Source organism: Pragia fontium, from assembly GCF_900638655.1.
GTDB classification, from domain to species: Bacteria; Pseudomonadota; Gammaproteobacteria; order Enterobacterales; family Enterobacteriaceae; genus Pragia; species Pragia fontium.
Map to the genome: position 1 here is coordinate 3,056,589 of NZ_LR134531.1, position 57,671 is coordinate 3,114,259.

Annotated in this window: 47 protein-coding genes (2 of these 47 cut by a window edge); 13 read left to right on the forward strand and 34 right to left on the reverse strand. The window is 45.1% G+C overall.

Annotation, left to right across the window (positions count from 1 at the left end; genetic code table 11):
* From EL341_RS13295 to EL341_RS13420, 26 genes are all read right to left on the reverse strand, one after another.
* Positions 1-120 carry the beginning of an amino acid permease gene (locus EL341_RS13295; RefSeq protein WP_114986967.1) on the reverse strand. It extends 1,287 nt beyond the left edge of the window, so 120 of the gene's 1,407 nt are visible here — the first part of the coding sequence; its start codon is at positions 118-120; its stop codon lies beyond the left edge, outside the window.
* A 101-nt stretch (positions 121-221) separates the two neighbouring features.
* Positions 222-1,760, reverse strand: coding sequence for a histidine ammonia-lyase (gene hutH / locus EL341_RS13300; protein ID WP_047781761.1), 1,539 nt, complete (start codon positions 1,758-1,760; stop codon positions 222-224).
* A 1-nt stretch (position 1,761) separates the two neighbouring features.
* Entirely contained in the window at positions 1,762-3,447 is a 1,686-nt protein-coding gene (gene hutU, locus EL341_RS13305; protein WP_126467998.1) for a urocanate hydratase, read from the reverse strand.
* 347 nt (positions 3,448-3,794) lie between these two features.
* Positions 3,795-4,391 (reverse strand): HutD/Ves family protein, encoded by a 597-nt coding sequence (locus tag EL341_RS13310; RefSeq protein WP_126468000.1) that lies wholly within the window; start codon positions 4,389-4,391, stop codon positions 3,795-3,797.
* A complete protein-coding gene (hutC, locus tag EL341_RS13315) occupies positions 4,388-5,125 on the reverse strand; it encodes a histidine utilization repressor (RefSeq protein WP_126468002.1) in 738 nt (245 codons plus the stop codon). Before hutC ends, EL341_RS13310 begins: the two co-directional genes overlap by 4 nt.
* A 134-nt stretch (positions 5,126-5,259) precedes the next feature.
* The gene (gene hutG / locus EL341_RS13320; protein ID WP_047781765.1) at positions 5,260-6,228 is read right to left on the reverse strand and encodes a formimidoylglutamase; all 969 of its coding nucleotides are present in this window, start codon (positions 6,226-6,228) and stop codon (positions 5,260-5,262) included.
* A gap of 2 nt (positions 6,229-6,230) precedes the next feature.
* On the reverse strand, positions 6,231-7,475 hold the full coding sequence (gene hutI / locus EL341_RS13325) for an imidazolonepropionase (protein WP_126468004.1): 1,245 nt from the start codon (positions 7,473-7,475) through the stop codon (positions 6,231-6,233).
* 404 nt (positions 7,476-7,879) lie between these two features.
* The gene (accA, locus tag EL341_RS13330; RefSeq protein ID WP_074822002.1) at positions 7,880-8,839 is read right to left on the reverse strand and encodes an acetyl-CoA carboxylase carboxyl transferase subunit alpha; all 960 of its coding nucleotides are present in this window, start codon (positions 8,837-8,839) and stop codon (positions 7,880-7,882) included.
* Positions 8,840-8,851: 12 nt separating this feature from the next.
* Positions 8,852-12,334: a DNA polymerase III subunit alpha gene (dnaE, locus tag EL341_RS13335; RefSeq protein WP_074821999.1), complete on the reverse strand. Its 3,483-nt coding sequence runs from the start codon at positions 12,332-12,334 to the stop codon at positions 8,852-8,854.
* A 56-nt stretch (positions 12,335-12,390) separates the two neighbouring features.
* Positions 12,391-12,987: a ribonuclease HII gene (rnhB, locus tag EL341_RS13340; RefSeq protein WP_074822069.1), complete on the reverse strand. Its 597-nt coding sequence runs from the start codon at positions 12,985-12,987 to the stop codon at positions 12,391-12,393.
* A gap of 17 nt (positions 12,988-13,004) precedes the next feature.
* Positions 13,005-14,189: a lipid-A-disaccharide synthase gene (gene lpxB / locus EL341_RS13345; RefSeq protein ID WP_074821996.1), complete on the reverse strand. Its 1,185-nt coding sequence runs from the start codon at positions 14,187-14,189 to the stop codon at positions 13,005-13,007.
* Between the two features lie 3 nt (positions 14,190-14,192).
* Positions 14,193-14,981, reverse strand: coding sequence for an acyl-ACP--UDP-N-acetylglucosamine O-acyltransferase (gene lpxA / locus EL341_RS13350; RefSeq protein WP_047781770.1), 789 nt, complete (start codon positions 14,979-14,981; stop codon positions 14,193-14,195).
* Between the two features lie 4 nt (positions 14,982-14,985).
* Complete coding sequence (gene fabZ / locus EL341_RS13355; protein ID WP_047781771.1) at positions 14,986-15,441, reverse strand: 3-hydroxyacyl-ACP dehydratase FabZ; 456 nt, start codon at positions 15,439-15,441, stop codon at positions 14,986-14,988.
* A gap of 137 nt (positions 15,442-15,578) precedes the next feature.
* Positions 15,579-16,604, reverse strand: a complete 1,026-nt coding sequence (lpxD, locus tag EL341_RS13360; protein ID WP_047781772.1) for a UDP-3-O-(3-hydroxymyristoyl)glucosamine N-acyltransferase — start codon at positions 16,602-16,604, stop codon at positions 15,579-15,581.
* Between the two features lie 3 nt (positions 16,605-16,607).
* Positions 16,608-17,093 carry an OmpH family outer membrane protein gene (locus tag EL341_RS13365; RefSeq protein WP_047781773.1) on the reverse strand — a complete coding sequence of 162 codons (486 nt, stop codon included), beginning with the start codon at positions 17,091-17,093 and terminating at the stop codon, positions 16,608-16,610.
* Between the two features lie 70 nt (positions 17,094-17,163).
* Positions 17,164-19,548, reverse strand: coding sequence for an outer membrane protein assembly factor BamA (bamA, locus tag EL341_RS13370; protein WP_126468006.1), 2,385 nt, complete (start codon positions 19,546-19,548; stop codon positions 17,164-17,166).
* A 31-nt stretch (positions 19,549-19,579) separates the two neighbouring features.
* Positions 19,580-20,935, reverse strand: coding sequence for a sigma E protease regulator RseP (rseP, locus tag EL341_RS13375; RefSeq protein WP_047781775.1), 1,356 nt, complete (start codon positions 20,933-20,935; stop codon positions 19,580-19,582).
* 25 nt (positions 20,936-20,960) lie between these two features.
* Positions 20,961-21,812: a phosphatidate cytidylyltransferase gene (gene cdsA / locus EL341_RS13380; protein ID WP_126468008.1), complete on the reverse strand. Its 852-nt coding sequence runs from the start codon at positions 21,810-21,812 to the stop codon at positions 20,961-20,963.
* 9 nt (positions 21,813-21,821) lie between these two features.
* The gene (gene ispU / locus EL341_RS13385; protein WP_047781777.1) at positions 21,822-22,580 is read right to left on the reverse strand and encodes a (2E,6E)-farnesyl-diphosphate-specific ditrans,polycis-undecaprenyl-diphosphate synthase; all 759 of its coding nucleotides are present in this window, start codon (positions 22,578-22,580) and stop codon (positions 21,822-21,824) included.
* A 219-nt stretch (positions 22,581-22,799) separates the two neighbouring features.
* Entirely contained in the window at positions 22,800-23,996 is a 1,197-nt protein-coding gene (ispC, locus tag EL341_RS13390) for a 1-deoxy-D-xylulose-5-phosphate reductoisomerase (protein WP_074821991.1), read from the reverse strand.
* Between the two features lie 221 nt (positions 23,997-24,217).
* A complete protein-coding gene (gene frr / locus EL341_RS13395; RefSeq protein ID WP_047781779.1) occupies positions 24,218-24,775 on the reverse strand; it encodes a ribosome recycling factor in 558 nt (185 codons plus the stop codon).
* Between the two features lie 144 nt (positions 24,776-24,919).
* Positions 24,920-25,654 carry a UMP kinase gene (gene pyrH, locus EL341_RS13400; protein WP_047781780.1) on the reverse strand — a complete coding sequence of 245 codons (735 nt, stop codon included), beginning with the start codon at positions 25,652-25,654 and terminating at the stop codon, positions 24,920-24,922.
* A gap of 96 nt (positions 25,655-25,750) precedes the next feature.
* Positions 25,751-26,605 carry a translation elongation factor Ts gene (gene tsf, locus EL341_RS13405; RefSeq protein WP_114986972.1) on the reverse strand — a complete coding sequence of 285 codons (855 nt, stop codon included), beginning with the start codon at positions 26,603-26,605 and terminating at the stop codon, positions 25,751-25,753.
* Positions 26,606-26,737: 132 nt separating this feature from the next.
* Entirely contained in the window at positions 26,738-27,463 is a 726-nt protein-coding gene (gene rpsB / locus EL341_RS13410) for a 30S ribosomal protein S2 (protein ID WP_047781782.1), read from the reverse strand.
* A gap of 313 nt (positions 27,464-27,776) precedes the next feature.
* Positions 27,777-29,078: a dihydroorotase gene (locus EL341_RS13415; protein WP_126468010.1), complete on the reverse strand. Its 1,302-nt coding sequence runs from the start codon at positions 29,076-29,078 to the stop codon at positions 27,777-27,779.
* Positions 29,078-30,001, reverse strand: coding sequence for an aspartate carbamoyltransferase catalytic subunit (locus EL341_RS13420; RefSeq protein WP_047781784.1), 924 nt, complete (start codon positions 29,999-30,001; stop codon positions 29,078-29,080). Before EL341_RS13420 ends, EL341_RS13415 begins: the two co-directional genes overlap by 1 nt.
* Before the next feature lie 434 nt (positions 30,002-30,435).
* On the opposite strand from EL341_RS13420, the gene map reads away from it, so the two are divergent.
* The 3 genes from map (at position 30,436) to dapD (ending at position 35,313) form a co-directional block, all read left to right on the forward strand.
* On the forward strand, positions 30,436-31,230 hold the full coding sequence (gene map / locus EL341_RS13425) for a type I methionyl aminopeptidase (RefSeq protein WP_047781785.1): 795 nt from the start codon (positions 30,436-30,438) through the stop codon (positions 31,228-31,230).
* Between the two features lie 551 nt (positions 31,231-31,781).
* Complete coding sequence (gene glnD, locus EL341_RS13430; protein ID WP_126468012.1) at positions 31,782-34,457, forward strand: bifunctional uridylyltransferase/uridylyl-removing protein GlnD; 2,676 nt, start codon at positions 31,782-31,784, stop codon at positions 34,455-34,457.
* A 31-nt stretch (positions 34,458-34,488) separates the two neighbouring features.
* Complete coding sequence (gene dapD, locus EL341_RS13435) at positions 34,489-35,313, forward strand: 2,3,4,5-tetrahydropyridine-2,6-dicarboxylate N-succinyltransferase (protein ID WP_074822065.1); 825 nt, start codon at positions 34,489-34,491, stop codon at positions 35,311-35,313.
* A gap of 67 nt (positions 35,314-35,380) precedes the next feature.
* Here the strand turns inward: dapD and EL341_RS13440 are convergent, their stop codons facing one another.
* From EL341_RS13440 to EL341_RS13450, 3 genes are all read right to left on the reverse strand, one after another.
* A complete protein-coding gene (locus EL341_RS13440; RefSeq protein WP_047781787.1) occupies positions 35,381-36,325 on the reverse strand; it encodes an alpha/beta hydrolase in 945 nt (314 codons plus the stop codon).
* 279 nt (positions 36,326-36,604) lie between these two features.
* A complete protein-coding gene (locus EL341_RS13445) occupies positions 36,605-37,180 on the reverse strand; it encodes a hypothetical protein (RefSeq protein ID WP_083399651.1) in 576 nt (191 codons plus the stop codon).
* Positions 37,177-37,557, reverse strand: a complete 381-nt coding sequence (locus EL341_RS13450) for a hypothetical protein (RefSeq protein ID WP_074821983.1) — start codon at positions 37,555-37,557, stop codon at positions 37,177-37,179. Before EL341_RS13450 ends, EL341_RS13445 begins: the two co-directional genes overlap by 4 nt.
* A gap of 268 nt (positions 37,558-37,825) precedes the next feature.
* Here EL341_RS13450 and EL341_RS13455 point away from each other — a divergent pair, with 268 nt between their 5' ends.
* The 7 genes from EL341_RS13455 (at position 37,826) to EL341_RS13485 (ending at position 46,720) form a co-directional block, all read left to right on the forward strand.
* The gene (locus EL341_RS13455) at positions 37,826-38,221 is read left to right on the forward strand and encodes a DUF3461 family protein (RefSeq protein WP_047781789.1); all 396 of its coding nucleotides are present in this window, start codon (positions 37,826-37,828) and stop codon (positions 38,219-38,221) included.
* A gap of 402 nt (positions 38,222-38,623) precedes the next feature.
* The gene (gene bglF / locus EL341_RS13460) at positions 38,624-40,531 is read left to right on the forward strand and encodes a PTS beta-glucoside transporter subunit IIABC (protein WP_074821980.1); all 1,908 of its coding nucleotides are present in this window, start codon (positions 38,624-38,626) and stop codon (positions 40,529-40,531) included.
* Positions 40,532-40,581: 50 nt separating this feature from the next.
* Positions 40,582-41,982, forward strand: a complete 1,401-nt coding sequence (locus EL341_RS13465; protein ID WP_074821977.1) for a glycoside hydrolase family 1 protein — start codon at positions 40,582-40,584, stop codon at positions 41,980-41,982.
* A gap of 313 nt (positions 41,983-42,295) precedes the next feature.
* On the forward strand, positions 42,296-43,135 hold the full coding sequence (gene licT, locus EL341_RS13470; protein ID WP_074821975.1) for a BglG family transcription antiterminator LicT: 840 nt from the start codon (positions 42,296-42,298) through the stop codon (positions 43,133-43,135).
* A 378-nt stretch (positions 43,136-43,513) separates the two neighbouring features.
* Positions 43,514-44,419, forward strand: coding sequence for a 5'/3'-nucleotidase SurE (gene surE, locus EL341_RS13475; RefSeq protein WP_074821972.1), 906 nt, complete (start codon positions 43,514-43,516; stop codon positions 44,417-44,419).
* A gap of 178 nt (positions 44,420-44,597) precedes the next feature.
* Positions 44,598-45,926: an OprD family outer membrane porin gene (locus tag EL341_RS13480; protein WP_074821970.1), complete on the forward strand. Its 1,329-nt coding sequence runs from the start codon at positions 44,598-44,600 to the stop codon at positions 45,924-45,926.
* A 38-nt stretch (positions 45,927-45,964) separates the two neighbouring features.
* Entirely contained in the window at positions 45,965-46,720 is a 756-nt protein-coding gene (locus EL341_RS13485) for a histidine phosphatase family protein (protein ID WP_126468014.1), read from the forward strand.
* A 655-nt stretch (positions 46,721-47,375) separates the two neighbouring features.
* On the opposite strand, the gene EL341_RS13490 is transcribed toward EL341_RS13485, so the two are convergent.
* The 5 genes from EL341_RS13490 to syd all read right to left on the reverse strand — a co-directional run bounded on the left by EL341_RS13490 (position 47,376) and on the right by syd (position 54,656).
* Entirely contained in the window at positions 47,376-47,825 is a 450-nt protein-coding gene (locus EL341_RS13490) for a flavodoxin (RefSeq protein WP_074821964.1), read from the reverse strand.
* 28 nt (positions 47,826-47,853) lie between these two features.
* Positions 47,854-48,630, reverse strand: coding sequence for a tRNA pseudouridine(65) synthase TruC (gene truC / locus EL341_RS13495; protein ID WP_074821960.1), 777 nt, complete (start codon positions 48,628-48,630; stop codon positions 47,854-47,856).
* 351 nt (positions 48,631-48,981) lie between these two features.
* The gene (locus EL341_RS13500; RefSeq protein WP_126468016.1) at positions 48,982-52,263 is read right to left on the reverse strand and encodes an autotransporter outer membrane beta-barrel domain-containing protein; all 3,282 of its coding nucleotides are present in this window, start codon (positions 52,261-52,263) and stop codon (positions 48,982-48,984) included.
* Positions 52,264-52,866: 603 nt separating this feature from the next.
* Positions 52,867-53,214, reverse strand: a complete 348-nt coding sequence (locus tag EL341_RS13505; RefSeq protein WP_114986983.1) for a YqcC family protein — start codon at positions 53,212-53,214, stop codon at positions 52,867-52,869.
* A gap of 890 nt (positions 53,215-54,104) precedes the next feature.
* On the reverse strand, positions 54,105-54,656 hold the full coding sequence (syd, locus tag EL341_RS13510; RefSeq protein ID WP_126468018.1) for a SecY-interacting protein: 552 nt from the start codon (positions 54,654-54,656) through the stop codon (positions 54,105-54,107).
* 75 nt (positions 54,657-54,731) lie between these two features.
* Here syd and queF point away from each other — a divergent pair, with 75 nt between their 5' ends.
* The 3 genes from queF to xni form a co-directional block, all read left to right on the forward strand.
* The gene (gene queF / locus EL341_RS13515) at positions 54,732-55,589 is read left to right on the forward strand and encodes an NADPH-dependent 7-cyano-7-deazaguanine reductase QueF (protein WP_114986985.1); all 858 of its coding nucleotides are present in this window, start codon (positions 54,732-54,734) and stop codon (positions 55,587-55,589) included.
* Positions 55,590-55,832: 243 nt separating this feature from the next.
* Positions 55,833-57,200 carry a nucleotide 5'-monophosphate nucleosidase PpnN gene (ppnN, locus tag EL341_RS13520; RefSeq protein ID WP_047781795.1) on the forward strand — a complete coding sequence of 456 codons (1,368 nt, stop codon included), beginning with the start codon at positions 55,833-55,835 and terminating at the stop codon, positions 57,198-57,200.
* A 62-nt stretch (positions 57,201-57,262) separates the two neighbouring features.
* Positions 57,263-57,671, forward strand: the 5' portion of a protein-coding gene (xni, locus tag EL341_RS13525) for a flap endonuclease Xni (RefSeq protein ID WP_126468020.1). The gene runs 368 nt beyond the window's last position; the window shows 409 of its 777 coding nt (coding positions 1-409); the start codon lies at positions 57,263-57,265; its stop codon lies off the right edge, out of view.

Genomic DNA, 57,671 nt, shown 5'->3' on the forward strand with positions numbered 1-57,671 from the left:
CATCTGTATGGCCGAGGCCGAACCATAAAATAATCCAGTACCGATTGCAGACCCTAAAGCAATAAAGCGGATATGCCGAGCATTAAGGCCGCGCTGCAGTTGTGGGAGGGCTTTTCGCATATTTTATCCTTAATCTCATCATTTCATGAATATTGACAGGGAATCGGGCAATTTGCCGGAAACATCATTTCCGGCAAACAACATTAAAACGAAAAAACAGTTTATTTTTGCTGGCTAGGCAGCATGGAATGAGGGAATAAAGAAGAAAGATGTCGTTCGGCCAATATTAATGTTGCGGCATCAATGTCTGGCGCAAAAAAGCGATCTTTATCATAGAATGCAACCTGCTTACGCAACAGGCCACGTGCTTTTTCTAAAACCGGGCTGGATTTTAACCCCTGTCTAAAATCAAGTCCCTGACACGCAGCAAGATACTCAATCGCCAGTATCACTCTGACGTTATCCGCCATTTCCCACAGTCGACGTCCGGCCGCAGGTGCCATAGAAACATGGTCCTCCTGATTGGCGGAAGTTGGCAAACTATCAACGCTGGATGGATGAGCGAGGGCTTTATTCTCACTGGCTAAAGCTGCCGCCGTTACCTGAGCAATCATAAATCCGGAGTTGACCCCACCGTTATTCACCAAAAATGGCGGTAACTGTGACATATGCTTATCCATCAACAGGGCAATGCGTCGCTCAGCCAGAGAACCCATCTCGGCGATAGCCAATGCCAGATTATCCGCAACCATCGCTACCGGTTCAGCATGGAAGTTACCGCCAGAAATAACATCCCCTTCTTTAGCAAAGATCAGCGGGTTATCTGAAACGGCATTCGCTTCAACCAATAAGACGCTTGCTGCATGGCGAATTTGGCTCAGACAGGCGCCCATAACTTGAGGCTGACAGCGTAATGAATAAGGATCCTGTACTTTTTCACAGTTCTTATGAGAGAGGGAAACATCACTCTGCTCACCAAGAACCTGACGATAAAGTGCGGCACTATCAATTTGCCCCAACTGTCCACGCACCTCGTGTACGCGCGCATCAAAAGGACTTCTTGAACCCAACGCTGCTTCGGTGGTCAGAGAACCGCAAACAACGGCAGCGTTAAACAGGTCTTCACTATCAAATAAGCCTCGCAAAGCAAAAGCCGTTGATACTTGAGTACCATTCAGCAGGGCCAAGCCTTCTTTCGCTGCCAGCGTCACCGGTTGCAAGCCGGCTTTGGCTAATGCTTCTTTAGCCGGTAACCACCGCCCCTGATAACGTGCTTGCCCTTCGCCGAGCAGTACCAAACTCATATGAGCCAATGGTGCCAAATCGCCAGAAGCACCTACTGACCCTTTAGCGGGAATATAAGGATAAACTTCCGCATTAATTAATGCTTGTAGCGCCTGAATAACCTGTAAACGAATACCAGAGAATCCACGAGCCAGACTATTGACCTTCAGTACCATAATCAATCTGACAAGGGCATCATCCAACGGTTGGCCTACCCCCGCAGAGTGGGAAAGCACAATAGAACGCTGCAAGTTTTCCAGATCTTCGCTGGCAATACGCGTTTGTGCCAGTAAGCCAAATCCGGTATTAATCCCATAAGCGGTACGCCCTTCAGAAATAATGGCATTCACACAGTCCACGCTCTGCTGGATCGCAGGAAAATAGCTTTCATCCAGCGTAATGCGTACAGGATGTAAATAAACCTGACGCAGGTCGGAAAGTGTTAAATGTCCCGGACGTATAACTAATGATTTCATCTTATTTCACTCCTTGTGCAGTAGTAATCATCGGCAGGTTAAGACCCTGCTCTTTTGCACAATCAATCGCAATTTCGTAACCAGCATCTGCATGGCGCATGACGCCAGTTGCCGGGTCGTTATGTAGAACGCGAGCAATACGTTTAGCCGCTTCATCGGTGCCATCACAAACAATCACCATACCAGAGTGTTGTGAAAAGCCCATGCCTACGCCACCACCGTGATGCAGCGAAACCCAAGTGGCTCCACTGGCGGTATTCAATAAAGCGTTCAGCAATGGCCAGTCGGAAACCGCATCCGAACCATCCTTCATCGCTTCCGTTTCCCGGTTTGGACTGGAAACTGATCCAGAATCCAAATGGTCACGACCAATCACGATCGGGGCAGAAAGTTCGCCGCTGCGCACCATCTCATTAAAGGCTAAACCTAATTTTTCCCGAAGGCCTAAACCTACCCAACAAATACGGGCTGGCAGTCCCTGGAAGCTGATGCGCTCACGAGCCATATCCAACCAACGATGCAAATGCTCGTCGTCAGGAATCAACTCTTTCACCTTAGCGTCAGTTTTATAAATATCCTCAGGATCCCCAGACAGGGCTGCCCAGCGGAAAGGTCCGATGCCGCGACAGAAAAGAGGGCGAATATAGGCGGGCACAAAGCCTGGGAAATCAAAGGCATTTTTTACACCCATGTCTTTTGCCATCTGACGAATGTTATTACCATAGTCAAAAGTTGGAACGCCCATCTTTTGGAAGGCTAACATTGCAGTAACGTGCTCGGCCATAGACTGTTTAGCTGCCTGAGTGACCACCGCCGGTTCGGTAATTGCGCGCTTCTGGTACTCTTCCCAGGTCCAACCCTTCGGTAAATAGCCATGCAATGGATCGTGGGCGCTGGTTTGGTCAGTCACCATATCAGGGCGAATACCACGCTTAACTAACTCAGGCAGAACCTCTGCGGCATTAGCACACAGGGCAATAGAAATGGCTTTTCCTTCAGCGGTATATTTTTTAATCCGCGCTAATGCATCTTCCAAATCGGTTGCTTGCTCATCCACATAACGTGTTTTTAAGCGAAAATCGATACGGCTTTGTTGGCATTCAATATTCAGTGAACAAGCACCGGCTAAAGTAGCGGCAAGAGGTTGAGCACCGCCCATACCACCCAGACCCGCAGTCAGTACCCAACGACCGGTTAAGCTACCGTTATAGTGTTGGCGGCCAGCTTCAACAAAGGTTTCATAAGTTCCCTGAACAATCCCCTGACTGCCGATATAAATCCAACTGCCTGCGGTCATTTGACCATACATGGCGAGCCCTTTGGCATCCAGTTCGTTAAAGTGTTCCCAAGTGGCCCAATGTGGAACCAAATTTGAGTTAGCAATTAAAACGCGAGGGGCGTTACTGTGGGTTTTAAATACCCCTACCGGTTTACCTGACTGCACCAGTAGCGTTTCATCATCTTCTAGGTTGGTCAGCGTATCGACAATTTTATCGTAGCATTCCCAGTTACGGGCAGCGCGGCCGATCCCACCATAAACCACCAGTTCATGAGGGTTCTCGGCCACCTCAGGATCCAGATTATTCATCAACATACGCAGAGGTGCTTCAGTTAACCAACTTTTTGCATTGAGCTGATTGCCGCGGTAAGCACGAGTTTCGACATTACGAAATTTATTTTGAGACATAATGATCATTCCTTTCTTATAAGAGGCCTGTAGATAGCTAGCAGACAAAACTCTCAATGGTGAATATTATGCAGCTGATGGATAGCTCATTGGTTTACAACATATAGATGTATATACAAGTACATTCAAGTATTAATTATTTACCAGAGAATCGTAGAATAATATTTCACGAATATAAAAATAATCATATTTATCAAAATATTGATTATTTTTATTTACTAAGAAATGACTTTTAAAGTCACAAGAAAGGCTAAGAATGGAGAATATTGATGTCTGATTTTGTGTTTTGAATCACACTTAATTTACAATTATGCAACATTAAATCATTGGATTTTACTTAGCTATTATCATGGATTCTTCGGCCAGAGGGCGACTACAGCGCAACATGCCAAATGTGGTAAGGTTAGCTCAACCAATTCCTGCTGCGGATTTTTCAACCATAAAGTATCAAAATTACCTAATTTCTCAATTAGTTGACCATCCATTTCAATTTGAATTTCATTCCCTGCATTAAACAATAAGAGGATGGGTGCTGAATGAAAAATGGATTGCTTATGTGCTTGTTCCGTTATCCACTGGAAATGAGCGGAATAGCGATCGGGCCGATAGATAAGATTCAGATCGATAACTGGGCCATCAAGTAACGCACAATCAACTGCCAGGTCGCCAGAAAATGCAAAGGTTTCCAATGGTCTGAGAGATACCGATGGCTGGTCAGGAATATGGAGCTGAATGCCCTTCCCCTTCAGAACACTAATAATGCGTTGATAACCGGTAAAGGAAGAGAACGGCCCCGCTTTTCCAACCTCTGCACTTGAAAAGCGCCAGGCAAAGTCACTACCCGTTGGATCAATCGAACGACAAATCTCTTTGGTCACACCATCCCCGTTTCTCCAGGGCATACTCAAATAATCTGTGGCGCGCAGGAATGATAACTGTTTCATGATTTAAACCGCCCTGTTAAACGGTGACGACAACCGGGAGAAAGTAGCTTGGCACTGGAAACAATGTCTTGGGTTGACCAAGTTCGACGATGAATAAACAAGCAAGGTTCATTCTTATCAATGTTTAATAGCTGGCATTGCTGGCTGGTACCGACCACCGCTTCAACGATATGTTCCCCCTCAGTTAATGGCGCGACAAGCGACAAATAATCATGGGGCGTCATTTGAGTAAAATCCTGTTTTAGATAATCAGGAACCACCGTCGCATTCACTAGACGATCTTCAATTTGAAGCGGAATATCATTCTCATAGTGAACGATTAACGAGTGAAAAATGGCGTCACCTGGCTGAACCCCCAATGAACTAGCCTGCTGAAGATCCGCTTTTCGTTCAGACAGCTCAATAACCTTGCTGCGATGCTGATGCTGTCGCTGGCGAATTTCTTCAGCGATACTGACAATTTTGAATAGGGCTGATTGACCTTTAGATTCTGCAACAAAGGTTCCAACGCCCTGTAGACGTACTAATAACCCTTCGCTTGTTAGCTCTCTTAGTGCCCGATTAACCGTCATCCGGCTAAAACCAAACTGCTGTACCAGCTCTGCTTCTGAAGGTATGCGGTCATTGGGACGCCAACAGCCAGTATAAATCTTTTCACTAATGGTTTGCTTTACTTGGGCGTATAGCGGCGCAGGGACAGCAGCAGCACGCAATGGGAATCGGGAGGTGGGCACTGGCACTTCCTTATCAAAAAAGCATAGGGTGAGAATAATAGCTTAACATAGCACTAATATAATGTATCAATATGTTAATTAGTTAGCCCTATCCCCCTTTTGAATAGGGCTATCTATCTCAATCAGCCACAATTCTATTCACCAGACAGACGCCACCAGTGCGCGATTTGCCAGGCTAACCGAGCGGCAACTTTAGCCCCCTGACCATTAATATCAAAAGGTGGGCTAAACTCAACCAAATCTGCTGCCTGCAATTTACCACTCTCGCAAATCGGTTTAATCAACTGTAACAGCAGATTTATTGGCATACCCAGTGGCGCAGGGGCAGAAACCGCCGGCATTTGCCATGCGGGTAACACATCAAGATCGATAGTCAGGTAAATTTTATCCACCCGATCGAGTGATTGCTGTATTTGAGCATGAAGAGCCTCTATCCGAGCTTCTTCACATTCAGTATCCCAAATGACCGTGGCTTGTAGACGCTCAGCCTCATCCACTAATGCCTGAGTATTAGCAGCCAGACTCGCTCCAACACAGGTATAGTTAAATGGGCGCTGATTGTCCTGACAATATTGGGCTAACTGCCTAAATGGCGTTCCTGATGTTGCACGAGGTGAACTTCTTAAGTCGAGGTGGGCATCAAAATTAATAATACCAATATTGTGTTCAGGAAAGGCGTGATAAAGCCCATGCCCATGGGCGAATGCCGTTTCATGCCCACCACCAAACACCAGCGTTCTCATTCGCTTAACCTGACAGGCTTTAACCGCCGAACTTAATGCCAGTTGAGCTTCATCCAGCGAAATATTTTGCGCACTAATATTGCCAAGATCGACCAGCCTATCATGACCTGCATGACTGGCAAGATTAGCCAGCGCCCGCCGTATGTGATCCGGGCCCTGCTCCGCACCGGCACGCCCTTGATTCAGCTTAACCCCTTCATCACACTGAAAGCCAAGCAAGGCAATCGCATCCGGAAAGGCTTCCGGGGTAAAGTGCTGGCTTTGGGTTAACGTTTGGAAAATACGCAGTGCGTTACTTGCTTCAGCTAAATCATTGCGTCCTTGCCAGATAGATTGGTCAGTTGCGTGCCAGTTTAACATTTTTATCCTCTTGTATTTGAAGACGAATCAGTGATTTTTCCGTTAAATACCCGATGAACTAATGGGTTATGCCCCAATTCATAAAACACATCGACCGGATGTACCGCATCCCACACAATAAAATTAGCCTTGAAACCGGCAGACAACTGCCCGTGGCTCTGTTCTCGTCCCAACGCCTGAGCAGCATGTCGAGTAACCCCAAGCCAAGCTTCTTCCGGCGTCAAACCAAATTGTACACAGGCCATATTCATCGCCATTCTTAACGAGGCAAAAGGACTGGTGCCCGGATTAAAATCGGTGGATACCGCCATTGGCACATTAAACTGGCGTAATAAATCCACAGGAGGGCGCTGGGTTTCCCGTAAAAAATAGAATGCTCCCGGCAACAAAACCGCTACCGTATCCTGTTTACTCAGGGCTTCAATTCCTGGTTGATCAAGAAATTCAATATGATCGGCAGATAAGCCATGATAGCGAGCAATTAATGCACTGCCTCCCATGTTAGAAAGCTGTTCTACATGACCTTTAATCGGAATACCTAATGATTGAGCTGCCTGAAAAACGCGCTCGGTTTGAGCTAAAGTAAACCCTACGTTTTCACAAAACACGTCTACCGCTTCAAATAACCCTTTCTGCCACAGAATCGGCATAATCTCTCGACAAATCAGATCAATATAACCATCAGGGTTTTCTTTATATTCTTTAGGTGTGGTATGAGCGGCAAGTAAAGTCGCGCTAACGTCTATCAGGTTGTCAGTGCTTAATTGTTTAATGACCTGTAGGATTTTTTCTTCACTCTCCAGATCTAAACCATAACCTGACTTCATTTCTATGGTGGTTACCCCCTCGGCTATCAGGGCATTTAAGCGTTGTTGAGCATGATGTAACAACGAGTCAATACTGCTCGCTCGGGTAGCGGCAACCGTAGAGTTAATTCCGCCACCTTGGGCGCTGATCTGAGCATAAGAAACACCGTTAAGGCGCTGCTCCCATTCGTAAGCCCGATTACCACCAAAAACCAAGTGTGTATGGCAATCAATTAAGCCAGGCGTTATCAGCCTATTCTCGGCATCAATGACTCTGCATTGATGGTTAGGCAAAGTGCCTTCAGGCACTACCGCTAAAATCTTATCGCCGCGGATGACTAAATCATGCCGCTCCAGTAGTCCATATGCGTGCATATGGGCAGGATCCATTGTGGCTAAACGGGCATTGCGCCAAATAACGTCACTACTTTCAATCTGCATGGCCTAGTCCTTTCCAAGATTAAAAAGTACCCTCATCTTTGCTTAAGGATATTGATTGTCAACTTTTTTGTTAAAAGTATTGTAGATGAGTTAACAAATAATGTGACGAAAAGATAAAAAAGAGATGGTTAAAGCTCGGCGATAAAAAACCAAAAACCCGACATCTATCAGTTAAGTAAATGTGATGAGTGGGTCTTATCTTTTACCCTTTTATTGAGCGCTGGAATTCAGCCGACAATAGAAAGAGGAAGCACGCCCATCAAGGATGATGGCCGAGGCGTGGAAGTGCACCGACGTTAATTCACTCTCTGTAGTAATAGTGGACGAAGCTTTCGTTGTCATTAAACTTAACTGACAAAAAACCCGCCAATAACGGCGGGTTTTTCATGTAACTCAATCAACAATCAGCAGTAGCCATAATTCATCAGGCGCTGATAACGGCGATCTTGCAACGCGGTCACATCCAACTTATCCAACTCAGATAAATCAGAAACCAGCTTCGCTTTCAATGACGCTGCCATTTCTTGAGGATTACGGTGAGCGCCGCCTAAAGGTTCAGGAATCACCGAGTCAATCAACTTAAGTTCTTTCAAGCGAGGAGCCGTGATTCCCATAGCTTCTGCAGCTAAAGGCGCTTTATCAGCACTTTTCCATAGGATAGATGCGCATCCCTCAGGAGAAATAACGGAATAGGTGCTGTATTGCAGCATATTCACTTTATCACCAACACCGATCGCTAAAGCGCCACCGGAGCCACCTTCACCAATCACGGTACAAATGACCGGAACCTTAAGACGAGACATTTCTCGCAGGTTACGGGCGATCGCTTCAGACTGACCGCGCTCTTCCGCACCAACACCAGGGTAAGCACCCGGGGTATCAATAAAGGTGATAATTGGCAGGTTAAAACGCTCAGCCATTTCCATCAAACGCAATGCCTTACGATAGCCTTCCGGTGCCGGCATACCAAAGTTACGACGAATCTTCTCTTTGGTTTCACGGCCTTTCTGATGACCAATAATCATCACCGGACGCCCGTCTAAACGAGCCATACCGCCAACAATAGCTTTATCATCGGCATAGGCACGATCTCCAGCTAACTCATTAAAGTCAGTAAAGATATGCTCAATATAGTCAAGAGTGTAAGGCCTGCGCGGGTGGCGGGCCAACTGAGCAATTTGCCATGAACCCAGTTCAGAGAAAATTTTATTCGTTAGCTCAAGGCTCTTCTCATGCAGACGCTTAACCTCTTCATCAAGGTTAATATCCAATTTTTCGTCTTGAAGACTGATTGCCTTCAGCGAATCTATTTTCGCTTCCAGTTCAGCAATCGGTTGTTCAAAATCCAGAAAATTCAGACTCATAACATTCCTATTTTAGTCAAATTCCAATTCTACCTGCGAGTTACCAACAAGGGTTCTCAGGTCTATCAGCAAACGTTCGGTTGGCGTTACTCGCCATGCTGCACCAAACCTCAGCCGCGCCCGGGCATCTTCCCGTTGGTAATACAGATGCACTGGAATCGTCCCCGATCGATGGGGTTCCAACGATTCACGAAGACGGTTTAAAAGCTGGTCATCAATTTGCCTGTCCGTTAACGAGATGGCAAGGCCGCGAGCATATTTTTCCCGCGCTTCACTGATGTCCATTAATTCGCGGACCATCATTTTAAGTCCACCGCTAAAATCATCAAAGCTGACCTGTCCAGTAGCAATTAAGACGCGATCTTTTTCTAACAGGTGCTGATATTTCTCAAGTGCCTCAGAGAATAGCATGACTTCAAGGCGACCGGAACGATCATCTAGCGTACAAATACCAATTCTGTTGCCACGTTTTGTGGTCATCACTCTGGCAGCAACCACTAAACCTACCGCGACAATGGTTTTACCCCGCTCGGTAGGATGCATATCTTTCAGGCGAATTCCACCGGTGTAGCGTTCCAGCTCTTTCAAATATTGTGTAATCGGGTGCCCGGTAAGATAAAGGCCCAGCGTTTCACGCTCGCCTTCCAGAATCACCTGCTCCGGCCACGGCGTTACATTAGCATAAGCTTTCTCTACATGCTCTGGTTCTTCAGCCAGAACACCAAACATATCTGCCTGACCTAAGGCTTCCGCTTTCGCATGCTGATCCGCCGCTTTCAGGGCTTCCGTCAGTGAATGCATTAATGCAGCACGGTGCGGCCCCAGCCGATCAAAAGCGCCGGCCATAATCAGTTTTTCTAATACCCGCTTATTGAGTCGCTTGATATCAGAACGCGCGCACAGGTCAAACAACTCTTTAAAATAACCACCCTGATTACGTGCTTCAATTATAGCTTCTATTGGACCTTCGCCAACGCCTTTAATTGCACCAATGCCATAAACAATTTCACCCTCATCATTGACGTGGAAATGATATAGGCCGCTGTTGATATCCGGTGGTAAAACTTTCAGCCCCATACGCAGGCATTCATCCACCAGACCAACTACTTTTTCAGTGTTGTCCATATCGGCGGTCATCACGGCCGCCATAAATTCAGCCGGATAGTGCGCTTTAAGCCAAAGCGTTTGGTAAGACACCAACGCATAAGCCGCAGAGTGAGATTTGTTAAAACCATAACCGGCAAATTTTTCTACCAGGTCAAAGATTTTCATCGACAGCTCGCCGTCGACCTTCATTCGTTCTGCGCCCTCTTTAAACACCGAGCGCTGCTTAGCCATCTCTTCTGGCTTTTTCTTACCCATGGCACGACGCAGCATATCCGCACCGCCCAAGGTATAGCCAGCCAGAACCTGGGCTATTTGCATTACCTGTTCCTGATACAGGATGATGCCATAGGTCGGTTCAAGCACTGGCTTTAACGTTTCATGCTGCCACTGAATATCTGGATAAGAAATGGCTTCACGACCATGTTTACGGTCAATAAAGTTATCTACCATGCCTGATTGCAGCGGCCCCGGGCGGAATAGCGCCACCAGAGCGATCATATCTTCAAAGCAGTCCGGCTTCAGGCGCTTGATCAAATCTTTCATGCCTCGGGATTCAAGCTGGAATACCGCCGTCGTTTCTGAACGCTGTAGCATGTCGAAACTTTTCTGATCTTGCAGAGGAATGGCTGCAATATCTATCGGTTCCTGACCTGATTTAGCTCGCCGGGCATTAATCATTGCCAATGCCCAGTCGATGATGGTCAGCGTACGCAAGCCGAGGAAGTCGAACTTCACCAGTCCGGCATATTCCACGTCATTCTTGTCAAACTGGGTAACCGGAAACTGTCCTTCTGGGTCACAGTACAACGGAGCAAAATCAGTTATTTTGGTTGGCGAGATAACCACACCACCGGCGTGTTTACCGGCGTTACGAGTCACGCCTTCAAGCTGGCGCGCCATATCAATCAGCGCCTTAACCTCTTCATCCGCATCATACAGTTCAGGAAGCTGTGGTTCAGCCGCAAACGCTTTCTCCAGCGTCATTCCCGGATCCATAGGGATCAGTTTAGAAATACGATCGACGAAACCGTAAGGGTGACCCAGTACCCGACCCACATCACGGATAACCGCTTTAGCCGCCATGGTACCAAAGGTGATAATTTGCGATACCGCATCCCGACCATACATTTCAGAAACGTGATCAATTACCCGGTCGCGTTTCTCCATACAGAAGTCAACGTCAAAGTCGGGCATCGAGACACGTTCAGGGTTGAGGAAACGTTCAAACAGCAGGTCAAATTCCAACGGATCAAGATCGGTAATACCTAACGCATAGGCCACGAGTGACCCCGCACCTGAACCACGCCCCGGACCAACCGGTACATCGTTATCTTTCGACCATTGGATAAATTCCATAACGATCAGGAAGTAGCCAGGAAATCCCATCTGGTTAATTACCTGAAGCTCAACATCCAAGCGTTCGTCATACTCAGGACGCTTTTGCACTCGAACTTCCGGATCCGGATACAAGAAAGCCAGACGTTTTTCTAGCCCCTCTTTAGATCGGGCAACCAAAAAGTCCTCGGTGGACATTTCACCCGTCGGGAATTGCGGCAGGAAATACTCACCCAGACGAATCGTCACGTTACAACGTTTAGCAATTTCTACGCTATTAATTAACGCTTCTGGAATATCGGAGAAGAGCTCGCACATCTCCTCTTCACTGCGTAGATATTGCTGAGCGCTATATTTTTTCGGTCGCTTAGGATCGTCCAGCGTAAAGCCGTCATGAATCGCTACCCGAATTTCATGGGCGTCAAAATCAGTCGCATTAATAAATTTAACATCGTTGGATGCGACAACCGGTAGGCCGGCACGCGTTGCCAGTTCAATAGCAGCATGAAGATAAATTTCTTCTTCATCACGCCCGGTTCTGACCAGTTCCAGATAGTAACTATCGGGAAAATGCTCACGGTAAAACTTAACGCACTCATCAACCAACTGTTGATTGCCACGCAATAATGACTGACCCACGTCACCGAAACGAGCACCAGAAAGCAAAATAAGCCCATTTTTATGCTCAACCAACCAGTCTTTATCAATAACCGGTCCGCCCTGCACATAACCACGCTGATAGGCACGAGAAATCAACAGGGTCAAATTCTGATAACCTTCATTATTGGCGGCTAATACCGTCAATTCGGAAAGTTCATCGGCGAACAGTTCGCTCTGTACGCGGAAATCAGCACCGATAATCGGCTTAATGCCAGCTCCATGTGCTGAACCATAGAACTTCACCAGCCCACAAAGGTTGGTAAAGTCCGTAATTGCCATCGCCGGCATTCCCAGCTCGGCAACCTTTTTAACCAACGGCCCCACCTTGGCTAATCCATCAATCATGGAGTAGTCACTATGGATACGCAGGTGAATAAAACGAGGTTCAGCCATATAAAATACCAGCTATCAGATTACAAATATTGTCAGAGCTATAATATACGCGGAAACTACGCTATTCCCAAAGCTCGCCTTACTGGGGCAAAACTCCGGCGATAGTGCTCCGTCGCACCATGCTCTGATAACTTCTCCAGATGGAGAGCCGTAGGATACCCTTTATGCTGGGCAAATCCATATTGCGGGAAGAGCAAATCCAGTTCTTCCATTTCTCGATCGCGAGTCACCTTCGCCAATATAGATGCCGCACTAATCTCGGCCACTCGGCTATCGCCTTTTACTACCGCCAACGATTTCATCGGCAGCTTGGGACAACGGTTACCATCAATCAATACCATATCCGGCTGAATACTTAACCCGGCTACCGCCCTTTGCATGGCCAACATAGTGGCATGCAAAATATTTAGCCGGTCGATCTCTTCCGGTTCTGCCCGGCCTAAACTCCAGCTTAGCGCTTTTTCTTTAATTTCGTCATACAGCGCGAGACGCTTTTTTTCACTGAGCTTTTTAGAATCAGCCAAACCAACAATAGGATTGCTGGGATCCAGAATAACGGCGGCGGTAACAACCGCGCCGACTAACGGCCCCCGACCAACCTCATCAACGCCAGCAATACAGCTGGCGACAGGATAGACAAACGGTTCCACTATCAGAGTTTTTACCACAGTTAACCGTCCTTATTCAGCGTATCTACAGGCTGGTAATAACCAGCTAACTCAAGCACTGCCTGCGCCGCCTGACGATCGGCATCACAGCGAATACTCTGGTGCAGTTCGCTAAATGTTTGCTTCAAAACCCGGGTATGATTATTTTCATTATTTAATAAAGGCTTTAATGCAGTCGCAAGTTTGTCCGGCGTACAGTCATCCTGAAGTAATTCAGGCACTAACTCACGACCAGCCAATAAGTTCGGTAACGATACATAAGGTGTTTTGATTAAACGCTTAGCCAGCCAGAAAGTAAAAGGCTTCATCCGATAACCGACAACCATCGGACATTTAGCTAACATACATTCCAGTGCAGCGGTGCCTGAAGCTAATAATGCAGCATCGCTGGCAATCATGGCCTCTCTGCCCTGACCATCCAATAGATGAACCGGCAGATCCGGGGCCACTTCCGCTTTAATACGTTCAAACTGTTCGCGCCTTTTAGCATTAACCAACGGCACTAAAACTTCTAACTCGGGGTAAGTTTCCCGCAGTTTTATTGCTGTTTTCAGAAAGTCAGCGCTGAGCATTTCAACTTCCGCATTACGGCTGCCGGGTAACATCGCCAGACAATGAACATTCTCAGCAATACCTAACCGATTTCTGGCCGCCTGACGATCGGGCACCAGCGGTATAGCATCTGCCATAGTATGGCCGACAAAGCGGCAGGGAACCTGAAAACGATCGTAAAATGCTTTTTCAAACGGCAGGAAAGCCAAAACAAGATTGGTTGAACGGCCAATCTTAAATATTCGATTTTGACGCCACGCCCAAACTGAGGGGCTAACGTAATGAATGGTTTTAATACCGCGCTGCTTTAAACGCCCTTCAAGGGTGATATTAAAATCAGGCGCATCAATGCCAACAAACACATCCGGTTTAAGTTCGCTAAAGCGTTGGGTCAGCTGTTTACGAATTTTTAGCAGGCGAGGTAAGCGCTCAAGCACTTCCACCACCCCCATCACCGCCAGCTCTTCCATTTCAAACCAGGCTTCACAGCCTTCGGCCTGCATTAATGGACCAGCAACACCAACAAAGCGGGCATTAGGAACAATGGCTTTTAATGAGCGGATCAGGCCAGCACCTAAAATATCGCCGGAGGTTTCTCCGGCGACTAATCCTATCGTGAGCTCGCGCGCCTGCATAACTTAACGAATAAGGCCGCGTGTTGAGCGACTAAAGAAATCAACAAATGCCTGAACGGCCGGTTGTTCTTTTGCCAACGCTTCAATTTCCGGCTTCACTTCATCCAGCGTCTTACCGCTGCGATAGAGTAGCTTATAGGCATTGCGAATAGCGTGCAGGGCATCTTTCTCAAAACCACGACGTTTCAAACCTTCAATATTAACGCCAAATGGTGTCGCATGGTTACCTTGAGCAATCACATAAGGAGGCACATCTTGGGCGACGCCAGAACAACCGCCGACCATAACATGAGCTCCAATAACGCAGAACTGATGCACCGCCGTCATACCACCAATAATCGCAAAGTCGTCTACTTCAACGTGACCGCCCAAGGTGGCATTATTGGCTAAAATACAGCGATTACCAATTATACAATCATGCGCAATATGGGCATTAATCATTAACAGGTTGTCATTGCCGATCTTAGTCAGGTTACCGCCTTGTACGGTTCCACGATGGATAGTTACGCTTTCGCGAATACGGTTGCGATCGCCAATCTCTACTCGGGTAGGCTCACCGGCATATTTCAAGTCCTGATTGGCTTCACCAATAGAGGAAAACTGATAAATTTCATTATCAGCACCAATTTTGGTAACGCCATTAATCACAACATGAGACTTGATCGAAGTTCCTGGGCCAATTTCAACCTGAGCTCCAATCCAGCAGAACGGGCCAATATGAACATTGGCACCGATAACCGCACCCTCTTCTACAATAGAAGTCGGGTGAATAAAGGCGGTGTTATCAATCACAGTATTAGGACTCCCGGCGACGAGCACACATCATATCGGCTTCACATGCAATCTCACCGTCCACTTTAGCAACGCCACGGAAGCGAGCAACGCCACGGCGCTCTTTAATAAATTCAACCTCAAGAATCAATTGATCCCCAGGTAAAACAGGACGCTTAAAGCGAGCATTATCAACAGCAGCAAAGTAATACAGTTCACCCGGCTCTAAACGACCCAAGCTTTTAAATGCCAAAATGCCGGTGGCCTGCGCCATTGCTTCCAAAATCAACACACCAGGGAAAATAGGTTTACCCGGGAAGTGCCCCTGAAAGAAAGGCTCATTGAATGAAACATTCTTAACCGCTTTTAAGAATTTTCCTTTGTCGAAATCTAACACCCGATCCACGAGCAAAAATGGATAGCGATGAGGTAGTAAACTCAGAATCTCTTCGATATCCAGAGTACGATTGTCAGTAGTCAAAATACTCTTCCTGTCTTTTAAACCAAACTGATGGTATCAACAACACGGCCTGTTTTGGTCATAACATGACAAAGACAGGCCGTGCATAAAATAATAAAATTAATGGGTTAACGACTGTTGGTTTTAACTTATATCAGCTATTTTCCATCAACTTTTCGTTCTACGGCTTTTAGACGCTTACTCATTTGGTCAATATTTAACACCAGAGCAGCGGTTTTACGCCATTCTTTATTGCTTTGAAGTGGAATACCTGAAGAATAAATTCCTGGTTCAGTGATAGGACGCATCACCATTCCCATTCCAGTTACCACAGCCTGATCGCAAATTTCCATATGACCATTAATAACGCTGGCACCACCAATCTGGCAATATTTACCGATTTTCAGACTGCCCGCCATAATAACACCGCCGGCGACGGCTGTATTGTCGCCAATTATGACGTTATGCGCAATCTGGCATTGGTTATCAATGATCACACCATTGCCGATAACAGTATCATCCAGCGCACCACGGTCAATAGTGGTACAGGCACCGATTTCAACATTATCGCCAATTCTGACGGTCCCTAACTGAGGGATCTTGATCCAGTTTCCACGTTCGTTGGCATAGCCAAAACCATCGGCACCAATGACCGTTCCGGACTGAACAAGACACTGAGAACCGATCATCACTTCATGATACACAGTGACATTGGCCCACAGGCGAGTACCAGCACCAATACGGGTATTTTTACCGATAAAACATCCGGCACCAATAACCACATTGTCACCTAATTCGACACCAGTCTCAATCACTGCGTTAGCACCAATGGAAACATTCTGTCCTAACCTGGCATTTTCAGCGATAACCGCTGATGGTGCAATATCCTGCGCCGGAGACGGCGTAGTATCAAGCAACTGAGCCATACGAGCATAACTCAGGTAAGGATTCTTTACGACTAATGCAGCTAAATGCGAACAGAAAGGAAGGTTTTCCTCAGTCAATACGACGGCGCTCGCCTCACAGGTTAAAAGCTGTTCCTGATAGCGGCTATTGGACAAGAAAGTAATTTGTCCTTTACCAGCAGACGTCATTGACGCAACACCGGTGATGACGATATCGCCATCACCGTGCACTTCTGCCCCCAAATGTTCTGCTAAATCAGCTAAACGCATGGAGTGCATCACTTATTTTACCTGCGTCAGAACTTTCTCGGTGATGTCATTTTCAGCATTTGCATAGAAAGCTGCATCTGCTTTAACAACGACCGCATAGCCTTCTTTTTCCGCTACAGTTTTCACTGCGCTTTGAACTTTAGCGACTAACTTATTCATTTCTTCAGCTTCACGACGACGGCTATCCTGCGTAAAGGCAGCAGCCTTTTGCTGAAATGCTTTGATATCGTTCTCAATCTTAGTACGATCGGCAGCTTTCATTGAAGCACCGCTGGTTTGCAGTTTCTTCACTTTATCCTGAGCCGCTTTTTCTTCTTTCTGTAAAGCTGTCGCGCGAGATTTAAACTCGGTTTCTAATTGCTTAGCAATCGTTTCACGCTCTGGCATTTTTTGCAAAATGCTCATCACATCAACAACAGCAATTTTATCGGCCGCTTGAACTCCCGCAGCAGCAACCATAGCTAAACCTAGACCTGCAGCACATAACCACTTTTTCAATTTGAACCCCTTACTATAATTGCTATTGAGTTAAACTCATTGTTTGTTACTACCTACTAATTCAAAACCGTTACCAGGTGGTACCAATGTTAAACTGGAACTGTTCTGACTTATCGCCTTCATACTTCTCTAATGGGTTAGCATAGGAGAAGACCAGCGGCCCCAGTGGAGACATCCACTGTAACGCCACACCCGCAGAAGTACGGATATTACTTGGATCACCGTAGTCAGGAACACCATTGATACTCTTCCAGTTGGTATCCCAAACGGTACCCGCATCAAAGAATACAGAGGTACGCAGTGAGTTAGCATATTTATCATCCACAAACGGCGTTGGGAAAATAAACTCTGCGCTAGCCACGCCCATAGCATTACCACCAACTGCATCACTTGATGGATTACACGTTCCGCCACGCTGACTACAGTCAGTAAAATATACCGCTTTAGGACCAATGTTATTGGAGCGGAAACCACGAACGGTACCGGAACCACCTGCATAGAAGTTATCGTAGAACGGCATCTCTTTGCCGCCCAGACCATCACCATAACCTGCACGTAAACGACCTAACAGAACCCACTTATCATCACGGTCAATTGGATAATACGAAGCACTGTCAAACGTCAGTTTATAGTATTCATTGTCGGAACCTGGAATGGTGACTTTACCATTCAGACCTGCACGGCTACCGGAAGTCGGGAAGTAACCACGGTTCAGACTGTTATAGTTCCAGCCAGCGGTGAAGAAGAAGTCATTAGCTTTATAATCTGCTTTTTCACCAGAGTATCTTGGTGTTTCGCCAACTGATTCAAGATAACGCCACATTGCGACTTGAGGACGCATCTCTGATAAATCGTTATTAACGTAATCCAGACCAAAGCGTAATGCATTATTCTCATTAATTGGGAACCCTAAGGTCGTACCAACACCATAGCTACTCTTACTATAGTCTGATAAATCGGCATCGTCTGCGTTAAATTTATCAAAGAAAACGCGGCCGCCTAGGCTAACACCGTCTACGGTAAAGTAAGGTTCAGTCACCGACAATTCAACATAGGTACGGTAATCATTTTTAGTACCGCTGATACCAACGCTCTTACCGGTTCCCATCCAGTTGTCCTGTTGCAGACCAACCTGGAAACTCACGCCACTTTCCGTACCGTAACCAACACCGAAGTTAAAGGTCCCGGTATTTCGCTCTTTCACTTTATAAACGATATCAACCTGATCGGGCATACCTGGTACGCGTTCGGTTTCAACGTCAACGGTTTCAAAGTAACCCAGACGGTTCAAACGCTCTTTACCTTTCTCTACCAGATCGTTACCTAACCATGCCCCTTCCATTTGGCGCATTTCACGGCGCAGAACGGAATCTTTACTGACATCGTTACCTTCGAAGCGAATTCGACGAACGTAGAAACGGTTACCGGCATCAACACTAATATGTAGTTTAACGGTTTGATCGCGATCGTTAATTTCAGGCTGTGTCGCTACGCGCGGGTAAGCATAGCCATAGTTACCCAACAGCTTCTTGATGTTATCTTCAATCTGAGTCACCTTGCTGCCGTTATACAGCTCGCCCGGGGTGATTTTAGCCAGATCTTCAATCTCTGCGGCACGACCAGCCAGATTACCTTTCACCTCTACGCCAGACAGCTTATATTGCTTGCCTTCGGTAAGGTTAATGGTGATATAAATACTTTTCTTATCCGGCGTCAGACTGATGTTGGTCGAATCAAGGCTGAAACGGGCATAACCGCGATCCAAATAGAAACTGCGCAGCGCCTCAAGGTCACCAGATAATTTTTGTTTCTGATAGTTACGATCGCCGATGAAGTTCCACCACGGTACTTGATCCCGTAGTTGGAAGCGACTAACTAGCTCTTCTGTGGTGAAAGCGTTATTACCAACAATGTTAATTTGTTGAATAGTCGCTGACTGACCTTCAGAGAAAACCAATTTTAAATCGACACGGTTACGTGGAAGTGGCGTCACCACAGCTTTTACTGAAGCGTTATATTTACCTACGCTGTAGTAAAAGTCTTCCAGACCCTTTTCCATCGAACTAATGGTGGTTCTATCCAGGGCTTCGCCCACACGAACACCAGAAGACTCAAGATTCTGCTTAAGCATGTCATCTTTCACCGATTTATTACCGGAGAAAGTGACACTGGCTATCGTCGGCCGTTCTTTGACTTGAACGATCAGAGTATTGTTATCACGCAATACTCTTACATCCTCAAAGTTTCCGGAGGCGAATAAGGCTCGGATAGTATTCCCGATGTCATTCTCGTTGATTGTATCGCCAACACGGACAGGCATATTCAACAATGCGGCCCCTGTAGCAACGCGCTGTAATCCTTCGAAGCGAATGTCTTTAACAACAAACCCATCGGCACCGTATGCGGTGGCGCTGCCAAACAGCAGCGACGCTAGAAGCAACTTTTTTATCGCCATCGTTTTAATCTGTTCATCCTAACCAAATTCTCTAGCCGTAAAAGCGCGAGAAATCATTGAAAAGTGCAAGTCCCATCAACAGTACCAATAAGATTGCCCCAACACGATAACTGTAGTCCTGAACTCTCTCAGATACCGGTTTACCTGTTATCTTTTCTATTGCTAAAAACACAAGATGCCCTCCGTCCAATACCGGAAGAGGAAACAGATTGATTATGCCTAAGTTCACGCTAATAAGCGCTAAAAACATGAGGTAATAAACCAAGCCGTATCCTGCTGAAACACCTGCACCTTGAGCTATCGATATCGGACCGCTAAGATTCTTTAACTGAACCTCGCCCGTTACCAGTTTGCCTAGCATTTTGACCGTTAATACGGTTAATTGCCACGTTTTATCGCCCGCCTGATAGATTGCCGTAAATACATTGTATTGACGGGTTATTTTATACTCATCAGGCAGCGGTATCACTCTTGGAGATATCCCTGCGAAACCTTTTTGTTCACCGCCGGAGGACTTCACCTCAGGCGTCAGAACTAAAGAGTGGTTTACACCACCTCTTTCAATCACTAATTCTATCGGAATATTCGGGCTATTAGTGACTAACTTTACAAAGTCAATCCATTGCCCGAACGGCTTACCACTTACGGTTAACAGCCGATCGCCTGCTTGTAACCCAGCCTTCTCCGCTGCTGAATTCGGCTGGACAACGTCCAGCACTGGCTCTATCTGAGGCAGCTTCGGAATAAAACCTAATGTTCTAATAGGATCCTGTTTTTCCGGATCAAATTTCCAATCCGTTGTATTCAGCGTCTTAGTCTGAATTAAAGAAGTCCCAAAAGGCGCAACGGTGACTTCCATCTGTTTCTCACCAATTTGGCCAATTAGCGCCAAACGAACTGAATCCCAATCAGGCGTTTCGATACCGGCAACAGATTTTAGTTCCATTCCCGGAGAAATATTCGCTTGTGCAGCAATAGATTGTGGTTCGATATCACCAATCACCGGACGCACACTTGGCACGCCCATAATAAACACTAACCAATAAGCAAAAACAGCAAAAATAAAGTTAGCTAACGGTCCGGCGGCAATAATGGCGGCCCTTTGGCACACAGTTTTGTTATTAAAAGCCTGATTACGGTGCTGAGGCTCTACCTCTTCGACCCGTTCATCAAGCATTTTTACATAGCCGCCAAGGGGAATCATCGCGATAACGTATTCTGTCCCTTTTTTATCCGTACGTCGCCAAATCGCTTTACCAAAGCCGATAGAGAAACGGATAACCTTTACCCCACAACGACGCGCAACCCAGAAATGACCGAACTCATGAACGGTAACTAAAATTCCCAGTGCGACAATAAATGCGGCTACAGTTCCAACAATATTCATAGGCGATAGATATTCCGTCTAACCCTTAAAAAACCAGAAAAACCAAACATGCAAAAACCGGCACGGCGGCAGTCAAACTATCAATTCGGTCAAGTACACCACCATGCCCCGGAATCAGATGACCGCTATCTTTAATGCCCGCTTCACGCTTAAACATACTTTCGGTCAAATCGCCCAGTACCGATGCCAGCACAGCCAATCCTGAACAAATCAGTAAGGTATTCAAAGAAATATGTAACGGTACATATAAACTGAAAAGCCATGCAATCAAAGCTGAAGTGGCTAAACCGCCCACTAATCCTTCCAACGTTTTCCCCGGCGAAACTTTTGGTGCTAATTTATGCTTACCCAATAGTCGGCCAAAGGCGTAAGCGCCGGAGTCAGCTCCCCACACCAAGAACATCACGTATAATAACCACCAGGCACCAGTATAGTTATTTTCCTGAAAACCATATTGACGCAGTGCTAACATTCCCCAAAAAAATGGAATTATGGTTAATACGCCAAACATTAAACGTAAAAGATAAGAGTGCTTCCAGAGTCGGGCAGATGTCGGATAGAACAGAACCAGCAGCAATGCCAAACACCACCACCCTAAAGCCGCCAACAAAAAGCCAGTCACAACAGGATGGGCCAAGAGTGGTAATGAAGAGGTATAGATTGGCCAGTAAAGCGCCGCAAGCGCCGCGCCACAAACGATAGCTAACGTAATTCGTTGAGAAGCTGAATTCAAGCCAGCTAACTGACCCCACTCCCATGCTGCCAGCATACACACGGCAATAATCATGATAGCGAAAGGCAATGGCGGCAGCATAAACAACGCTGCAATCACCAAAGGAATAAGAATTAAAGCAGTGATGACGCGTGACTTTAACACGAGAGGCTCCTAAAGTTCATTAATACTCGCGGGTTCAGTCCCACCAAAACGGCGTTCGCGTTGTGCAAATACATTAAGCGCACCTTCAAAAACAAGTTCATCAAAATCAGGCCATAGTACTTCGGTAAAATACAGTTCAGCATAAGCAATTTGCCACAGTAGGAAATTGCTTATGCGATGCTCTCCCCCGGTCCTGATCACTAAATCTACTGGAGAAAGATCGCATAAATTAATGCGCTGACTCACCATCTGTTCATCAATTTCATCGGGTTCTACCAGACCATTTTTAACCTGCAAAGCAATCTGTTGGAAGGCCTGGGTTATATCCCAACGCCCGCCATAGTTAGCCGCAATATTTAATGTTAGCCCGGTATTGGCCTCTGTTAACGATTCTGCCCGCTGGATTCTGGCCTGCAAACGCTCACTGAAGCGTTGAGTATCGCCAATAATTCTTAAGCGAACATTATTTTTATGCAGGCTCCCTGCCTCTTTATCCAACGCCCTGACAAAAAGCTCCATCAGTGCAGTCACTTCCTGAGCGGGACGATTCCAGTTTTCACTGCTGAATGCATATAGCGTCAGCGCTTCAATATTATGATTAACGGCAAAACGTACAGCCCGACGCACAGCTTTTGCACCTTCCTGGTGACCAAAGATTCTCAATTTACCTAGTTGTTTTGCCCAACGCCCATTGCCATCCATAATAATAGCGACATGACGAGGGACAGATGTTTTAGGGTTATTCACTTGCTGTTTAGCGGGCGACATAACTTATTAGAATTCCTCAGCTAAAAATAGAACAACCGTAAGAGTCTGATGTTTTTCTCACGTAAAAAAGCCGTGAACTCGGCACGGCCTGAAAACCAGCTCGTTAACGCGCTTTTCTATCTCTAAAATCCATATCCAAAATCCATCGTTCAGATAGTTTAAACCGTATAACTAGGCAGACTATATCATTTTGCAATTAACGGAACAAATCAACCATTGTTAATCATTCCATGAGGTAATGATTTTTTCAGCACAGCCTCTGGCCCAAGAATCTATATACAAGACCTCATCAATGCTTTTAGGTTCCGCAAAATTCAGCTGTTCCATCACTTGATTATTGATAGCAGCAATATCGGTAAAAGTAATTTGATGCTGTAAAAAAGCACCGACAACGCATTCATTCGCCGCATTAAGCGTGGTTGTTGCTGCCTGCCCGGCTTTACTGGCCTCAATCGCCAGCTTTAGACAAGGATAGCGGTCAAAATCAGGATGTTCAAAGGTCAAGCCGCTAATACGTGTAAAATCAAGGTGGCTAACGCCAGATGGAACGCGTTTTGGATAAGCCATGGCATGCGATATCGGCGTTCGCATATCAGGCGTCCCTAACTGAGCGATCACGCTACCATCATGATAACGCACCATCGAATGAATCACCGATTGTGGATGAATCAGCACTTCTATCTGTTCTGCTGCGGCATTAAATAGCCATCGGGCTTCAATATATTCCAGCCCCTTGTTCATCATGGTGGCTGAATCCACCGAGATTTTGCGCCCCATCGACCAGTTCGGATGAGCACAGGCCTGATCCGGCGTCATATCTTTTAATAGCCCAACATCAGTGGTACGGAAAGGACCGCCAGACCCGGTTAATATGATGCTGGTAATACCGTTTTCTTTCAGCGACGCGGATCCCAACTCTCGTTGAACCGCTTCAGGCATACTCTGAAAAATCGCATTATGTTCACTGTCGATAGGTAACAGCTGAGCACCATATTGCGTAACAGCATCCATAAACAACTGGCCACAGGTTACCAAAGACTCTTTATTGGCTAATAATACCTGTTTACCCGCCTTGATGGCTGCCAGTGTAGACGACAGGCCAGCAGCGCCAACAATCGCCGCCATAACCTGATCAACCTCATCAGCCGAAGCTAAATCCGCCGCGGCATCAGGACCGCTAATCACTTCGGTCGCCAATCCTTCGGACGTTAAAATCTCGCGCAATGCCTGTGCCGAAGCTTCATTCGCCATCGCAACGTATTTCGGCTTAAACTCACGACACTGCTGCGCCATAACCTCAACATTACAGCCCGCAACTAAAGCAAATACCGTAAACAACTCGGGATTTTCCCGTACCACGGCTAACGTGCTATGCCCAATCGAACCAGTAGAGCCAAGAATTGTTATTTTTTTCATTAGATTAACTTCTTATCACCGACAAGATAAATGCGCGCTTTCTGTAACAGATAGACTACAGAAATGAATGCCGCCCATATTACTCTTTTCATGGTAGGGAAATCACTATTTAACTGTTCAAGCGATGATTAAGCTATCGATTACCTGAAAGAATTCAAACGATAAAAAAGCAAAAAGCCCGGTACTGATAGCAGTTACCGGGCTTTTTAATGAAACATAAATTAGAAAGCCATTAGCTCGGCTTCTTTCTCAGTTAATGCTTCATCCACTTTTTTGATATAGATATCAGTCAGCTTCTGGATATCATCCTGAGATTTACGTTCATCATCTTCGCCAATTTCTTTATCTTTCAGCAGTGCCTTCACTTTATCGTTAGCATCACGACGCACGTTGCGGATAGAAACCCGACCCTGCTCAGCTTCGTTGCGCACTACTTTAGTCAAATCTTTACGACGCTCTTCCGTCAACGCAGGAAGTGGAACGCGGATCACGCTACCAGCAGAGGATGGGTTTAAGCCCAAGTCTGCGGACATAATCGCTTTTTCAACTGCCGGGCCCAAACTGCGGTCAAATACCGAAATAGCTAAAGTACGAGAATCTTCAACTACGACGTTGGCCAACTGGCGTAAAGGGGTTGCTGAACCATAATATTCAACCTGAACACCATCAAGTATGCTTGGATGAGCGCGGCCAGTACGAATTTTGCTGATGTGTGTTTTAAAAATTTCAACGCACTTTTCCATGCGTGACTGAGCATCTTGTCTGATTTCGTTGATCACGTTGCTAACCTTTCAATACAAGTAATATGGTGGGTCACGCAAAGTGCATAACCCGTTAATCGGGATATTTCCGTTTCGCTTCAGTGTCACTCTTCAGTCTGAAGAATGACATACTATAAGCCTTTATCAGGCTAATGCGCTGATTTATTCAGCCGGCTTAGAGATTAAAGTCCCTTCCGCTTCACCCATCACCACACGGCGCAAGGCTCCAGGCTTATTCATATTAAATACGCGAATCGGTAAATTATGGTCGCGGGCCAAAGTAAATGCCGCCAGATCCATCACTTTCAGTTCACGCTCTAATACGTCCTGATAGCTCAATGTATCATAAAGCACTGCATCAGGATTTTTTACTGGATCATCAGAGAATACGCCATCCACTTTAGTGGCTTTTAAAACAACGTCGGCCTCAATTTCAATACCGCGCAGACAGGCTGCAGAATCGGTAGTAAAAAATGGATTACCGGTACCGGCAGAGAAGATAACCACTCGGCCATGGCGTAATAAACTAATAGCTTCAGCCCAACTGTAGTCGTCACATACGCCATTCAACGGAATAGCTGACATCAGACGAGCGTTCACATAGGCACGATGTAGCGCATCACGCATTGCCAGACCGTTCATTACGGTAGCCAACATCCCCATGTGGTCGCCCACTACGCGGTTCATACCGGCTTTAGCCAGACCGGCTCCACGGAATAAATTGCCACCGCCAATAACTACACCGACCTGAATGCCCAGCTCAACCAACTCTTTAATTTCCTGAGCCATACGATCCAGTACGCTGGCATCGATGCCGAAACCTTCGGAGCCTTGCAAGGCTTCACCACTTAATTTAAGCAGGATTTTCTGATATACGGGTTTTGCATTGGTCGCCATCGTCTTGTTTCCTAGTCGGCTATTTATCATATTCGATTTATTCTAAAAAAACGGACCGATATTCAGATCGATCCGTCTTTATTTATCAAGCTAAGCTTACTTAGTCATCGCAGCAACTTCAGCTGCAAAGTCTACTTCTACTTTTTCGATACCTTCACCCACTTCGAAACGGATGAACTGTGCAACGCCAGCTTTCTTCTCTTTCAGCAGATCGCCAACGGTTTTGCTTGGATCCATAACGAAAGCCTGACCAGTCAGAGAGATCTCACCGGTGAACTTACGCATACGACCTTCAACCATTTTCTCAGCGATTTCACGTGGCTTACCAGATTGCATTGCAATGTCGATCTGGATTTCATGCTCACGAGTTACCACTTCAGCAGGAACGTCGTCTGGAGAAACAAACTCAGGCTTGCTTGCGGCAATGTGCATAGCAACATGCTTAACCAGCTCATCATCAGTTGTACCGGTTGCAGAAACCAGAACACCAATACGAGCACCGTGCATGTAAGCGCCCAGTCTTTCACCTTCAACGATAACAACGCGGCGAAGGTTGATGTTTTCACCAATTTTCGCTACCAGCGTAGTACGCTGTTCTTCAAATTTAGCTTTTAATACTTCGATATCGCTGATGTTTTCAGCCAGTGCAGCATCGATAGCGGCATTAGCGAAATCCAGGAAACCAGCATCTTTAGCAACGAAGTCAGTTTCGCAGTTAGCTTCCAGAATAACGCCACGTTTGCCGTCAGCAGCAATTTTAGTCAGGATAACGCCTTCAGCAGCAACACGACCTGCTTTCTTCGCTGCTTTCGCCTGACCAGATTTACGCATGTTATCGATAGCCAGCTCGATATCGCCATTCGCTTCAACCAGCGCTTTTTTACATTCCATCATACCAGCAGCGGTACGATCGCGAAGTTCTTTTACTAGAGCTGCGGTAATTTCAGCCATTATCTTTATCCTCGGTTATTCCTGTCGGATGTTCTTTGTTGTATAAACAAGCAAAAAGGGAGCCTGTAAAGGCCCCCTAACCAACATATCTAATACCTGGTTAATAAGGGCTCTCTAATGGAGCACGCCTTATTACTCTGCTTCGATGAAGCTTTCTTCTACAGCCTGAACGCCTTGATCTGAACGACCTTCACGTACGGTTGCAGCAACAGCGCCAAGGTACAGTTGTACTGCACGGATAGCATCGTCGTTACCAGGGATAACGAAATCAACACCGTCCGGATCAGAGTTAGTATCAACAACAGCAAATACAGGGATACCCAGGTTGTTTGCTTCTTTGATAGCAATGTGTTCGTGATCGGCATCGATAACGAAGATTGCATCAGGCAGGCCGCCCATGTCTTTGATACCACCCAGGCTATTCTCCAGCTTATCCATTTCACGAGAACGCATCAGCGCTTCTTTCTTGGTCAGCTTTTCGAAAGTACCATCTTGTGCCTGGACTTCTAATTCTTTCAAACGTTTGATTGACTGACGAACGGTTTTCCAGTTAGTCAGCATACCACCTAACCAGCGATGGTTAACGTAGAATTGGTTGCAGCTCTTTGCAGCTTCTTTTACTGGCTCGGATGCAGCGCGTTTAGTACCCACAAACAAGATTTTGCCTTTGTGAGACGCGATCTTGCCTAACTCAGCCAGAGCTTCGTTAAACATAGGTACAGTTTTTTCAAGGTTGATGATATGAACTTTGTTACGAGCACCAAAGATGAAAGGTTTCATTTTTGGGTTCCAGTAACGAGTCTGGTGACCAAAGTGTACGCCAGCCTTGAGCATATCGCGCATTGATACAGTTGCCATTATTACCTCTATGAGTAAAGTTTGGGGTTATGCCTCCACGTATCCCATAACGCCGACCCCAAAGCAATAAAGCTCCAGAGCACCCCGCCGTATGTGTCGATACGTGTGTGTTATAACGTTGATTAATGTTTAAGTGAAAATCTCGTCATCTGGTTTGCAATATTGCTACTGAAAATAGAGCGGATTTCCGGCGCGCTTTATACCATAAAAGTCGTAGGCAATGCCACTAATTACTATGGATAAGCGTAAAATAGTACACCATCCCGCTGCAAACCCGCGAGATGGTGTCTGATTATTGTCCCTTAATTCTGGCTTAATGACGAATGATTTTCCCGTCCTGATACACCCATTTGCCATCAACCATCGTGCGTACCACCTGACCGACCATTTCCATGCCGGTAAACGGACAGGATTTTCCGCGAGTTAGCATATTTTGCGGGTCAACAATCCACTCTCTTGTCGGGTCAATCAATACTAAGTCGGCCAAGCCACCAACGCTAAGATGGCCGCGATCTTTCCAGTCAAAGGCCGCAGCCGGCCCTGCCGTCATTTTCTGAATCAGTTCCTGCACCGTCCATTCGCCATTTTTTACTAACTGGCTATGTAACACGCTGAATGCCGTCTCGAAGCCGGCAAAACCACAGGGTGCTTCATTAAACTCACAGTCTTTTTCTTCATAAGCATGTGGGGCGTGGTCGGTAGCAATAGCGTCCAGCGTTCCATCTTTCAAGCCTTCCAGTAGCGCAACGATATGCTCATTGGTTCGCAACGGAGGGTTAACTTTGAATGCCGAATCAAAAGATTCAATGGTTTTATCCACCAGACACAGATGGTGAGGGGTCACTTCGGCAGTCACTTTAATGCCTTTCGCTTTGGCTTCACGAATCAGCTTTACCGCACCTTTGCTACTCACGTGCGCAATATGCACGTGACCACCGGTCATTTCAGCCAGCATCAACTCGCGAGAAACCGCAATGTTTTCTGCTTCTGCCGGGCGACCTTTTAAGCCTAGCTTGGCTGAGACACATCCTTCATGCATCACACCATCGGCCACCAAACAGCAATCTTCCGAGTGAGAAATCACCGGTAGATTAAACATACTGGCGTATTCCAGCGCCGTACGCATCAAGCGCCCATCACTGACATAATAACCGTCGTCGGAGAAAGCTTTAGCACCGGCCTCAGCCATATCGCCGATTTCCGCGAGTTCTTTACCTTCCAGACCTTTAGTCACCGCGCCGGTAATTTCAACCCGTACCACTGAATCAGTCTGAGTTTTATGTTTCATACCGGCAACGATAATCGCTTGATCGATAACCGGACGAGTATTAGCCATGGTTAAAATGGTGGTGAAGCCACCGGCTGCGGCAGAGGCGGTACCGGTCAATAGGTCTTCTTTCGCTTCTTGTCCGGGTTCACGCAGGTGACAGTGGATATCAATAAACCCGGGGCTAACAATCAACCCGCTGGCATCAACAATTTCATCGCTGGCTTCAGCGGTCAAGGACTTGCCAACGTTCGCCACTTTGCCATCAACGATACGAATATCAAGAATGTCATCTAAACTATTAGCCGGATCGATCAAGTGCCCATTTTTAATTAACCACTGTGCCATTATGCTTGTACCCCATCAGCTAAAGTTAAAGATAAAATCGCCATTCTTACTGCTACACCGTTATTCACCTGCTCTTCAATGGCTGAGAAGCGTCCGTATGCCACATCCGGTGAAATTTCCAGACCGCGGTTCATAGGGCCAGGATGCATCACCAGCACATTGTCTTTAGCCAGCTTCAAGCGTTCATCATTGATACCAAAAATGCGGGCATATTCGCGCGCGGTAGGAAACAAACCTTTTTTCTGACGTTCAAGCTGAATACGCAGCACGTTCACTACATCCGCGTCGGCAATGGCATCCTCAACCCGATTATGGATAGTCACGCCCATATCAATCATCTCTTTCGGAATCAGGGTTTTTGGTCCGCCCAGATGAACTTCAGCGCCCATTTTTAACAATCCCCAGATATTTGAGCGCGCGACCCGGCTATGCAAAATGTCCCCAATAATCGCCACTTTCTTACCGGCAATGGCACCACAACGCTGGCGAATTGTGAGCAGGTCCAACAACCCTTGAGTCGGGTGTTCATGCGCCCCATCACCTGCGTTAATCACCGTTGCCTTAACGTAGCGAGTCGCATACTGAGCGGCGCCTTCTGCACTATGACGCATCACAATGGCATCCACGCCCATCGCTTGCACGGTTAGCAGGGTATCCCTAAGACTCTCCCCCTTAGCAACACTGGAAGTAGAAGCGGCGATATTAATCACATCGGCGCCCAGATATTTTCCGGCCAATTCGAAAGAAGAACGGGTTCTGGTGCTATTTTCAAAGAAGACGTTAACGATTGCTTTTCCACGTAAAGTTGACAATTTTTTTATATCTTGTTTAGTCACTTTTTTCATTTCATCCGCAGTATTCAACACACATTCGATATTCGCTACCGACATGTGCTCCAACCCTAAAATGTGTTGGCCTCGCATTATATTTTTCGCTCCTCTGTTGATGAAATTTAGACAAAAAAAAACCCTAATTAAATACCCGAAGGTGTTATAATTAGGGGTTGATATCAACCTTATAGACTATGTGAACTCTCATCCTGCTTAACCTGTTTATGTTAAGTGGTTGTGGATAACGTCTTCATTTAACACTCGACAACAAAGACGACGCGCAAACCTTCTTAATTTACAAGAAAAACAGAAAAAGTCAATTTATTTTTTTGACTGCTGATTTTTTATTTTTCAATCCCGCAAACACCTTTTAATCTCATCCCGTCTGGCAGATGATAAATTTGGCTCTCTTCGTGTAGGACTGATACCATATCCCGATATTGAATTGATTATCGTTGTCAGTTGTGGCACCACCTTTGGCGTGTCGCTGTCCCATACTGACACCTATCATTAACGGACACTTTTATATGGCTATATCAATCAAAACCCCTGAAGACATTGCGAAAATGCGCGTTGCTGGCCGTCTGGCCGCTGAAGTGCTGGAAATGATCGAACCTTACGTCAAACCAGGTGTAACAACTGGTGAACTCGATCGTATCTGCCATGAATACATTACCAATACTCAACAAGCAATTTCCGCTTGCTTGGGCTATCACGGTTTTCCAAAATCCGTTTGCATCTCCGTGAATGAAGTGGTGTGTCACGGTATTCCCAGCGAAGATAAAAAGCTGAAGGACGGTGATATTGTTAATATCGACGTGACCGTTATCAAAGATGGCTTTCACGGCGATACCTCCAAAATGTTTTTTGTCGGCCAAGCAACAATTTTAGGCGAACGTCTGTGTCGCGTAACTCAAGAAAGCCTCTATTTAGCTTTACGGATGATTAAGCCGGGCATCCGCCTGCGTACCTTGGGTAAAGCCATCCAGCAATATGTTGAAGCTCAGGGCTTCTCAGTAGTCAGAGAGTACTGCGGTCATGGCATTGGCGAAGGATTCCACGAAGAACCACAGGTTCTTCACTATGATGCGGATGATGGCGGCGTTGTGCTACAAACAGGTATGACCTTTACCGTAGAACCAATGGTTAACGCTGGCGATTATCGTATTCGTACCATGAAAGATGGCTGGACGGTAAAAACTAAAGACCGCAGCCTGTCAGCTCAGTATGAGCATATGATTGCCGTCACCGATACCGGTTGTGAGATTCTTACGCTGCGTAAAGATGACACTATCGAAGCGATTCTGACGCCGGAAAGTTAATTGATTACAGTCTCCCCGTAATAATTACGCCGTCATCAATTGCGCGATTCCCCATGATGTCGTCATCCATCATATCGTCACCTATTATGTTGTTATCCCCGCAAAAGCGGGGATCTCGTCCTTAAGCCAAACGTTACCATTGAGCTAAACCCCAAATTATTCACTATGCGAATGTTTGCTACGCCTGCAGCTACGCGTTCTGGTTTTCACCAGAATGACGATAATATTTTCAACCAACTTATACCGTCATCCCCGCAAAAGCGGGGATCTCGTCCTTAAGCCAAGCGTTACCATTAAGCTAAACCCCAAATTATTCACTATGCGAATGTTTGCTACGCCTGCGGCTGCGCGCTCTGGTTTTCAGCGGAATGACGAGATAATTAGCCATTTTGTATCCCTTTCCCTCATTACCAACTCCCCAACAATCGCTTTACTCTGGCGAATTGATTCATTTACAGGTAGCTTAAGTACAGTTCCACTGGAAAAATCCGTTGGTGTCTAAAATCGAACATTTTTATTGAGCAGTCTGAAACCAGAAGGCACGAGCCACTATGTCACAACCCACTTTGCTGAAGAAACCCTGCGACCCTTCCTGTTTTAGTCACAGTGAGCTTACTCTGCCCTTTTTACGGCAGGCTCTGGAAGATTTTCAGACTTGGTTACGACAATCATTCGAGTCCGGCGTGGCGGTTGAAGAACTCATCAAAGCCCGCTCTGACTATACTGATCACCTGCTACAGCGGCTTTGGTTACATTATGGCTTTATCAAACCAACCGCCAAAGGGCTGGCCAACCGTAGTGGTTTAGCGCTGATTGCCGTTGGTGGTTACGGACGAAGTGAACTTCATCCCCTGTCTGATATTGATATTCTTATTCTGAGTAGCCAGCCATTAAGCGAAAGTCAGTCTCAGAGCATTGGTGAAATCATCACGCTGTTGTGGGATTTAAAACTAGAAGTCGGACACAGCGTCAGAACGCTGGAGCAATGTCTGGAAGAAAGCATTGCCGATCTAACGGTAGCCACCAACCTGATTGAGTCTCGACTAATTTGTGGCGATGTTGCGCTATTTCTCTCACTACAAAAGCACATCTTCAGTCAAGACATCTGGCCTTCAGACCGTTTTTTCCACACCAAATGTCAGGAGCAGGACGAACGTCATAAGCGCTATCACGGTACCAGCTATAACCTTGAGCCGGATATAAAAGCCAGTCCCGGTGGACTACGGGACATTCACACTCTGCTGTGGGTAGCGCGCCGTCACTTTGGCGCTACATCGCTGGATGAAATGGTCAGTTTCGGTTTTCTAACGCCAGCAGAATGTGCCGAACTGGATGAGTGCCAGCAGTTTCTCTGGCGTATCCGCTTCGCTCTACACCTGATTCTGCCTCGCTACGACAACCGCCTGCTATTCGACCGTCAGTTAAACGTTGCGACCCTCTTGGGCTATCAGGGCGAAGGTAACCAGCCAATAGAACGTATGATGAAAGACTACTACCGGGTCACTCGCCGCGTAGCAGAGCTCAACCAGATGCTGCTACAACTATTTGATGAAGCGATTCTGGCCGTCGATGAATCTGACAAACCTCAAATCATCAATGAGCGCTTTCAACTGCGCGGACAGTTGATTGATCTGCGTGAACCTAATCTGTTTATTGAGCAACCGGAAACCATTCTTAGCCTGTTCTATCAGTTGGCGATCAATCCCGAAATCAAAGGCATTTATTCCACTACCTTGCGTCATTTACGTTATGCCCGTCGTCACTTAACTCAACCGTTATGTGACCTACCTGAAGCTCGCCAGCTATTTATGGCGATTTTACGCCATCCTGGCGCGGTAAGACGGGCCATTATTCCTATGCATCGCCATAGCGTCTTGGCCGCCTACATGCCCCAATGGGGAAACATTGTCGGTCAAATGCAGTTCGATTTATTCCACGTTTATACGGTGGATGAACATACCATTCGGGTATTACTGAAACTGGAAAGCTTTGCCGATGAACAGACCCGGCAGGCACATCCCTTATGCGTAGAGCTCTATCCTCGACTGCCTAAACAGTCTCTGCTACTGATGGCCGCCCTATTCCACGATATCGCTAAAGGCCGCGGCGGAGACCACTCTATTCTCGGCGCAGAAGATGCAAAAGCCTTCGCCGAACTTCATGACTTTAATTCCAATGAGGCTGAGTTGGTCAGTTGGTTAGTCCGACAACACCTGCTGATGTCCGTCACCGCCCAACGCCGTGATATCCAAGACCCGGAAGTGATTCAGCAGTTCGCCGCTGAAGTCCAAAGCGAAACCAGACTACATTACCTGATCTGCCTGACGGTAGCGGATATCTGCGCCACCAATGAACCTCTGTGGAATAGCTGGAAACAGAGCCTGCTGCGTGAACTCTATTTTGCGACTGAAAAACAGCTACGCCGCGGTATGCAATATCGACCAGATCTTAGGGAGCGCGTTCGCCATCATCGCGCACAAGCATTGGCGCTATTACGCAGAGAAAATATCGACGAAGCCGCCCTTCACGCTATCTGGAGCCGCTGTCGGGCCGATTACTTTCTGCGTAACTCCCCCAATCAACTGGCTTGGCATGCCCGTTCTCTGGTGAATCATAAATCGGATAAGCCATTGGTGCTGATCAGCCCATTACCAAACAGAGGCGGAACGGAAATCTTCATCTATAGTCACGATCGCCCTTATCTGTTTGCCGCCGCCGTTGGCGAACTGGATCGCCGCAACCTCAGCGTTCACGACGCTCAAATTTTTACCAATCGCGATGATATGGCAATGGACAGCTTTATTGTGTTGGAGCCCAACGGTAAACCGCTAACGCCAGATCGCCATCAGGATATCCGCACGGGCCTGGAACATGCACTGACTCAGCCAGTTTATCAACGTCCACAACCACGCATGCTATCCTCCAAGCTACGCCATTTTAACGTGCCAACCCACGTTAACTTTTTACTCGGCCATAGTGATAGACGCACTTATATGGAACTCACTGCCCTTGACCGCCCCGGCCTGCTGGCCAGAGTCGGTGAAGTCTTCGCTGATTTAGGCCTGTCGTTGCACAGTGCGCGCATCTCGACCATTGGAGAACGAGTTGAAGACTTATTCATTCTCACAAACGGTGAACGTACGGCACTATCTTCTGAGATTTGCGAAATTTTGAAACAAAGGTTGACAGAAACCCTGAATCCAACGGATAAATATGGGCCCAATTAAAATATCATTCAATACATCAGGACATAACATGATGCAGCAGTTACAAGCCGTTATAGAAACCGCTTTCGAGCGCCGCGCCGAGATTACTCCGGCCAATGCAGATACCGTACTTCGTGAAGCCGTTCAGCAAACTATTGCTAAATTGGACAGCGGAGCATTACGGGTAGCCGAAAAAATTAACGGTGAGTGGGTTACGCATCAGTGGCTGAAAAAAGCCGTTCTGCTCTCTTTCCGTATTAATGACAATGTCGTTATGGACGGTGCGGAAGCCCGCTATTTTGATAAAGTCCCAATGAAATTTGCCGACTACGATGAAGCGCGCTTCCAGCGTGAAGGCTTTCGCGTAGTGCCTCCGGCTAGTGTTCGTCAAGGGGCTTTTATTGCCCGTAATACCGTATTGATGCCTTCTTATGTCAACATCGGTGCCTATGTTGATGAAGGCTCTATGGTCGATACTTGGGCCACCGTTGGTTCCTGTGCCCAAATTGGTAAAAACGTTCACCTGTCCGGGGGCGTTGGTATCGGTGGCGTATTAGAGCCGCTTCAGGCTAACCCAACCATCATTGAAGATAACTGCTTTATCGGTGCTCGTTCAGAAGTAGTTGAAGGGGTTATTGTTGAGGAAGGTTCGGTTATTTCGATGGGCGTTTATCTTGGTCAAAGTACTCGGATTTACGATCGCGAAACTGGTGAAATCCACTATGGTCGCGTACCTGCTGGCTCGGTTGTAGTGTCAGGTAACTTACCGTCCAAAGATGGTAAATACAGCCTGTACTGCGCGGTTATTGTGAAAAAAGTTGATGCAAAAACTCGCGGTAAAGTGGGTATCAATGAATTACTGCGGACTATCGACTAACCCCATCTCTTAGCCCCATAAAAAAGCCTAACGCTAGTTAGGCTTACATCAATATCATCCAGCAATATTATAAATTACAGCATTTATTAATAAAATCTCTGGTTGCATCACGTAACTGAGTTAATCCCGGTTGTTCAAGTGGATAGTGACCCGCATTTTTTAACATCACTTTATTCACTGGCACTTTCCTGATTCGCTTTAAGAAAATTTCACTGAGATGAATCGGGGTCCAGCGGTCTTCCGCAGGTTGTGTTAATAAAATGGGACAAACGGTAAACTGTTCTGGTTCTACAACTGGCTTATAATACATATATGAACTGAGGAATTTTACCGTTACCCATTTTCCCGCCGACGTTTTATCCGCAAGGCAGGTGGTTAACGCCTTAGTATTATTCACTAAAGCATACATTTTACTCGCCAGACTCATTGGAAAACGAATCCGTCCAAAGATGGTATTGCCAAAGATACCGGTAATCGGAATACCAAGACGACTTTTTAGCCGATTAAATGATGTCTCATCCCTCACCTGCTGCACGTTCTGATCCAAGAATGTCATGCCGACAATACCCTTCACTTTTTTACTTTTGGCAGCAACATGATAAGCAAGCATTCCACCTGCACTTAAACCATACAATACGATTGGGCGATTATCCTTGGCTAATTCAGCATTGATCAGATCACACCCAGCCTGTACCCAATCGTCATAAGTAACTAACGCCCCAGGAGCCACTTTAGTCACACCATACTCCGGCATATCAATCGCGATAGTTTCATATCCTAGCTTAGCTAATGGCGCACCTAAAATTGTGGTCATTTGTCGACCATTCGTCCCAACACCGTGGAATAGAATCACTTTAGCTGGGGCCGATGGATTACGATAACAATCTAAATGGATACTATGTTTGCGCCATTCCCACCATTCTTCCTGAGGTAAATCACCTTCCCCAAGCTGTAGCTCTTTTGGTAAAAATTGTTGAATCTGTTTCCATGCTGCCTGAAATTTATAACTCATATAATCCCCTGATATTATTATTAAATAACCAAGCACCTGTTTGGATATACAGTATATTAATGGGGCAAAATATCGTCTAATTTTCAGGCCATTTATTTTTAAACCCAAGCAAATAAATGATTTAATATTGAATAATCGCGCATGTAAAACAAGTGTCGATATGAAAATTAAATAAATCAGATTTTTAAAAAATTTTAGATCGTAATAATTCTGGGGAAAGCGCCCAGAAAGGGTTAGCGCTCTTCATGTTATCGCGGGAGTGTTAGCAGTACATTGACGCTAAGCTAAAAAGTTATCCCAAAACGCAATTGCTTTTGGCTGTTCAGGAACCTGAAAGATCGTTGGCAATATAAAGCCAAATTCACGAGAGAAATAGTCAGCTAAATCATAGCCATAATAGATAATATCTGTCTGATACACCGATAATATCGGGTTCCCCTCTTCATAAGGTGTGGAGGGTATATAGCGATGGGAATAAACAGGAATGAGTTTAGGCCAGTGCTGATAATGCTGTTCAACTATCACTTTCTGCTGTGCAAAACTTTCCGGCCTTTCACCCCACTCGTCCAGCCAAAAACCATTAGCATCAATATCAAACAGCATCCCTTCTAATGGCCAGTTAAGACGTTTTTGGATCTCATCCTCTTTAGACTTAGAGTTTAACCCCTCACGCCAGTTAACAAATTTATTTGATATTGGTAAAGCCGTTTGCAGGAACAACCGAAGATCCGCTGGAAACAATATCTTAAAATCACACTGAATGGCGATCACTTCTTCATCGGATAACCCTTTAGCAAAGTGAACGCCTTTCGCCGCTAACAGCTTAACCAATACGCTTGCCTGTTCTCTGTTCATGCGTGTTTCGATAGCCCCCGATGCAATTGACCTTCTCTATCAACATGGAAATGTACGTTTTCAATTTTCAGTGAATCGGCATACTCTTCTGCCAACCACGTCATAGCAGATCGTATAATCCCGGCCACTTGCTTAGGCATCAAAGCATTAAGCTGAAAATGGCTTTGCCGCTCCGACTCAGGCATAGTGATGATCTCACCATAAAAAAACCATGGGTTATGATATTGATAATGAACAGTAATCCACGGCTTCACCTTATGCCCGGCAATCCATACTCGTAAAAATAGAAAATCTCCGTTGGCTGCATCCTGATCCCACAGTACCCGCCAGAAGAAAGAGATGTCGTCTACCTGAATTTTACGCAGCTTGTTTTTCATTTCTGTCCCTTGTTAATCACAATCAAAATATAACCGATATTTTCCAATCCTGTGTTTTATCATTCCCGTCAGCCCTATCAGCATATTGTCTCCCAGGTTTCTCCTGCCCTGCCTATCAACTGCTATAATGACTAACTAATCATTATATCTATAATGAATAAACTGCATCTTATGGTGCTCAATAAAGTAAGACAATCATGGTGATCTCTTAACCGCCAGTTTATTGTTTTTTCACCTTAACGGCTTAATCAATCAGGAAGGTATTGTTATGTACGATAACCTCACAAGTCTGGGCATTACTAATCCAAAACAGATTGATCGCTATAGTCTGCGTCAGGAAGCCAGTAACGACATACTGAAAATCTATTTTCGTAAGGAAAAAGGCGAGTTTTTTGCCAAAAGCGTTAAATTCAAATATCCACGCCAGCGTAAAACCATTTTAGCCAATCCAGGCGCTGAAAAGTCCTATAAAGAAGTTCATGAAATTAGCCCAAACCTTCGCTATGTTATCGAAGAGCTGGATCTGATTTGCCATGGTGAACGGATTGAAGTCGATCTGAAAAAGAAAATTCTTTCTGACCTGCGCCACCTTGAGCAGGTAGTCACTCATAAAATCTCAGAGATCGAAGCCGATCTGGAAAAACTGACCGCAAAGAATAAATAGTTCAATACCGGTGATGCCTTACCTATCCCCCTAATCCCATGGTCTGGGGGATAAATATCTCAACTTAATCATGCCATTATCGTCGACTTTCTATCGCTCACCTTTTACCGTATGAACTGTTAACTTTGTCACAAAGTTAACGTCCGGTATTTACATGCCCTTTAACATTCACAGCCAGAATGTTAGTCTGCCATGGTTGTAGCACGCCCTAGGATTGTTACTGCAAGTCACGCAGGCAAAACCTAAACCTCTGATGTTTTATCGCATTTGCGACCAAAACGCTCAGAGGTTTAGGTTTTTTTTTGTCCATAAAAAGCCGCTCGCCGCCGAAACATCGCGTACCGATCGGCTTCCAGCAGGTAACGACGTTCTTTGTCGACGACAAAGGTAAAGGATAGCCCAATGAAATACGAACAACTGGCCAAAGACATAATCAAAGGCGTTGGTGGAAAAAATAACGTAGCCAGTCTGGTCCACTGCGCAACCAGACTACGTTTTAAGCTTAATGACCATAAACGTGCTGACGCGGAATTCCTTAAACAGCACCCAGATATCATTATGGTGGTAGAAAGTGGCGGCCAGTTTCAGGTGGTCGTTGGCAATAACGTAGCCGATATTTTTAAAGCAATTAATCAGGTCGCTGGATTTACCGATGAATCCACCTCATCAGATAACTCAGAAAACGACAATAAAAAGGCCAACCTGCTTAATGCCTTTATTGATATTGTCTCCGGGATCTTTACCCCGGTACTTGGTGCCATGGCTGCCGCAGGTATTTTAAAAGGTTTGCTGGCACTGTTGGTTGCCCTGAAAATCATGTCGACAACTGAAGGCAGCTATAAAATTTTATATGCCGCCGGCGATGCATTGTTCTACTTTTTACCCATCGTATTAGGTTATACCGCCGGTAAAAAATTTGGCACCAACCCTTTCATCACCATGGTCATCGGTGGGGCACTGATCCATCCGACAATTTTACAGGCCCTCTCTGGCGCTCAACAGCCGGGAGCGGTTTCTCTCGACTTCTTCGGTATCCCTATCATGCTAATTAACTATAGCAATTCAGTGATACCGATTATTTTTGCCGCTTGGATATGCAGCATTCTGGAGCGCCAGTTCAACAAAATATTTCACAGCTCGTTTCGCAATCTGGTCACCCCATTTTTCTGTCTGGCAATTACCGTTCCGCTAACTTTTTTGCTTATTGGCCCGGTTGCCACTTGGGTGAGCCAGTTGCTTGCTGATGGCTATCTCACTATCTATACCCTTAATCCGATAATTGCTGGCGCGTTTATTGGTGCACTGTGGCAGGTCTTGGTGATATTTGGCCTGCATTGGGGTTTTATTCCACTGATGCTCAATAATCTGGCTACTCACCATAAAGACACTATGATGCCTTTGCTAATTCCGGCGGTATTTGGTCAAGTTGGTGCCAGCCTCGGTGTGATGCTACGCACCAAAGATATGAAAATGAAAACGCTGGCCGGTTCAGCGGTCACCGCAGGTATGTTTGGTATCACTGAACCTGCAGTCTATGGGGTCACCTTACCCAATAAGCGTCCCTTTATTTTTGGCTGTATCGGTGGTGCCATTGGCGGAGCCATCATTGGTTCGTTTAACACGGCAGTATATTCGTTTGGTCTGGTGAGCATATTCAGTTTTGCCCAAATTATTCCTGATACTGGTATTAACAACACGGTTTGGGGAGCGATTATTGGTACCTTAACTTCGGTGACTTTTGCCGCTGTCGCGACCTACTTCTTTGGCGTTAAAAATAACAAAGCGCAGGAAAATAGCGTCGAGACCACGGTGTCCGTATTGCCAGAGAAAACACCGGCATCCACTTCATCGCATAAAAACATGATAATTTTCAGCCCAATGAGCGGCAGTGTGATGCCATTGACCAGCGTTAACGATCCAACCTTTGCCAGCGAATTGATGGGAAAAGGCGTCGCCATTCTTCCTAACGTAGGACAAGTCATTTCCCCGGTTGACGGTACGGTAGAATCATTATTTAGAACCAAACATGCCATCGGGATTGTTTCAAACGAAGGAACGGAAATACTGATCCATGTGGGCATTGATACGGTCAAATTGGACGGAAAATTCTTTTATGCCCATGTGGATAGCGGTTCAACGGTTAAAAAAGGCGACCTGTTACTCACGTTTGATATGGACGAAATTCGTCAGGCCGGGTTCGATTTAACCACCCCGATTATTATTACCAACAGCGATGACTACATTGCCGTTATTGAATCACAGCAAACCAACATCAATGCGCAAGAGCCATTAATCACGCTCCTGAGCTAATGCAGACAGATTTCAATCAATATCGCGATAATACGATAAGGAGAACGAACATGAACCAAGCATTTCCCGATACGTTTTTATGGGGTGGCGCAACGGCAGCCAATCAGGTCGAAGGGGCTTATCTAACGGATAATAAGGGGCTATCCAGCTCCGACTTACAGCCTCAAGGGATCTTTGGCCCTACCGTTGAACGTAACAGCGATAATGAAAACGTCTACATTAAAGATATGGCCATCGACTTTTATCATCGTTATCCGGAAGATATCGCGCTGTTTGCTGAAATGGGCTTTAAATGTTTAAGAACCTCAATTGCCTGGACGCGTATCTTTCCCAACGGCGATGAACAACAGCCGAATGAAAGCGGTCTGGCATTTTACGATCGACTGTTTGATGAAATGAAAAAATATAACATCGAACCGCTGATTACCCTTTCTCATTATGAAATGCCCTATGGACTGATCAAAAACTACGGCGGCTGGGGAAATCGTCAGCTAATCGACTTTTTTGAAAACTACGCCAAAACCGTATTTACCCGTTATAAAGACAAGGTAAAACATTGGCTGACCTTCAATGAAATCAATATGTCATTACACGCGCCTTTCACCGGCGTTGGGCTTCCACCAGACAGCAGTAAAAGTGAAATCTATCAGGCCATTCATCATCAGCTAGTTGCCAGCGCCAAAGCAGTGAAAGCCTGTCGGGACATTATTCCTGATGCCAAAATCGGCAATATGCTGCTCGGTGGTATTGTCTACCCATTAACCTGCAAACCTGAGGACGTACTAAAAGCCCATCATGAAAATAACAGTTGGCTATTCTTTGGCGATGTTCAGGTCAGAGGGCGCTATCCAGGCTATATGCAACGCTATTTTCAGGAAAATAATATCAGCATCACTATTACCGATGAAGATAAGCAGTGGCTACAAAACACCGTCGATTTTATCTCCTTTAGCTACTACATGAGTGGATGCGCCACCACCGATGAAACGCTAAGCACCGCCAAAGGAAATATTCTCAGTATGGTTCCAAACCCTTATCTACCAAGCTCTGAATGGGGATGGCAGGTTGATCCGCAGGGTTTACGCTATTTACTCAACGTTCTATATGACCGCTATCAGAAACCATTATTTATTGTTGAAAACGGTCTCGGTGCCAAAGACTTGCCTGATACCGAAGGAAATATCAATGACGATTACCGGATTCAATACTTAAACGATCATTTAGTTCAGGTTGGGGAAGCAATTAAAGATGGCGTTGACGTCATGGGCTATACCAGTTGGGGGCCGATCGATTTAGTCAGCGCATCCAGTGCTGAAATGTCAAAACGCTACGGTTTTATTTACGTTGACCGTAATGATAACGGTGAGGGTAGTTTAGAAAGACGACGTAAGAAAAGCTTCCACTGGTATCAATCGGTGATTAGCAGTAATGGAAAAGCCTTGAAAAAGTGAGCCTAGCTATAAACAGACAAGCTGTTTAAAACAGCTACCCTGAATAAGGCTCGCCCTAACGGTTCAAGTTGGCCCTCGGCCAACTTGTCCAGCGTCACTAATATGACAACGATGCACAATCGGCAGACCTTCAGTACACAGTAATAGAAATACAGATTTGTGATCTGCCGCCAAGCCCGACATAAAACAGTTTGATGATATTGATTCAATACGTATCATAATGACCATCACAGGATTGTTACTGCGAAATGCAGGCAAAACCTGACAACCGTTTTATCTGCGGTGGTCAGGTTTTTTTATTTTCAGGGTTTTTATGAATATTGATAAAATATTAAACAATAATGTTGTGATCGTTTCTGATGAGAACGGCGATGAGCTCGTTGTCATGGGGCGTGGGCTGGGCTTTAAAAAGAAGGCCGGTGATGCATTAGATAAAACGCTGATAGAAAAGGTTTTCTCAGTTAAAAACCAAGAAATCACCTCTCATCTTGAGAAGCTACTGGCTGAAATCCCTGCGGAGATTATGACCACCAGCGAGAAAATTATCCGCTATGCTCAACAAAACCTGCCCACTGAATTGCATTCCAGTATTTATATCTCCCTGACCGATCACATCAATTTTGCGATTGAGCGCCACAAAAAAGGGTTGGATATCAAAAATGGTCTGCTGTGGGAAACCAAACACCTGTATCCTAAAGAGTTTGCTATTGGTCTGGAAGCATTAAATATCATAGAAAAACGGCTTAACGTAAAACTGCCCGAAGATGAAGCCGGCTTTATCACCCTGCATATCATTAATGCTCAGTTAAATGATGATATCTCTAATGTGATTAACATGACCAAAATAATGCAGGAAATCATGCAAATCGTTAAGTACCATTTTAATTTGGACTATAACGAGCAGGCACTCAGCTATCACCGATTTGTCACACATTTGAAATTTTTTGCTCAACGTATGATGAATAACAATTATGTCAGCAGTGAAGATGAATCATTGCATGATGTCATTAAGGATAAATATGTTAAGTCCTATATCTGCACGCAAAAAATTAGCCAACATTTGAAAAAACATTACCAGCATGAATTAACTAAGGAAGAGATGCTATTTCTGACTATCCATATTGAGAGAGTTCGGAGCGAAGCCAATAGTTAACATGGTAATTAGATTTCCCAGCTATATTTAATATTTTTCAGCCATAAGAAATATCGACCTAATTAATATGCAACCACCGTCACAAAAGCCATATAAAAATGTAACACCATATTGACTGAAATACGCCGTATGCTAGTCTGAACCTCGAATTTAGGATTGTTACTGTCTTCAGGCAAAACCTAAACCACTGATCGAATTTATTTATCTTTATGATGAATTGGTCAGTGGTTTAGGTTTTTTTTTGCTTGAAAAAAGGGTGGTTAATATGAAAACAACAAGTCCGAACTTCATTAATCATCCAAATAATTTTTGTAATACAGACATATTTTCCACTCATTGAAAGCAAATGAACAATTATTCTGATAAATGGAGAACATCATGAAACATCGCTTAATCTTCAGTGCACTGGCACTCTCCCTGAGTGCATCAGCCATGGCCGCTCAATCACCTCGCATACTTATCGTCAACGATGATGGCTGTGAATCCGAAGGAACCGTTTCTCTACAGCATAAACTGGCGGCCAAAGGCTACGACGTCTGGATTGTCGCCCCAAGTACCAACCAGAGCGGTATTGGTTCCGCTATTACTTTCAAGCCAAACAAAATATTTGATGTTAAGAAGCTCGGTGATAAACACTACTGTTTCCCAGGAACGCCGGCTGATGCTCTGGACTTCGGGGTACTTGGCGTACTCAAAGATACCCCACCGGATCTGGTTATCTCCGGTGTTAACGATGGCCCCAATACCGGCGTTGCCCAGCTTAACTCGGGGACAGTGGGTGCCGCCGTTCGTGCGGTACGCTATGGCTACCCTGCTCTGGCAGTAAGCATTGGCTATATTCTGAACGATGAAGAAATGAAAAACGGCTGGCCAAGCACCCATAAATATTGGCCAGACTCGGTAGATTATGTGGTTGATATGGTCGATACCCTAAGTAAACAGTGGAAACCTGGCACACCAATTCTGCCAAAAGGTTCTGGCCTAAGCATTAACTATCCTGCTCAGCCTAAAGATAAAATCGCCGGCGTAAAATACATTCCGAACGAATATAATCCAATTCCTCAACACTACTACAAGCTCTTACCGGATGGTAAAGCTCAACAGATTATGAGTGCCGACGTCTTAAAACCAAGCTCGGCTGATACCGATACAGGTTGGTTAAATAAAGACTATATTACCTACACCATTTTTGATGGTGACTGGAACGCCTTTAAATTTCAACCCGACTATGAGCAGCTATTAAATACACCAAACCTACAACACCCGGGTAAAGGTAATAAATAAAAGGGCTCACGATGGATTAATAAGCCTCATATTACTAGGGGCTTTTTAAACTAAAGCTGAATGAGTCTGCCTATAAAATTTAATTATTCAAGTTATTACTCTTTATTAACAGGGAAGTTAATCTTTCGGGTATTTTTATTATTTTCTAAAGAATCAGGTTTATATTTTGGTGATAAAAATGAAAAAAATCATAGGACCATGCCTAATAGCCAGCTTAATATCATTAACGGCAAACGCGACTAGCAGTGATAAAAATAATACAGCTAGTCCTCTGGCGAATAATCCGTTCTTTCAGGATGCAAAATTAGATATATCAACACGAAACTATTGGAAATACTTAAAAGAAGATGAGTCCCAGCCTAAAGAAGTACATTCGGCTTGGGGACAAAATGTTATTTTAAAATTTGAATCAGGCTATTTTGCTGACTTTATTGGCTTTGATGCTACCTACACCAGTGTCATCAAACTCGCAGCCAGTGATTATTTTTCAACTCGATCACTCCTTTATAATGATGGCCCCGGATTTGATAAAAGTAACGCCGCCGGATTCAATAAAATGGGCGAACGTTATGTCAAAATAAAATATGTTTTGGACGATCTAAAATTCAATGCAAAAGGTGGCTGGCAAATTATAAAAAATACGGGGATCCTCACCGCCTCCAATCGTCTATCGCAAAATAGTTATCTGGGCTACAGCGGCCAAGTTAGCTATGAGAATTTGTCATTAGATGCGGTCTATGTGACCAGTTCGATCAACCGCGATGCTCCGGATAAAGTCCACTTCCTCACTAAAGACAACCGTGTTATTGATAACATTATTTCTACTGGCTTAAACTATAAAGATAAAGATTTATCAGCCGCTTATTTCTATGGTGAAGCAGATAACTATCTCAGACGTCATGGAATGGAACTCTCCTACCGTGCCAATCAACACCTCACCCTTGGCAGCCAGATTTATGGTACTTATGCCTTAGATGATTATAAATCTATGTCCGCCAGTAGAAAGGAATTTGATAATCACGCGTGGCACTATGCCTTCGATGCCAAGTGGCAGCAGCAGAAATGGGGCAATAAGCTAGGGATTGCCTATACTCGTGCAGAAAAAAATAACGCTATTGGTTATTACGCTCGCCACGTATCGAAGAACATGCGCGGACGCTTTAATGCGATGACCTCAGCAGGTTCCGACTACATGCGAGACGGTGAACTGGCCCTGTCAACGGCAACTGACTATCTGGTCACCCCCGATCTCAAGATGGGATTATTAATGAACTATGGACAGTTTGATTATAAAAGTAATACCGTCAGAACTGGAGAAGTGAACGTATTTGGCCACTGGATACCCAAAGATAATACCTTCAAAAACCTCTCTATTTTTGCCATGTTTGGCCCGGGCTGGTCATATAAACATAAAAACAGAACACCCACTTTATATAACGGAGACGTAGGCCGAGCCCACAACCTGGCTGGTGAAATCATTATCGATTATAAATTTAACCTATTCTAAACCAAATAAATTAAAGCAATAAATAAAGGAATGATGATATGAGATTATTACTAAAACCATTAACGATTTTTATACTGTTTATCTTATCGATATCCAACGTTTTTGCCACGGAAGTCACGATATATCTGACTCGCCATGGAAAGACCATGTTTAACACGGTACATCGCGCCCAAGGCTGGTCCGACACACCGCTAACTCAGGCCGGTATTGATGTCGCACAACAGCTAGGCCGTGGCTTAAAAGGGACACCGTTTATCGCGGTTTACTCAAGCGACTTAGGTAGAGCGAGACAAACCGCCAGAGTGATATTAAATGCGCAAGGTGACACAACCAATCCAGTTATCGAAATGCCCGGATTACGTGAAAGCTGTTTTGGAATCTATGAGGGCGACTTGGATCCTAACATGTGGAATCCGGCGGCCAAGCACCTTGGATACGCATCATCTGACGCGTTAATGGCCGAATTTTCTGCCGGTAAAGTGAATATTTCGAAAATGATCGATGCGATTGCCGCTGTCGATACCATCAATATGGCTGAGAATTACGTTACCGTCAGGGATCGTATGAAAACCTCATTAAAAACCATCGCTGAATCAGCACAAAAGCAAGGGGGTGGAGATGTGCTCATCGTTTCTCATGGTGTCGCCATTTCAGCACTGCTTAACGAAATGACCGATAAACCAATCAACACACCACCGGCCAATGCCAGCGTAAGCAAAATTCGTTATACCAGCGACGGCAAATTTATTGTCGAAAGCATTAATGACATGAGCTACGTAGAGAAAGGAAAATGACCATAACGCTGTAATGGTAAAGGAAGCATCAAATAAAAGGTCGGATTTAATGCATAATGCCGAACAGTTAAAAAAAGGTGAGCAGTTTATCTTTAGCCCTTTATATTGAGCGCTGGAATTCATCCGACAACTGAGTGAGGAAACACGTCCAGCAGGGATGCTGGGCGAAGCGCAGGAAAGGGCTGAGGAATCCCCGCAAATTTTTTCTTTAGGGATTCAAAGGATTAAAGTAGGCGTTTTGTGAGCGATATGTTCCATCTTATTAGTAACTCAGTCAGAATATGATCACAAATGTCTCTTCCCTCTCCGTCATTCCGGTGAAAACCGGAATCCAGGTTTTAGCTTAATATCCACACTCGGCTTAAGAACGAGATCCCCGCTTTCGCAGGGATGACGGTATAAATAATAGTCAGAATTCAAGCTTATTTTTCTGGGGAGCCTTCAATGCAGAGGGCGTTCGCCCTAACGCCCTTTGCTCGGCCACGTCCACTAACGTTAATTTATTCTCTGTACTGATAATGGACGAAACTTTCACCGTTATTAAGTTTAACTGGCAAGTATTGCAAATTTAATTCGACCTTTTTATCCATCAATAAGCCGCCCCAACAGATTTTCAGCACCATCGAGACGATACCCTTACAGCTTCAGATAACCATTATTTAACCAACATTCCCCACTGGCGAACCCAGTCGGCAGCAAAGACTTCAGGTTCAGGCACTTCTGTCGCATCAATCATCAACACATCACCAAGGCGAGTTGCGCCTTGCTCCTGCAATAGCGCATCAAACTGTTTGCCCGCGCCGCAGAAGCTATCATAGCTACTATCTCCTAGCGCAATAACGCCATAGCGTAGCTTCGGCTGATGACCAACAGAATCTTTAATATCATAAAACAGCGATTCAATAGAGTCCGGGAAATCCCCCTGTCCGGTGGTTGAGGTGACAACCAATACCGTGTCCTGCAGATAAACCGTCCAGTCCTCCAACGTTCCTTCATCAAACACAGCAACGTCATGCCCTTGTTCCTGTAACAGGGTTTGCGCTTGTTCCGCAACAAGCTGGGCATTACCATAAACGGTACCCACAAAAATACCTATTTTTGCCATGCTTTTATTCTCTCTATTTTTTAACCAATTAACGCTTCAAGCTATCCTGAGTTATTGATGGATTAATTTCAACCCCATTATATTCAGGGCATTGCTCAGTCCATCCAAACGCGGTCATCAGATCTTGCCAACGCTGTTCCCACGGTGCCGAAATCAGCAACGGTTCACCCGTAACTGGATGAGTTAAGGATAGATGACTGGCATGTAGCATCAATCGCTGACAGCCAAAATGCTCGGCAATCGCACGGTTATGTCGTAAGTCACCGTGAGCGCTATCACCAATAATGGGATGAAAAATATGCTTCATATGGCGACGTAACTGATGTTTGCGCCCGGTTTGTGGCATCAGTTCGACCAAGCTATAGCGGGCTGTATCATAACGCCCTACCGCCATTGGCACCTCCACCTGCGAAAGCGCCCGATAGTGGCTAACAGCAGGCTGAGCCTCTTTATTCTCTTGAGCAAACTTATCCGCGATTTTATCCAGCTGTTCAACTAATGCATGGTCGATGGTACCGGAATCGGTCACGTAGCCACGAACCACTGCATGATAAACTTTCTGAATCTGATGCTGTTCAAACTGCTGTGACAGTTGCCTGGCTACATCGCTGGACAGCGCCATCAACAATACGCCGGAAGTAGGCCGATCCAACCGATGGACGGTAAATACATGCTGGCCAATTTGATCGCGAACCGTCTGCATGACGACCACTTTTTCATGGCGATCTAACCAACTGCGATGAACTAACCAGCCAGATGGCTTATTAACCGCCACCAGATGTTCATCCTGATACAAAATCATCATAAAAGCCTACTTTTATATATTTATCATACAGATAACCAACTTAGTTTATTATATTATAACCGTCAGCACTCACTGAAGCCCCATAAATTTTCATCGAGTCATCAGCCTTGGTGTATAGGGAGGTACCTGAGACGGCGGGGGATAAATTGGCGAGTATCAATCACCTTGTCACTCAAGCAACGATGTTTTATGAGTATTCAATATCTCAGAGCGCCTTATGTACATCGCCACGCCCATTTAATATCAGTGATGAAAACTTATCGAGCATAGATCTATCAACAACAATAGACTAAGTTAATTATACCGGTAGACGATCTTATATTACGATCGAGCTACCGGTCATACCCGTTATCAGAAGCTATAGCGATAACCAATGCCCACACCCAAGGCATTGCTGAACTTATCACCACTGCCCGTATTCACTTCCGTAAAGACAGAATTGTTTTTATTCATCTGCCAGTTCACACCAAGATTAGACTGAAAATGATAGCCATCTAAATCACTCTTCATCGTGGTACCACTGGACTTCACGTCCCCACCACTAACGTTTTGCTTTAATACTGTCAGATCTAAATACGGCTGAACAAACGCATCAGAAGCACTCGTAGTGATAGTTTTACCTATATTTAGTCCTAAGCCATACTGAAACACATCAGAAGACTCTTTCTTCACCTTAATCTGACTGATTCCTCGTGTATTAAACTTAGCACTGCCACTGCGTAAATAAGCTAGTTTAATCGATGGTTCCACATAGAAGCTGTCCTGAAGGGCATAACGTTGACCAATATCCAATCCTAAACTCACCGCATTGCTGTTCATATCGTAAGACGTTTTAGTCCCTTGCTCAGTATAAGCATCATCATGAGTCTTAAGGCGATACCCTTGTGCCACCACATCCGCAAATAAACCGGAGCTATGGACATACATGCCGTAAATACCGGTCGTGTAGATATCTGAATCACCGTGACTATTATTAACACAATACTTATTCTTAGCAGTCCCTACACCGGTAAAGATGCCTGAAATCAGAGTATTGTTATCGCTAATATCCCAGGATTTATCTACTCCAATATAGGTCACGTTGGTGTTAATCTTGAACTTATGCCCCACTACATCAGAACTAACTTCGGTGTTTGTATAGAAGTTATTAATCCACAACGTAGCATCATGGTCGCCTTTAATGCCCATCAGACGTAAGCCGTCGATATGCTGCGCCACGTTACGAGATTGATTTAATAAATCGATGGTCTGAGCGACAGAAGCGCTCTGTATTGTGCGAGCCAGGTCACTTACCTGATTAATCTTTTGCGGGTTTGGTGTGAAACTATCCTCAGGTATAAACTTATTAAAAGAGCCATCAGGGTTATAAGCATTACCGCTCTTCATGGTGTCGTCATCACCGCCACCGTGGGACGCACCAGTACCATCACCATTAACTAACCAATAGCCGGTACCTGAATTATCCGCAGTTAAGTGATAGCGATACATGCCCGCATCCCGATACTGACTACCCGTTAAAGCCACCTCCGTGCTGCTGCCTACGCCACCTTGAATAATCCGCAACGATTCGTTTGGTGCTGAGGGCCCCACACCGTAGTTAGTAACATCAACCAAATAACGCCCCGTCATGGCACCATTAACCGAGACTAAATCACCTTTACCCTGCCCTAAATCTGTCGACATTCGAATATTAGCAAGCCCCCCATCAGTTTGTGCCATATCACTAATCGATAAGAAAGTTTTAAATGGAGAAGAGGGGATTTTCCGAGCAAAGGTGGCCATCGTCATATCAGGCCGCCCAAAGTCAAGGATACTATTATTGTCCATCTTGACTCTGGTAAAACTGGAGGAAGCATTTGCCATTTGATAGATAGCGTTATTTTTTAACCACAAATTGATGTTGCGGCCATTACCATTCCAGATCCCCCCCTCATTGATGGACAGATTGATATTTCCTTTGCCATTTTTAATTACGTCACCGCGTAAAGTACCGCCATTGTTGATACCAAAATCAATTCGACCATTACCATTATTAGTCAGTCCACCGTCAACAATACCACCACCGATGCTACCGCTGATATTACCATCACCGTTATTGATTATATTGCCTTGCAAACTGGAGCCGTGATCAACATTAATATTCAAGCCACCAGTACCATTGTTGATTGCCCCACCACCAATGACCGTGCCGTAGTCAACATTAATCATTGTATTACCGGCAAAATGGTCAACAATGATGCCATCGGTAACTTGCGAAGCATCTACGTTTTTGAGATTCAATTCAAAAAATAAATTCACCGCATTTGGATCTGAATCTATGTAGTGCATGTAGAGCAGTTGCGATGATGAAATAACGGTATTGACTATATTAATGATATCCTTACCATAAATATTCTCTGAATTTGGTGCTGGTGGTGTTGCAGAGCTATGACTGTACCTTATAGCAAGGCCAGTATTGATTTCTCCGCCTCTCATATTAATGGTAGCGCCGAAAGGCCCACTTCCTCCGCCCGCGATATTTGCGATTTGAAGGCCTGCTATTTGATCAGAGTTCGGAGCACTAATGACAACATTATCTAAGTTCATAACAGTACCTTCTCCCCGAACGCCAGCAACAGCAACCGTATTTGGAGCACCCGTTAATTCAGATGTTAAGTGCGTTAGAGTTGCATCTTTTAGACTCGTATTGGCACCACTGACAGCATAAAAAACGCCTCCCTGTAGGCCATGATTTCCAATTATTGTTGCCCCTTCACCTATCGTGAAAACACCTTTACCTATAGCACCAACTCCACCACCCGTGATATACGCATTTTTACCGATGGTGACATGATAAGAATCACTATCAATGTTGGCCGTATAGATATCAATTGCAGGAGCATTAAGGGCTGTACTATTGATTATTAAGCCATCTCCAATATTCGCTATTATATTGCTATTACTACTAGCAGACAGCTTAAGTCCTTTACCATCGAGTGTGGCGCGTTCACCCAGAGTCAGGGAACCGTTAGAAACAGCAAGGAGATGCAATATTTGGTTGAGATGATTATTTGCCTGAAAATCACTACCTATCGTTAAATGACTATCAGTAAGAGAAGTCCGAAAATTATCAAAAATAACGTTATTGCCTAAAGTAATTTTACTTCCGCCCGTTGCTACAACACCATGTATTCCAGATAAACCCGTATATTTAAGATGTAGGCTTGATAGTGCACGCCCATCAATAGTTCCCGCACTTGCCGCTGAAAGAAATTCATCAGACGAACTGCTGCTGTGGGTATTGGAAGTGACATATTGAGTTGTTCCGATGGCATTCACCCATGGCGCAGCTACCGACGTACCACTCAAAGTTGCTAAAGCTGTAATTAACAAAAATTTTATTGGATTGGTAAGCTCTAAAGCTGGCTCGATCCTGTCAGTAGCTATTGAGAACGATTTCATTACCGTATTAGACTTCTTCTTCCCTTTTGCTAATTCAGACGCAACTACACATAGCCCCGTAGAATGGCTGTAAATCGATGTGAATATCTTATTCATTATTTTTTCATTCCCTTTAGCGACAAATAACTTATGCAAATAAATAACAGTGATTGTGCGTACTAACGTTATTGAACTGAAATCAATTCTTTTCATATAAGAAAGAACCGCCACAATAGATGAGGTATATAGACCTACATCGCAGGCAAAATAAAATCGAATTAAAAAATCATCAAATTGTTAATAACGATCGATAACAAAATAATGATAGCCAAAAACTATCGACATTATAAAACTGATCGTCAATACCTATAAATTAAGTTACTTAAATCCAATGAAATCAATACAATATGTAACCAACAACAAACAACAGTAGCGTTATTAAGCATAAGCAAATCACGTAACGAGCACTCAAAAAAACAAATAAAAAAACATTTTAATGAATTATCCACCCCATCATAAATATAATCACGCCATTAATTACTGACATTTAAATAATGTCAGTATAAATAGTTATTGGTAATTGCAGAATAAAATAAATATTTAATTTAATATTAAAATTAATTAACGATAAAGATGTCTACTCATTATTAAGAATATTGTTGCTTTATGATTCATAATAATATTACAAGTAGTGTTCCTACTGCCCGTAATTAATAGGATAAAAATAAGCACGATAATAGGTCATGTTTTATCAGATAAAAACACCTTACAACTATCGCATCATGTCAGACCTGATAATAAATGACCTCCTCTACATTATTCTCTTCTTCTCGAAGGGCTGAATTCTTTATTCAGCAGAGCATCAATGCTCTTAAGGGTATCGATCAGTTCCTGATGATCTTCCGGACGCGGATTAAACGCTTCCTCAAAATAGGGTGCGATCGCAATACGTGCAGGTAACGGTTGATGCGCCTCAATCACCGCTCTCATACGAGGAACAAACACCCACTGTAACCACTCTTCCGGCGACATGGTGTCAATACTAAATGGTTCCTGGCTGTCGAAGGCGCTAAGTTCAGGGGGAGTCAAACTCCATAAATCCTGTTGATGCATCAATTGCTCTACTTTCGTCAGCAACATCCATACCTGATTCTCTAAGTTCATGCTCTCTCGTTTAATTAGGCGCACAAGCCATGCGGTAGCTATCGGGAAAAGTCGCCCATCATACCATTTTGATTAATTGGCGTAAAAACAGGAAAAATGTCCCACGGCGAAAAACCGTAGAGAATGGGTATATCAAGACATTGGCTAATAACAGGATTCGCCACAAAGAAAAAGGCCCACTGCATATACAGTGGGCCCAGTCCGTTTTATAGCAATCCAGCTACTCTTGTTGCTTCCCTGCTCAATCCCTGAAAACTTTATCCATGTTGGTTATCCTAACCACACTATCCTTAGCAGCGTCCTACTTTCTTCCTGACGAGTCATCCTGCATCATCCTGATGCCTGTCCCTGTTAGTCTTCCTGACCCCCTACACTCCGGTAGGTATTCGTTCTCCATCCTGGAGGTGTCCGCTAGTTTTATCCTTAAACTGTCCTACCATCTTCCTGATGGTTTCAATCCTTGTTGTCTTCCTGACGCCCTACCATCCTGATAGGTAAAATCTTCATCCTGAAGTTGTCCGTTAGTTCAATCCTAAACTATTCCCGTCATCTTCCTGATGAACATCCTAAGCTCTTCCTAAGCTAATCCTTTTGCTTTATCCTTGCCCGTACCTTCCTGATACGTCGCTCTTCCTGAGCTCCCTTTCGTTGGACATAGAATCGCTTAATTTCGCGTGTCTCACAATACACAATCGAGACTTACATCCTATTAGTCCCCTTTTTATCTGACCTAAAAGACAGTAACAAAATGATATATAATGAATTTATTAAATACCGGATAAAAAAACTAAACGAGATGTCTCACAGTGCTTGTAGGATATGTCTCACAAGGTTATTGTCATTCTGCGTAACCTTCTCGAATAAATAGAATGACCAACTGCCGATAAAAGCTATAAATGTACTTGAGGAACCAATTTTTGCAGGAATAGATCCAGCGATGCCGACAACGTTTCACGTTTACTGGTACCAAAATGTTCCAGCACGACTTCCCCAGTTAGATTACACAGAGACACCATCTCCATTTCTGAGTCTGTCGTAGCAATAAACAGGGTTGGAGATAGCTTTAGTCTACGTTGAGTCACCAGATGACCGATCAAATTTTCCTGTAGCCGGACAAAATCCTCTTCACTCCATACCTGTATCAACGATAAATCGAGTTCACCAAAGCGCGCAGCCATATCTCCGGCATACTGTGCAGTAAAATAGTGAACACCCTCTTCTCTCAATGAGAGATTCACCCCACGCTCAACGTTTGCTAAAGAAGCAGGGGCACTAAATGGCCGAGGGAGCCAAAGAACCGACTCTTCCAAAGTCCTGACGATGCAGGGTGAAGCGACGCCATACAGCTGTTCACTGGCGGGTTCATGTCCGGTTTGTTGCTGCCAACCTTCAACAAAAGCAGAGGTAAATTGAGTTAGGGCGGAGATTACTGGATATGTCATATTTCTCTCAAAGATTGCGTTACACTATAGCCAATTTTCAACAATTATATCGTGATACCACATCGGGGTAATAGCATGACTTCCCATTATGACAATCATCAGGCGCTATCAAACCTAACTCTGGGCAAAGAAACTGCCTATGTTGATCGGTATGACGCCTCTCTGTTGCAGCCGGTTCCACGCAGTTTAAACCGCGATCCACTGGGTCTTAAAGCGGATAATCTTCCGTTTCATGGTGCCGATATCTGGACGCTGTATGAACTTTCATGGCTGAATTCACGTGGATTGCCGCAGGTAGCCATTGGTGAAGTCGCTATTCCGGCCAGCAGCAGCAACCTGATTGAATCGAAAAGTTTCAAGCTGTACCTGAACAGTTTCAACCAAACATGTTTTGCAGACTGGCAAACCGTACAACAGACCCTTGCCCGTGATTTATCACAGTGTGCTCAAGGAGACGTGAGCGTAAAACTCTTTCACTTAAGCCAGCCCGAGATCGGAACCATCACTGATTTTGCCGGTGAATGCATCGACGATCAGCCCATCACTATTGATAGTTACCATTTCGACGACAAGCTGTTGGAACAGGCGATTACTGAACAAAATACAGCGCCAGTGGAAGAAGTATTGGTGAGTCATCTGTTAAAGTCTAACTGTCTGATCACTCATCAACCGGACTGGGGCTCAGTGCAAATCCACTATCGTGGGCCGAAAATTGATCGCGAAGCCCTGCTGCGTTATATCGTCTCTTTCCGCCACCATAATGAATTTCACGAACAGTGTGTGGAACGCATTTTCAGCGATATTCAACGCTACTGTCACCCTACCGCCTTAACCGTGTATGCACGCTATACCCGACGGGGAGGATTGGATATCAATCCGTACCGCACCAATACGACATTCGTACCCACAACTCAACGTCTGTCCAGACAATAGACGGTCTGAGTCTCTGACATGATTTGGGCTAAAAACTAGCGATACCTCGCATTATTGAGGGTAAGTTTAAGAAAATACATAATTTTACTGTGAATGGTTTCCATCATCTTAGTAAAGTAGTACAACTTGAGTAGAAACCATCGCTACAATGAGTCATAGCCAAGATAAACAGTCATAGCATCAATAATGTTGTTTCAACCAACAAGACATGTTGCTAAATAACCTAAATATTAGGGAGTTAGTTTGATTACACATATTAGCCCACCACTTGGTTCAATGGACCTGTTATCACAACTTGAGGTGGATACCCTTAAAAGTACAGCCAGCAGTAATCTCTATCACTTATTTCGTAACTGTTCACTGGCTGCATTAAATGCAGGTAGCCAAACCGATAACAGCAAAGAGCTGCTTGAACGCTATAAATCTTTTGATATTAATATATTACGTCGCGAACGCGGCATAAAATTGGAATTAATCAATCCGCCGGAAGATGCTTTCGTAGACGGCCGATTAATCCACTCAATTCAGGCCAACTTATTTGCCGTACTGAGAGATATTCTGTTCGTTAATGGGCAGCTCACACAAGCATTTAGAGATCATCGAATGGATCCCGATGACTCGGTTCATCTGACTAATCTGGTGTTCTCTATTTTACGCAATGCCCGCGCCCTACATGTGGGCGAAGCACCAAACATGGTCGTTTGCTGGGGTGGTCACTCGATTAACGAAACCGAGTATCTCTATGCCCGTAAAGTCGGCAATCAACTCGGATTACGTAAACTCAATATTTGTACTGGCTGTGGTCCCGGTGCCATGGAGGCTCCAATGAAAGGAGCCGCCGTGGGGCATGCCCAACAGGCTTACAAAGAGAGCCGCTTTATTGGTTTGACCGAACCCTCAATCATTGCCGCAGAACCACCAAATCCGCTGGTCAATGAATTGATTATCATGCCTGACATTGAAAAACGTCTGGAAGCCTTTGTGCGCATCGCCCACGGTATTATCATTTTCCCAGGCGGGGTCGGTACCGCAGAAGAACTCCTCTACCTGCTGGGGATTCTGATGAATCCTGAAAACAAAGATCAGAAATTACCGCTAATTCTGACCGGTCCAAAAGAGAGTGCTGACTATTTCCATGTACTGGATACCTTTATTCTTAGCACATTAGGCGAACAGGCTCGCCAACACTACACCATCGTGATTGACGATCCTGAAGAGGTGGCTCGTCAAATGAAACACGGTATGTCTAAGGTAAAAGAGAGCCGTCAGGAAACCGGTGATGCCTATAGCTTTAACTGGTCAATGAAAATCGCAGCAGACTTACAGCATCCTTTTGAACCAACCCACGAAAATATGGCCAACCTGAATCTTCACCCAAATCAACCACCAGAAAAACTGGCGGCCGCATTACGTCGGGCATTCTCAGGCATCGTTGCCGGTAACGTTAAAGACGTCGGCATTCAGGCAATCGAACAGCATGGCCGCTATAAGATTCACGGCGACCCACAAATGATGAAACACATGGATAGCCTGTTACAAGGATTTGTGGCTCAGCATCGTATGAAACTGCCGGGTACCGCCTATACGCCTTGTTATGAGATCTGTTCTTGATGACATTGTGATAACCCTGCCGGAGTTCATCACTCCGGCAGCTTACGGATAAGACAACGCCTATGCCCATCCATCTATTGATCGTTGATGCTCTAAACCTGATACGCCGTATTCATGCGGTACAGGGCTCCCCTTGCGCAACGGCCTGCCTGCGTGCATTAGACCAGCTTATTCAGCACAGCCAGCCCACTCATATTGTTGCCGTTTTTGATGATGAAAATCGCAGCAGCAGTTGGCGTCATCAGCGCTACCCTGACTATAAAGCGGGTCGTTCGCCAATGCCGGAGTCGCTGGAACTCGAACTCCCTCAGTTAAAAGTGGCGTTTGAACAAGCCGGGGTAACCAGTTGGCAATCCATTGGAGATGAAGCGGATGATTTAGCGGCAACGTTAGCACATCGAGTCAGCCAACTTGGCTATCAAGTCACTATCGTCTCAACGGATAAAGGCTATTGTCAGTTATTAGCACCAA

What these genes read in the sequence shown, in the direction of transcription:
- hutH (WP_047781761.1), bottom strand. Translation starts at nt 1,760, where the DNA reads ATGAAATCATTAGTTATACGTCCGGGACATTTAACACTTTCCGACCTG.
- hutU (WP_126467998.1), bottom strand. Translation starts at nt 3,447, where the DNA reads ATGTCTCAAAATAAATTTCGTAATGTCGAAACTCGTGCTTACCGCGGC.
- EL341_RS13310 (WP_126468000.1), bottom strand. Translation starts at nt 4,391, where the DNA reads ATGAAACAGTTATCATTCCTGCGCGCCACAGATTATTTGAGTATGCCC.
- hutG (WP_047781765.1), bottom strand. Translation starts at nt 6,228, where the DNA reads ATGTTAAACTGGCACGCAACTGACCAATCTATCTGGCAAGGACGCAAT.
- hutI (WP_126468004.1), bottom strand. Translation starts at nt 7,475, where the DNA reads ATGCAGATTGAAAGTAGTGACGTTATTTGGCGCAATGCCCGTTTAGCC.
- accA (WP_074822002.1), bottom strand. Translation starts at nt 8,839, where the DNA reads ATGAGTCTGAATTTTCTGGATTTTGAACAACCGATTGCTGAACTGGAA.
- dnaE (WP_074821999.1), bottom strand. Translation starts at nt 12,334, where the DNA reads ATGGCTGAACCTCGTTTTATTCACCTGCGTATCCATAGTGACTACTCC.
- lpxB (WP_074821996.1), bottom strand. Translation starts at nt 14,189, where the DNA reads ATGCAGGCGCGCGAGCTCACGATAGGATTAGTCGCCGGAGAAACCTCC.
- lpxD (WP_047781772.1), bottom strand. Translation starts at nt 16,604, where the DNA reads ATGCACTCCATGCGTTTAGCTGATTTAGCAGAACATTTGGGGGCAGAA.
- bamA (WP_126468006.1), bottom strand. Translation starts at nt 19,548, where the DNA reads ATGGCGATAAAAAAGTTGCTTCTAGCGTCGCTGCTGTTTGGCAGCGCC.
- rseP (WP_047781775.1), bottom strand. Translation starts at nt 20,935, where the DNA reads ATGAATATTGTTGGAACTGTAGCCGCATTTATTGTCGCACTGGGAATT.
- ispU (WP_047781777.1), bottom strand. Translation starts at nt 22,580, where the DNA reads ATGTCGCCCGCTAAACAGCAAGTGAATAACCCTAAAACATCTGTCCCT.
- ispC (WP_074821991.1), bottom strand. Translation starts at nt 23,996, where the DNA reads ATGAAAAAAATAACAATTCTTGGCTCTACTGGTTCGATTGGGCATAGC.
- pyrH (WP_047781780.1), bottom strand. Translation starts at nt 25,654, where the DNA reads ATGGCGACCAATGCAAAACCCGTATATCAGAAAATCCTGCTTAAATTA.
- tsf (WP_114986972.1), bottom strand. Translation starts at nt 26,605, where the DNA reads ATGGCTGAAATTACCGCAGCTCTAGTAAAAGAACTTCGCGATCGTACC.
- rpsB (WP_047781782.1), bottom strand. Translation starts at nt 27,463, where the DNA reads ATGGCAACTGTATCAATGCGCGATATGCTCAAGGCTGGCGTACACTTT.
- EL341_RS13415 (WP_126468010.1), bottom strand. Translation starts at nt 29,078, where the DNA reads ATGGCACAGTGGTTAATTAAAAATGGGCACTTGATCGATCCGGCTAAT.
- EL341_RS13420 (WP_047781784.1), bottom strand. Translation starts at nt 30,001, where the DNA reads ATGCGAGGCCAACACATTTTAGGGTTGGAGCACATGTCGGTAGCGAAT.
- map (WP_047781785.1), top strand. Translation starts at nt 30,436, where the DNA reads ATGGCTATATCAATCAAAACCCCTGAAGACATTGCGAAAATGCGCGTT.
- glnD (WP_126468012.1), top strand. Translation starts at nt 31,782, where the DNA reads ATGTCACAACCCACTTTGCTGAAGAAACCCTGCGACCCTTCCTGTTTT.
- dapD (WP_074822065.1), top strand. Translation starts at nt 34,489, where the DNA reads ATGCAGCAGTTACAAGCCGTTATAGAAACCGCTTTCGAGCGCCGCGCC.
- EL341_RS13440 (WP_047781787.1), bottom strand. Translation starts at nt 36,325, where the DNA reads ATGAGTTATAAATTTCAGGCAGCATGGAAACAGATTCAACAATTTTTA.
- EL341_RS13445 (WP_083399651.1), bottom strand. Translation starts at nt 37,180, where the DNA reads ATGAACAGAGAACAGGCAAGCGTATTGGTTAAGCTGTTAGCGGCGAAA.
- EL341_RS13450 (WP_074821983.1), bottom strand. Translation starts at nt 37,557, where the DNA reads ATGAAAAACAAGCTGCGTAAAATTCAGGTAGACGACATCTCTTTCTTC.
- EL341_RS13455 (WP_047781789.1), top strand. Translation starts at nt 37,826, where the DNA reads ATGTACGATAACCTCACAAGTCTGGGCATTACTAATCCAAAACAGATT.
- bglF (WP_074821980.1), top strand. Translation starts at nt 38,624, where the DNA reads ATGAAATACGAACAACTGGCCAAAGACATAATCAAAGGCGTTGGTGGA.
- EL341_RS13465 (WP_074821977.1), top strand. Translation starts at nt 40,582, where the DNA reads ATGAACCAAGCATTTCCCGATACGTTTTTATGGGGTGGCGCAACGGCA.
- licT (WP_074821975.1), top strand. Translation starts at nt 42,296, where the DNA reads ATGAATATTGATAAAATATTAAACAATAATGTTGTGATCGTTTCTGAT.
- surE (WP_074821972.1), top strand. Translation starts at nt 43,514, where the DNA reads ATGAAACATCGCTTAATCTTCAGTGCACTGGCACTCTCCCTGAGTGCA.
- EL341_RS13480 (WP_074821970.1), top strand. Translation starts at nt 44,598, where the DNA reads ATGAAAAAAATCATAGGACCATGCCTAATAGCCAGCTTAATATCATTA.
- EL341_RS13485 (WP_126468014.1), top strand. Translation starts at nt 45,965, where the DNA reads ATGAGATTATTACTAAAACCATTAACGATTTTTATACTGTTTATCTTA.
- EL341_RS13490 (WP_074821964.1), bottom strand. Translation starts at nt 47,825, where the DNA reads ATGGCAAAAATAGGTATTTTTGTGGGTACCGTTTATGGTAATGCCCAG.
- truC (WP_074821960.1), bottom strand. Translation starts at nt 48,630, where the DNA reads ATGATGATTTTGTATCAGGATGAACATCTGGTGGCGGTTAATAAGCCA.
- EL341_RS13500 (WP_126468016.1), bottom strand. Translation starts at nt 52,263, where the DNA reads ATGAAAAGAATTGATTTCAGTTCAATAACGTTAGTACGCACAATCACT.
- EL341_RS13505 (WP_114986983.1), bottom strand. Translation starts at nt 53,214, where the DNA reads ATGAACTTAGAGAATCAGGTATGGATGTTGCTGACGAAAGTAGAGCAA.
- syd (WP_126468018.1), bottom strand. Translation starts at nt 54,656, where the DNA reads ATGACATATCCAGTAATCTCCGCCCTAACTCAATTTACCTCTGCTTTT.
- queF (WP_114986985.1), top strand. Translation starts at nt 54,732, where the DNA reads ATGACTTCCCATTATGACAATCATCAGGCGCTATCAAACCTAACTCTG.